The sequence below is a fragment of the Methylomonas rosea genome (assembly GCF_024505055.1).
Taxonomy (GTDB): Bacteria; Pseudomonadota; Gammaproteobacteria; order Methylococcales; family Methylomonadaceae; genus Methylomonas; species Methylomonas rosea.
This window is the reverse complement of record NZ_JANIBL010000040.1, coordinates 1-45,181: the sequence shown is the minus strand read 5'-3', so window position 1 is coordinate 45,181 and position 45,181 is coordinate 1. Positions and strand designations below refer to the sequence as shown.

Sequence of the window (45,181 nt, the reverse complement as noted above, 5' to 3'; positions counted from 1 at the left end):
AACCATCGCCGCCGCTTAAAAACGGAACGCCGGCAAGAACCGGATCAAGACGTGAAAAACACATCATGAAAAGCGAAGATATTGGAGCAGATTTTTTTGAAGGCCAGCTCGCGAAAACTCAACAATTAGCGAGCTTTCGCGAGCAGGAAGGAAAAACAGAAGCCGTATGATTTGCCGATCACTAACTATCGTAGAGGCACTGGCATGGCAGAAAATCCGGATCAAGAAAAAAGCAAACGTCCGAACATTAGTCGGCCGGTATTCGAACGGTCGTTCAAGGTCAACAGTGAACAAGCCATACGCGTGATTCGCAATAGCTATGATCGGCTGATCAGATCGTTATATGCCATCGATGTGATTTTGCGCATTGTCGGCCAGGAACAGGCTATCGATGAGATTGAAGCGATTGTCAGTAGCATGATCGCCGAATGCGCTGAACAGCTACAGCAGGAAAAAGCCCGTCTGGAAAAACTCAAAGCCGACAACGGAATCGACGAAACGCCGACTTATACGCACCCCAGGGAGTTTGTGGCCAAGATCGCATCGCCGCAGATTGCCCAGTTCGTCGAATTGATTCGGCTACTCGATCAATTAATGATCCACATGGATACCTTGTGGCTGTGCCAAGTCATCAACAATAAACATTGCATCGAAGCCCGCTATCAGTGGCAGCAGCGGTTACAGCGCTTGGCCAATCGGATTGTCACCATTGAACGGCAAGCGCATCGGGCGGCTTATGCGCAGGGACATGGAGAAGAGGTTCGGTTGGCACGGCAGGAATCTGGACTGCAAGTCGAGCCGGAAACTGTTTCGGAAGAAGAATCCGTCGCTGATGAAAATGACTCGATTAAACTAGCGGATGATGGCGCCAGATGACAACCGAACCGGATGAAGTCTGCTTGCTGGTTCAGGTGTCCGATCAGGAAGCTTGGGATTTGGCGCAATTCTTAAAGCGGGTTGGTTACTCGGATTTTCGCAGCAATGCTGTCGATGATGAGGAAGCGTACCGCATGCTGGCTGCTGCAGCCAAAGTGAGTAGATCCTTGGGAAGCCTGGGGTATGGCCCAAGATAGCAACCCGATAATGCGCTAGGGCATGCAAAATTCCGTGTCTTCGACATAAAATTACAGTTATTGCCAACTATACATGACAATATAAATAGTAAAATGCTAATATTGCCTAATGAGAGTCTCAAAAGAAGAACTGATTGCCGTATTGGCCCAATTCAATCCCTGGTGGCGTGGTGAACCTATTGCCGATCTACCGGATTGGCAGCGGGCTGCTTCGCGCGAGTTAAATCGTTGGATCAATAACCCACCGGTCCATCGTGCCATCTTGTTGTCCGGTGCGCGCCAGGTCGGCAAAACCACACTGTTGCAACAACAGATCGACTCGCTGTTAAAGCAAGGCATCCCAGTCGCCAATATTCTCTATGCCACCTTCGACCATCCGATACTCAAACTTGCTGGTATCGAAGCCGTACTGGAAGCTTGGCGTGAACGTGAACCCCGTGTGGACGGCCCGGAATATTTATTCCTCGACGAAGCCCAATTCATTCGTGATTGGGGGACTTGGGTCAAACACCAGATCGATTTCAACAAACAGCGCCGCATTGTGTTTACCGGTTCGGCGATGCCCTTGGTGGAAGCCGATCAGGAGTCCGGCGTCGGTCGTTGGCATACCATTCGGCTGACCACGCTGTCATTCTACGAATATCTGCAAATCAAACAGCTGCAACTGCCGCCGCTCCCGCCGCTAAAAAGCCTGACCGAGCTATTCGATTGGACACCGCCGCAGTTTTACCGGGCGCAAGAAATCGCCGTGCCCTATGTCGGCCATTTTCACGAATATCTGATTCGCGGTGGCTTTCCGCAAACCGCTCAGGTGGAAAGCATTACCCAGGCTCAGCGCCTGCTACGCGAAGACATCATCGACAAGGCGCTCAAGCGCGATATGACCGCGTTATTCGGTGTGCGCCGAATTCTCGATCTTGAACATACCTTCCTGTATCTGTGCATGCACGACGGCGGTTTGCTGAATATCACCGATTTGTCCAGCAATCTGGAAGTCAAACGTCCCACAGCCCAGCATTTCATCGAACTCCTGGAAGCCTGCCATTTGATCTATCGGCTGCCGCCGTTTGGTTATGGCAAAGACGTACTCAAAGGGCGTTTCAAAATTTATCTGGCCGATGCCGCCATCGCCCCCGCCGTATTGCTCAAGGGCAAAAGCGTCATCGACGATCCTGCCGCCTTGGGCGTGGCAACCGAAACTGCGGTGTTTAAACATCTGTTTGCGCGTTATTATTCCCAGAACGTGCGATTTACCTACTGGCGTGGCAAACAAGAACGCGAGGTCGATTTGGTGGCTGAAGTTGGCGGGCAATTGATTCCCTTCGAAGTAAAATACCGCGCCCAGCATACCGGCGCACGCGAATTGAAAGGTTTGATCGAACTATGCGAGCAAAAGAAAATCGCCCGTGGCTATGTTGTCACCAAATCGCTAGCTGACTTCGGCCTGATGACCGGGCTGCCGCAAACCGGCGAGACTGCTAGCCAAATCATGCGTCTGCCAGCACCATTATTATGTTACTGGATGGGTGCGGCGGAGCTGAATCAACCGGACTAACGATGTAGTTCGTATAACGGCTGATAGGGGCCATGGCTCGAGTCAACTCAAAGGGTTGCCGACTTGTAATGGAACGATGCCAGGAATCTTCGCGATATTGACAAGCTACACCAATCCGAGCGAATTTGTCACCTATAAAACATCGCCGCAAATTGCAGAGTTTGTCGAACTGATTCGACTGTTGGAGCAATACCCCCATTGTTAATCCGATGAGAAACGTTGAAGAGTGGGTGGGTAGGTAGTCTCCATAAATAGTTGACTATGCGCTTCCCTCATTCAATGAAAGCCAATTTTTTCATACCTGCACATGAACCCGCGAAGGATACCTGTTAAATCATTGCGATGAACTACATAGTAAGCCGGTTGCTTCTTTGTATGCGGTGTCTGGCATGTGCCTGAAAATGAGATGGAATTAACTGAACAGTTTAACTTTTTTGGATTTGTACAGCCCGGTTATTACACCGTTTCTGTAAACAAACGATGCCAACCGTAGATGTGTGTTAAGTGCTTTACTGCAGAACTAAATTAGTCAGATATTTTGACTTTTATTTTTAAATCATAAAAGTTCTTTAATAGCACTACAGATATCTTCCGATGGAACAGTTGTCGTTAGGTGGCTCCATGAAACCCTGATCGATCCAGCAATTTTCTCTTTGCTTAGCCCCATAGAAGATAGAACGTGAGATGGTGTATAGCTATTAGAAGTACAGGCTGAACCATTTGAAACTGCGGCAATACCTTTTAATCTTACCATTACTGCCTCGGAGTTCACTCCGGGCACTGAAAAGTTCAAAACATAAGGTGAGGCTGGATTACCAATGAACTCAGCATTTAAAGCTTTTAAGGTTTCCATTAAATTGGCTTTTAAACCTGCCGAATGCTCGCACCACTTTTGTGCATTCTTTTGGGCTAACTCACAAGCCAATCCAAAACCAGCAATCAATGGAACGGCCAACGTACCAGGCCTAAGTCCTTTCTCTTGGCCCCCACCAAAATAAATTGGTATTAGGGGTGGCTTAATAAAACCTCTTCGACGGAGGATGAGTGCGCCTATACCTTTGGGCGCATAAAATTTATGCCCGCTAACACTAATTAAATCAATTCGTGGATTATCTAGATCGTAGGGGTATTTACCGAAGCTCTGAGCCGCATCCACATGCAAGTAAGCCTCATGCGAAGCAAGAGCCTGACAAACCTCGCCAATAGGCTGAATTGAGCCTGTCTCATTGTTGACATGCATAATAGAAACCAAACAAGTTTCATCACGTAAAGCCGCTTTGAAATCATTAATATCAATCAGCCCCCCTTGATCAGCATTGAGATACGTAACATCAAACCCCCGTTTTTGAAGATACTTTACGGGCTCAAGAACAGCTTTATGCTCTATTTTTGTTGTGATGATGTGTTTTTTGTCATTCGCCTCGGCGAATTCACGTAAGCCCAAAATCGCAATGTTATTGCTCTCTGTCGCACCACTTGTGAAAATCACCTCTGTTTTATCTGCACCAACAATATTAGCAACCCGCTCTCTTGCTAGCTCTACAGCCCTTTTAGCGGCAACACCAAATTCGTGGGTCCTGCTGCCCGCATTACCGAACTCATCAACCATCATTTTATAAACTAAATCTGCCACCTCTGGGAGGACTGGCGTAGTAGCGTTGTAGTCAAGGTAGATAGTCATAGGAGTCTGATTAGGCGACAAAGTTAGAGACTTAGTGGGCAAGCTTTGATAGTATATCCCCTGTTGTTCGGACGAACAAATAGAGTTTTCGTTCGAACAAGTATTGGCAATAGAGGGTGATGAGTTTGAGTAATATCGTATCCGGAATTAGTTTTCCAGCTATCCGAGGCACACAAGCGGGCAATGAGTATTTTATTGTCATGTGTCCTTTAAAAAGACTTAAAAAAATATTTACCTTCGATGAGTCAACATTGTGCGCTGAAGATAGAGCTCAACGGTTACTTAATCTCGGCCGGATTCCACAAATAAGTAAGTACATTCACCAAAATAGATTTGATTACGCATTTTCATCTTTAACAGCATGTATTGAAGGGCATTGTTCTTTTCAGCCAATAAATTCTGAAGGGCACGGCTCAAAAATAGGTAATCTTTTAGTTGACGATGATGCTGAATTTTATATTACAGACGGACAACACCGATCAGCTGCGATTAACAGAGCTCTCGAAGAAGATCCTAGCTTGGGTGATGAAACTATCTCGGTGGTTTTCTTTGTTAATAAGGACTTAAAACAAAGGCAAAAAATATTTAGAGATCTAAATCTTTACCCGGTAAAAGCAAGCAAATCAACAGCCGTGCTTTATGGAGATGCTCCAGAAGAATTGCTCTCAAATGAAGTCGCAAATAAAAGTGCATTCTTTAAAGGTGTTATCGACTTCTCTGATAACAGTCTCAGTGCCCGATCATCCAAGTTTTTCATGCACAGCTCCTTATATGCAGCGAATATGGAGCTAGTAAAAGATGTCACGTCAGAAAACTGGAAAAACAAAGCAGAAGAGGCAATAAGCTTTTGGGATTGTTTAGCGGAAAATCTACCATTGTGGCAACAAGCCAAAAGTCATCAAATTAAACCTGAAGATCGTAAACACTATGTGTTGTTTAGAGCGATTGTTTTGAAAAGCTTTGCAATTCTCGGGTATGAATTATTAGTAAATCATAAAAATTGGCGATCCATTCTAAACGAACTAAAAACGGTTGATTGGGACAGGTCGAACAAACAAATGTGGGAAGGCCGCTGCTATAACAATGGAAGAATGGATCATAGCAATGTTGCTGCATTACTAACAGTTAATGTTCTAAAGCGTCATTTAGGGCTTTCCCTTACAGCGGAGCAACAAAAACAAGAAATCAAGTTTAATGGATCCAATGATGGCAAGTGAGCAAACAATTAAAGCCTACTCCGCATTTAGCGATAAAGGCCTAAAAAATACAATAGAAGGCGCTAAAGCTCACGTTAAACAGCTATATCTATCTGATCAAATTCCTTGGGTGATCGGTTACAGTGGTGGCAAAGACTCCACGGCAATTTTGCAGCTAATCTGGTGCGCATTACTCGAGCTTAAAATAGATGATAAATGCCACAAAGATGTACATGTGATTAGCACGGATACACTGGTAGAGAACCCATTTGTTGCTATGTGGGTAGAGAAGTCGCTCGAACGCATGAAAGAAGCAACAGAACAACAAGGCTTACCTATTATCCCTCACAGGTTGACGCCAGCAGTGAAAGATCGTTTTTGGGTTAACTTAATAGGAAAGGGTTATCCAGCCCCACGCTATAAATTTCGTTGGTGCACTGACCGGTTAAAAATATCGCCTTCTAATACTTTCATAAATAGCCTTGTCGACCAACGAGGCGAAGCTATTTTAGTGCTGGGTACTCGCAAAGCAGAAAGCACTGCACGCTCTGCATCAATGGAGTATTACGAGAATATTGAAACCAATACCCGTAAAGCTGATGGGTTAACTGCCAATGGTAGCTTGGATCGGGTGTGGGTCTACACACCGATTGCCAATTGGACCAATGATGATGTATGGGTATATCTGAATTCAGTACAAAATCCTTGGAACTTCACAAACCAAGATTTAATGGGTATGTATCAAGGTGCAACAGAAGGAGGTGAATGTCCCTTAGTTGTCGATAAAAGCACACAAAGTTGTGGTGATAGTCGTTTTGGATGCTATGTCTGCACCATGGTCTCGGAAGATAAATCAATGTCGGCAATGATTGCGAATGACGAGGAAAAAGAATGGATGCTACCTTTGCTTGCACTGCGAAACGAAATTGACGTTAATGATGCCAATAGAGATAAAAAATTAGACAAACTTCGCCGAGATAAGAGTCGGCGCGACTTCCGACGCATGAACGGTGCACTCACCGTTCATATCTCAAAACATGGTGCCGATATTGTGCCTGGCCCTTATGTTCAGCAATTCCGCGAGGAATTGTTAAAGAAAGTACTAGCCGCGCAACAAGCTGTCCAAAGGCTTGGGCCAGACCAAGTCAAAAATCTTGAGTTACTTCCTTTGGAAGAATTAGAAGAGATACGCCGAATATGGCTAGAGGAAAAACTCGAAGTTGAAGACAGTTTGCCTGGTATCTATGAGCATGTGCTCGGCAAAGCCTATCCTGGGAAAAAACGGGCTCACCACCCAATTCTTAATGAACAAGTATTGAACAAATTAAAACTACATTGTAGTGAGCATGGTGATTCAGATGGATTGATGTATCAACAAATTCGCTCAGTTATGGCCATTGCCAATAATCACAAAAATCAGTTGCGTCGAGCAAATCTAGCCAATGAACTCAACGAAAGCTTAGAAAAAGGCGCTTTCTATTCGCTCGAAGAAGCAAAAAAATTCGCTTTAGAACGCAAACGCCATGAACTGCAAATTCAACTAGATAACTCTCCAAGCCTGGCACCGCAAGATAAAGATAATCTGGGCGAACAAATAGCCATCATTACACGCTCAATTAATGAACATGGGTACAGCTCATTGCTGATTGAAACAGAGGAAGTCAGCGATGATTTTTGAAGAACTTATTATCGAAAACTTCGGTATTTACCAAGGTGAACATGTTGTTGATTTACGAGTTAAAGATGGAAAGCCTGTTGTTTTGTTTGGTGCGCTGAACGGTGGAGGTAAAACTACGTTTCTAGATGCCTTACAGCTTGTGTTGTATGGCAAGCATGCCAAGTGTTCGAACCGTGCAGGTATTGCTTATGGTACTTTTTTGGCAAGTTGCAAAAATCGATTTACCAACAATGATGCGCCAGTTCGCCTGTCATTGTCGTTTAAACACCAGACAAATAATTCCGTACGCGAATTTAAGGTTGAGCGTAGTTGGACGGCTAAAGGCTTTACCGATCCGAAAGACAAGGTAAAAGTATGGTGCGACGATGAATATGATGAACACCTTAGCCAGTATTGGGATGAATTTGTAAATGAGTTCATTCCTCTTACTTTGTCAGATTTATTCTTTTTCGATGGTGAAAAAATTGAAAATCTCGCCCATCCTCAACGTTCTTCTGAGCTAGTTAAAACCGGCATCGAAAATCTGTTGGGTTTAGACTTACTCAGTCAATTACAACTTGACCTAGGACAGCTTGAGAAAAAGCGTAGAAGCGGAAATGTCGACCAAAGTGTAATGGCAAAAGTGTCCGCCTGCGAAGACGAGATGGGGCAGTACAATGTGACTATTTCAGATCTAAAAAAAGATATTGCAGAGTTAGAGCAACAGGTCAGTGACACCAACATCGCAATAAATAAAGCACGCCAGGCTGTTCGTAACGCTGGCGCCCATCTAATTGAAAAGCGCGACGAAATAAAGTTTGAATTAGGATCAGTCGAAGCAAAACTCAAACTGAATAAAGCTGAACAGATTAAACTTGCAGCAGGTGTTGGTCCGTTAGGCTTGGTTTCAGAACTCATCGAACAAACAAAAACAAAGATCAAACTCGAAACCGAAGCCCACCAAGCCAAAGTACTCGATAAAGCAATTTGTGAGTATGAGGCAAAAATTTTGGCAAGCCTTAAGGCAGCTGGCACACCAATGGATGCGATCACAAAGGTTAATAGCACCATGGCGGAATTGGCAACAGAGCGTAAGAAGCTTGCCGATATTGAATGCTACCTTAATACTGACCTAAGTATTTTTAATGGGCTAGATGAACGTATAGCAGAGGAGTCAAAGCAGCGTAAGCAACTTAAGAAAACGGAAGCTGATTTGCTCGAGAAGCAAGCTCTTTTGCAGAAACAACTTGATACCATTCCAGATTACGATTCTGTTCGGCACTTGATTGCTGAACTGGCCGGATGTGAGGCCACTTTTAAGAACATGCATGTGCGTTTAAGGCAGAAACAGCAGTTATTAGAACAAGCTCAAGCTAAGAGCAATGTTTTATCGCAGCGCTATACCAATTTATTGGCGCAGCAGAATAAAGACACCTTTGAGCAAAAACGCGCTATTCAGGTCAGTGAACACATTAAAAAGCTAAAAACCACGTTACAAGGCTTTGCTGAGCAATTGGTTGCAGAAAATATTGAGCGATTAGAAATGCTTGTCAAACAGAAGTTCGATGCACTGGGTCGTAAAGAGCAGTTAATAAGTGCATTGAGTATCTCGCCAGTAAGTTTTGAAATAACATTGTTTGACGCAAATAACCAACCTCTGGAACCAAATAAACTTTCCGCAGGTGAGCGCCAGTTATTGGCAATAGCCATTTTATGGGGCCTTGCAGAAGCGTCAGGCAAAGAGTTACCGACAGTAATCGATACTCCATTAGGGCGCTTAGATGGAAAACACCGTACTAACTTGGTAAATAATTATTTTCCTAAAGCGAGCCAACAGGTTATTTTGCTTTCTACTGACGAAGAAATTGTCGGCGAATACTACGAACAATTAAAGCCAGCCATAAGTAACGAATACCATATTAATTACGACGAGAAAGCCAAGACATCTAGCTTTACTAAGGGATATTTTTAATTATGCAAAGCATCGATATTATTCGCTTATCAGAAAAACAGAAGCAGCAGCTAATTATCCTTAAACGTAAAACCGGGATAGAGAATTGGAACGTGCTTTGTCGGTGGGCACTATGTACATCGTTGGCAGATCCAACAGTACCTCCGAAGGAAGACATTCCTTCGGATAGTAATGTTGAGATGACCTGGAAGACTTTTGCAGGTGAATATTCTGAGATTTACAAAACTCTATTAATTACAGCCTACCAAAAATTACCAACAGGATCGGAGCAAAAGTATAGTTTCTTAGATTTTATCAAAATTCATCTTTCCAGAGGAATTTCATGCCTATCTAAAAACAATACTTTTTCAAATTGAACCACTGACACGCTCGCTTTTCCATGTACCGTATCTTTGACATGCTTCATCAAAAATAGCACAAGCAAATGAAGCTGGATCAAACGAAAAGCTATGTCTTGCCGGGAAGTCAGCTCGAGAAACTATTTGTAAGTCCTCATTAAACGCTGACGAGCGCATGTAAAAACATCTATGAACCTCAAACTCAACAGCGCGTCTTGCAAGCCGCCTGATATTTTCGTGTTCGCTATCAATTATTGACACAGAAAAACTCGCAAAAAAAATATCTTCAGATTCATCAATATCATCATCAAACCTTCTAATATTCTCTCTAAGCGAGCCGTTTTTTTGAAGATGAGAACCCCATCGAATTGCGGGATGAGACCCGGTTTCCCCAATATATAGATATTCCTTATGGATAATAAAATATACGTTTGAACAGTAACGCGCACCGCTCAATATTCCATTATGTCTTATCATTCGTCAACCAGGTTAATATTATCTGTCGACCACTCTGCAAGCCAGTTTTCTATGTTTTTATGAAACTTCTTAAATATTTGATTTATTGTTTCTCTATCAACATCTACAAAATGGTCTCTAACGTTACTCTCAGCCAAACCAACTGAGAATATAAGTGCTTCAGCTACAATTCTCTCAATACTATTCTCTTGGTATCGAGATAAAAACTCGGTGTAGTATGGATGAATTTTATTTATTCCAACAAAGACACCCTCTGTTGCATCATAAAATGGCTCCCAAACTTTACCGTATGTAATTTTAGTGGAGTAAATAATTTTTCTAAACTTAGTGTTTTCCTTGTCAGGGTTGTCTTCTGCAAGTTTCGACTTTGCAATCTCTCCATCAGCAGCACTTAATTTTCTTCGCTCTAGAAATTCAGGATCAGCAGATGATATTTCTTCGGGATCATCCTCTGAAACATTTTCTACAGTTGAGTTAAACGCTAAACCTTCATCATTTGTGGTGCTTTTTAGATAACTTTGACAATCATTCCTGACAGTTTTCGCAGTAATGAGTGCTTTGTTAACTATCCCCTGTAACTTACTCTTATTTTCATCATCAATTTCAAGTCTTTGTTTCGTAACATCAACATGAAGCACATCATCATGCTCCGTAGATAAATCCATTCTAATCCTTAGATTGATGTCATCTTTGGTTATCACCCCATCAAGATCATCACCCCATCGAATTAATCGTCCGTTTCTATATATAAAAAAACCTTTATTTTCTCTTGATATCTCGTATTCAGTTATCTTGCTTTTACTTTCTTTTGGCAAAGGTGACTTACTTCCTGCTAATGTTGCTTGAGGAAACACAACCGCCTTTATAGTTATGGGAGGAAGTTCTTGTCCTTTTAAATCAGTCAAAACCCATGGGTCATTTAGAGCTAAATATGGGCTAACATAATCATAACTATCAGGATTGTAATTCGTCTTAAAGTCTTCGCTATCTATGAATAGCATGTCTTTAGCAATTATCGATGAGTTATTAGGATCCTGCCCATGTGGGGTTATACGCAGATTAATATTCAAAGGCTCAATTGTTTTAAGAAAAGAAAAATAAGTAACACCAAGCCTTTTTTTAAGTTTCTCCGTAGTCAGTTTTGGTGAGGCTTGATTAACATTTTCACATCCTTCAATGATTACAGTTGTACCTGATGGGGTTTTATTGAAATACGTATCAATTAAATTTGAATAGTGTTCCATTATCCCCTTAGATATAAAGAACTTATTCTTATTTCTAATTTCTATACTATCAAAAATAAATGGTCCGAATAAGACATTATCTATTTTGCTAATTATCACTATACGACTACCTAGAGATAGGCCTGCCGACTTTAATCCCATTCCATATTTCGAGAGACTTTTTTCACTATATTTACTTTTGTCAGATCCAATTGAGAAAGCATTTTTGATGCCTTCATCATCCATTCCAGCACCATCATCTGTAATTACATAACTAATTACAGAATTTCTTGATTTTAAACTTTTACCTTCTGCTAAGTTTAGAGAAATTATTACGTTTCTTGCAGATGCAGTAACTGAGTTATCTACAATATCCATAATTGCTGTATGTGGCTCATACCCTATTTTTGCTATGGCTTCACAAATTCTACCCGCGTTATAACTTATTTCTATATCTGACATGTTAATCCTCTGAATTTAGTACTAATTCCCAAAATGCTTTATCACGCATCTTCGTAAGCTTCTTCTCACCATCGATATACAAGCTGTAGTGTTTCTCTAATTTACGGATAGTTTCCATTAGATTTTCCTGCTCGTTTTTATCATCGATATTAAAGATCGCTTTGATATCGGCGTTACGGATTTGTGCTACTCGGTGTATGACCCAAGTGAGTACATAGGCCGCATAATTATTTTCGCCCGTTTTGAAGTGGGTAATATCTTGTGTTGAAAGTACTACCCCTACACCATACTCGCGGCCTTCTTTGAGAATTTTTCGAAGGTTAGTGAAATTCTGCGACATAAAATTGTCGGCTTCATCCACAAGAATCATTTTCGTAATTTGTCGAAAATCTCCCTTAACGTCTGGCTTGCCTCGCTTCTGCATTTGCGAGTAAAAAAGGTCTAATGTAAGAGCAACAACCAAATTTTGTATCTCTGAAGGATAGCCCGCCAACTCAATTACCGTTATTCCTTCAGTAAGCTCATACAGGCTTGTCATCTTCTCCGGAATAGATTCAAAAATCTTAAATCTCGCTAATTTTGACAAGGCAGCATAAAGGGAGTCCTCATCGACTTTTTCCTGCGCAATGAATAACGCCCAGATGTCTTCGATTGTAGGAGCAGGTCTATCCCAGGTCGATGAGTTTTCCGGTAAAATGCCAGCCGATGTGTAGGCATCTAGAATCAAATTCTCGAGTTTTAGCTGCTGTTTTGGCCCCAGACCATATGCCTTTGCCATGGTTTCGGAAAAGCCTGCTGCAGTGTGAATCGGCAGCATCGGAGTATCACCGAATAGACTCAGCGGGTTATACGGCAACTGAAACAGTTTGTATTTTTTTGCATTCGTCGCGCTGATGAAAGCATCATCAACGTAGTCTGACTTGTAATCAAAAATCAACATGCCAATCGGAGCAGCATTAACGTTGTAATGCTGGTTACGATATAGCTGAGCTACCATTGCCTTAGTAAACTGTGTTTTACCAGTTCCCATAGTACCGATGATACCTGTATTGGTATTCATGAACTTTGCGGTATTGGTGGGCTCCCAATATAATGGTTTTTCATTACGTGCGTCGTGCCCAAACAGAACTCGTAAGGGTTCATCTACGTTAGCTATGGATGCAGGAACAGCTGATATTGGTTTCCCTTCATTCGTTGTCTCAATAGCTAGCTGAGGTTCATTTTCTGAATGTGTTGAACCAAAGTTCTCGTCTTCCTGTATCAAATCATCTTGTGGCAGTAATAAATACTGATCTGGAATATAAAAAAGTGTTTCACTTCTAGCATTAGCAAGCATGCTTTTTAATGGAGTTCTTATTAGGTCTCCGAGAACAGCTATTGGCAACTCGATCTTTAAAATCTCTCCCTCTTCTGTAAAGTTCGCATCAATAAAGGTTGCGTCTTCAATATTAACGAACAAAAAACCTTCAGGATAATTCTTCAGAGTTCCTATTTGATACTCGCCTTTCAACCACCATTCACGGTTTTTTTTCAACTCGGCGAAATAGCCAGTATCGTAGAGGTTATAGAGCTCGTACTTTTCAACCTGCATTAATACTTGTCGAGCAAACAAACCACGATAAAGCATTCCAGCCAAGTCGTCCTTACCGAGTAAGTCATCTGTAAGATAACGTTTCAGCTCCTTTGCTTGTTGGAACCCTTTAGTATGGGTTTGACGCTTTCCAGTTTTTACTTCAACCGGCAGCAGGTAAAGCTTATCTCCTTTAAAACCAGCAAAAAGCACGTCATCCGAAATAGCGCCTTGCTTATAACCTTGCACAGCTCTTGAAAAATCAGACTCGCTAATCTTTAAACCGATATTCCCAGCAACACGGATCATTTCTGCTATTGAAAGCGGAATCCAGGTAATATCAGATCCTGCAAGAAGACAATTCACATATTTATAAGCACCAATAACGCCGCGCTTAGCCTTTCGCTCTGTATCCCGGTCAGTGATCATCTTCAACAACCACTCGCCATTGAAAGCGTTAAACTCTTCAATGTGACCACCTTTCTCGTCACGCTCAAGCACTTTACGATAAAGGTCCGTTTGTTTGGTTACGGTTATTGCATCGTAGTTCGTTGAATTGGTGTAGTTATCAGAATAGTGGATCAAGACAACATCTTTCGATGTCTCGAAGAAATCGAGTGTGACTTTAGGATCAATAATACAGGTCCAAATAGAGCTGTCATAGGAACGCTCTAACAATGATCTGAAGTTATCGCTTACGGCCAAAGCTGTCGACTTGGCGTGACCATGTTGTTCATTTGCTTTATACGCTGGCTTCAAGAGTCGGTTATATTGCTGGGCTAACCGCAGATGTGGCAAATCTTTAATCTCCACGCCTTTTAAGCCAAATGCGGTAAAATAACAGTCCTGCTTATTAGCAGCAGCTTCACCAGAAATTAAGCCGTTGCACACTATGCCACTTAACTCTTGATCCGGATCAACATCGGTGCGCTCTACTCGCTGGTTATTTCGAAAGAAGCTGATATGAGCATATTGTTGCGAGGTAACCTTGCTGTTTTCATATTTGCTGTATGTCAGTCGGGTTCGTAGCAAATCAACAACCAGATCTGCATATTCTCTTGCCTTTCCTTTGTCCAATTCGTACCGCTGCTTGATTTCATCATGTTTTCCAAGCTCAGAAAATCGGTCAAACTCATTATATTCCAGCTTATCGTCATATAGGCACACATGGATGTATGGCACCTTATCTTTTAACAGTTTAACGAGATCAACTAGCCCCATGAATAAATCAGAGTTGTCATGGTTATTAACTGAGTTAATCAGCAACTTTGCTTTAGGCCCACAACTAAACAACATGCTAAATGCAGTTTGAAACTCTCCAACCTTTTCAGAAACGAGCTTGCGGATAAAGCTGAAACTTGTTTGCTGCTGAGGCACTAATTGCAACCAGAAGTTGTTCTCTCGCTCAACCTGCACATAACTAAAGTCATGTTTAGGGTGATATATATAGGGCAATAACCCTTGTGGATTGAGACGTTCCTTGGTGATTTTAGGTAATTCTGAAAAGCTTTGCTTTACTTCCTTGTCCTCAGAAATTTTCTCAGCCAAATACAAGTAGTAAGCAAGTACAACAGGATGTAATGGCGTAATAAATTCACTTGAATCAAATACTGCAAACCCCAAAAACATTAGCTGTTTCTGTTCTTTTGTCAGTAGATCGTTGGTTCTAATATCAGCTATAGCGTCGTTAAATGCCGTGACTACATCTTTTACACACTGTTTATACTCGATATCCCAACCACTTATTGAAGGTAATGTTCTGCGTTGCTGTAACTCTAAAAAGAAACGACAGTAGGCAGCTTTTAGTATCGGGAAAGTTGTTAAGTGCGACGTGGAAATATTGCGTTCAGGATCATCATGACGGTATAACAACTGGTCGCTAACAAGTTCGTGTTCCCACTGCAAGATAGTTAACCTTCGCGCCTTTGGTGCCATTTCTTGGTTATCAAGGATTATCTTGTTTTTAGCTCGATTAAAAACGCCAAAATAGGTATTATCAAATAATCGGTTATAACGTTCAGCATCCAATAAAAGAGGAAGTGTCAGTGCATCTGATGCCACAGCCCCCTCAACCTCAAAGTCCAGTGTGAAATTTTGAGTTTTAACCGTGAAACTCAACTCAGCCGATTCATTAGCCATTACTTCGAAATTAACAGTACCGATATTATCTGTTTCGAACGTCTGGCCTATCTTCTCAAGATGTGCTTCAGCAGTTTCTTCTGATATTTTTAAAGTGTTTTCATCGGTTTGAAGCAAAAGGCTTTTACGTTTTGGAATAACCAAAAAGTTATTTGAAATTTCCGATACTAAAAAGTCACAGGCTGGAAGCACTAATACTTTAAAGCTGTAACACTCTGCAGTTTTTTCTCGCCTTAGTCTTATGCTGAAGTAGAGGGGAGACATAACTTGTACACACTTAAACCTAACTCTGCTTCGCTTACCACCCGAGTTATTAATACCGAATAGGCTAACCTTCGGCTCTGACGCGTCTTTTATCTCAACTTCGCTTTTTTCTACTGTGGCACCGATAAATACCAGTTCAAACTCAGCATCTATAATTCCAGAACTGAGATTCAGAATTAAATGTCGCTCTCGCTTCCCTGCTTTTGTAGCCGCTTTATCTCTGGATATTAGATTTATCTCTGGAGGACATACTTCAGATTCGAGCCTTAAACCTGCAGCCCGATTTTTTGCCTGTTCCTGATAGCAAGCCGTAAATTCTAGGTTGTTCGTCCATGATGTTAGATCCGAAAAATTGTTTTCGACAAAACTCTCACCAAAATCGAGCTCTGCAAGTTTTTCGACAAGTTCATTTGGAAATCGCTCGGTGATTTGGGCTATACGGTCATGCAGTTGCTTATTCTCTTCTAGCCGTTTTTGTATTTGTGCATCATTATCAAATTTGATTAACTCTGAATCGAGTAAAAGGCCTAACTCACAAAACTTCAAATCGCCATCAAGCAATGCTTTATAAAGATTATTAAAGCCAAAAACAGTGCCTTCGCTGTCGATAATCTGCTGGTAGACTAGATTGAGCAAATGTGCTGAAACATGGCGTTGTTTACCAAAAGGATCAATGAGTTTTTCTAACTCTGCTTTAAGACTTGATGGATGCCAGATATAACCGTTTTGCGCGAGATCGTCCGCAGAATTAATAATAGTATCGAGCATGCTGTTATGAATGACTAACAAAGCTGTGTTCTGAAAATCATTCTGCTGAGACGATACTTTATCTCGTAAACGAGATATGTAGTTTTCGGTATACCCATGCAAAGAATTACTGTGCAACACCGAAATCAACTTCACGTCATTGAGTTCAATGAAAGGTAACTCCGTAGGGCCGTCCTGAATTTTGCCTTCCTGCCGCCTTAACAAAGCCAAAAGTAACGACTCACTATTTTTGTTATCGGCTGATTTAAACTGATAACGGAATCCTGGGTTGACATCCTTACTACCCCATTTTTCAAGTAGCTCAACAAGAAAATCTTCAAACTGTTTTTCTGACATACACTGCATCCCCGCTATCACTCATGCGCTCAACATTTCCGATGCGCTCATAAAACTGTACAACTTCAGCCTGACTCTGCTTATCAAAAAAGACTCCGCGACGCTCAAACGCTTTAACTACCTCGTTAAGCCGAAGCTTTTCATTTTCACCAATTACAAGATTTGTAAGAAGCAATAGATAATCCTGATTTAGTACCAGCGTAGCGCCTGCAGCACCGCGATGTTGAATGAAATCAGAACACAGTGACTTTAGTGTTGCTTTGGCAAAGTTAGCGTTAATGTCGTCTTTATCTTTGTTCCCAGTTTCAAATTGATCCTTCGATAATTTCAATACCTGAGCCAATGCTGCACTAGCAGTCGTTTTATTCTGAACATTGCTTCTTGCTAACTGTCGTTCTTCAACAAAGCGGCAAGCGAATTCGTTCAATTCGTCTGTTGCCTCGTTCGATCCCTTAATGCTTTCTGCTAATGCCCACAAGGGTTTCACTACGTCGGTCTTTCCTTGTAACATCTCGGACATTGATAAATAAGGAAATAAAAAGCGCACGTGCTTCTGGAGCTGTTTATACCCGTTATCATGAATTTCACGTCTTTCCTGGCTAGCTTTTTCAACATCTAAAATCAAATAATTGGGTACGGGCACTGGCTCTCCCTGATCCCACCTCAACAAATTATGTGATATTTGGCTGGTATAAAGGAACCCATATAGCTTTAAGAAGGATTTAAAATTCTCGAGCAAATAACGTGGTTTGGTGCTGAGAAATTTAAAGTCTTGCTTAAAGCAATCCGCCATAAATGGCAAAAACACCTCTTCTTTTAAATCACGAGCTTTAATATCAATTTCTGGCTTTAGAGCTTTATTTAGAAATACGTCATATATTATTTTTTCGATAAAATTTAACGTAATAGGAGTTAAGCTAACAAAACCAACATTGCCCAACATATTGGAAAACATTTTACCAACTCTTTGGTTATGTTTATTTTCTTCAGCTTGCTCGCATTTAAATAATAAAAACTCTGGCGCCATATTCAATGCATCCGGACTGTCAAAATACATTTCTTTTAAGACATTCCAAAAATTAGGATCATCCAATCGCGCCTTAAACACCAATTCACATAGCTCTGTGAACTTGTCGAAATCTTTATCTAATAGCTCTTTCCGATATACATCAGTAACAACCACCCCCAAAATATTATCCCAATCAAATTCTTTTCGCTCATCCTTTGTCCTGATAGGGAAATAGGTGGTTAGTTTGTTATTAGTAATTTGCATATCTTTACTTAAATACACTTTTATCCACCACTCACTTCTAATTCACTGCCATTACCTTCAACATCATTCAGATTGAAACGCTGTTGGTCGCTTATGATAAATAGTGTTTTTTCTTTGGATGCAATTTCATGCAACTTATCTAATAACTCATCCAACAATACAACGGCATTCTTATCGTGCTTATTTGGTTGATAGCCTTGCACAATCCTAAGAAGTAGTTCCAATAAATTGATATTGATCGGGATAGGTTTTAACGCTTTCCCATTAACCTTTAAAAAGGCTAAAAAATGGCTTACATTTTCAATTCCATTTTCTGATTCACGCTTTATTGCAGCGTTATCTGGTTTAATGTCTAAATGAGCTGTTATTAGATAACGCCCCCGCGATGCTAGTAAAAAATCTTCTTTTCCTAGTTGTGGGGCATTTTTATTGACGTATTTGCTGATTGCCGCCATCAGAATATCTCGATAAAATGGTCTTAGTTCTGCTTTATTATCCGTTTCTTTTGGCATTTTGTGTAATCGCCATATGGTTGCATACCTATCTAACAAATCATCTGAGAAATCAGCTTTGAATTTTTTGTGGTAATTATTACCAAGCTCCTCGTTTTGAATTATGTAAAAAAATCGGATATTGCTTTCGGGTGAATTTAGCTTGTGGAGATCGAAATTTTTCAAATTCGGAGAAAACCTAAATTCATCGAAATCAGGATCATCGATTCCAAGCTTTTGGCTCAATACAAACTGATCAATTAGCTTTGTTCTCCTTAAAGCAGGATCAAAATCAGCTATTTTTGATACAATTTCATTATCCTGACTTGCAAATATATTATCAAATAGATAGCCGGGGCCAGTAAAAAGATGATATACAAAATCGAGAAGCCCCCTTGCAGTTAGAAACTGATCTTTCATCAAACGAGCTTTAAAAAGTAGTTCTACAACAATCCTTTGTATAGAAGGTAATGAGAGTAAGTAATAATTAATACATAGCTTCAAGTCAGCATCATGATGCTGAAGCTCTTTATCATAATGCTGGCGAATAATATTATTATCGATCGAAGTAATACGCTTAAGTAGCTTTTCTGTAAAATCAGAAGTATAGCGGTGTGACTCAAGCTTGAATTTTGGATATTTTTCAAAGTCAATGAATATGTGCTCTTCGGTTTCACGAGATGACTTTAGATAATTGCTTATTGCGATTTTCGAATTTTCATAGTTACCTTCTTCAGCATAATTGCCAAGCATTCCTATGTTTATGCCAATAACAAGAGATTTATCACCGTTTTCATAATCAGAAAACAATTTATTTAATCGTTCAATTGCAGTTTCTTTTGGACTGAAGCTATGTGTGGCATCGAGATGAAAGTGAGCAATATTATCGAAATTCTTTCTATATCTAGTTAGAATTTCTGATTTTCCATCACCACTACTACCACATAAATAAATGATCTTTTTTCCGATAGCCAAAGATTGCAAGTGGTTTTTAAAATCTGCTTCCATATCTGTTTCGATATAGAGATAATCTTTAACCTTATCGAGCTCGTCCGATAAGGCAGTCTCACGATCAGTTTTTACCGCATATGGTGAAGATTTCGAAAGAACACTTAATACGTCGCGAAGTCGCATAGAATAAACCTTTGTTGTTAAGCTTTTTTAATGTCCCTAGTAGCTTATTTTAAGTGTCCGCTTGGCCAAGGGGCAAAAGCTTCACACTATGCGCTTGCTATAAATTGAGTCAATAAGGAGCTGTTTCGCACGGAAACCGTGAGGTACTCACAAGCTTCAGGCATAAATTTTCGATTGCTTAGCCTAGCTAACCGGTCAGTATAGGCGATAAATTTACCATACCGACACCCACAGAGTCGCGCTAGTCCCATCGTTGTCTTGTTTGGGGAGATGTCTATTTGGTTCGCCTGGAGTTGTAGTGGTAGCCCCTACATGTAGTGGCATTACGGTTTTATGTACTGCCGGTTGTGATCAACCGCGGGAAATCAGGGAGTGCGGTCTATTTTCGCTTTCGCGGCACTTGCCGTCCGGAATTAGTTATCAATAAATCTATGTATTCCCTTTTATTTTCTGGTCCATAACTGACGTGGATTGGCCGGTCTTCACCATAAAAATATAAACGGTCGAACGGAATGTTTTCTGAAATCCAGTCAGCCACTTCACGCATGTTTTCATCGTCGACAATGAAATCAACCGCGGCACCAAGCCGCGGACAAATGTGGTTTTTCTTGGTGTTCAGTTCATGCGCGGCATGTTGATCGAGTTTAGGTGCCACCCGTTTGTCAATTTGCTTACCCAATTCATGCGAACAAAAACCGTAGGTCAGCCTGATCATGCCGAAATAATCAATCACGGGGTCGAGTATTTTGACCGCTAGGTCGTAAAGCGCGTTATAGCTATCGGCTTGTTTGGGGAGATTGGGGATACCGGTAGATTGTTGAGTTTCCCCGCATTCGATGAGCTGCCTATAGGTCAGAGTGCTTCCGCACTGTTCATCGAGATCAGGTATTGAAGGACTACGAATCAGTTCAAAGCCATCAATTACCCATCGAACGCGGGCTAAAGTTTTCTGAAACTCTTCGGGTTTGGGGCCGTAACCGCTCAATTCAAATTGGTTTAATGCTTGTAACTGCTCATCAAAATTTAGCTGCTCGGCGAAGTGCGGGAATTCCTCGTTGATATAGCGGGATTTTAAATACAGGTTAGTGGGTTCGAATGCGTCGCCGTACTCGTATAGATCGAAAGTTTGTTCTCGCAGATTGATTTTGACCCGCTCTAGCAAGCGAGGGATGGCTTGATTCGCAAAGTCGTCGTAGCGCATCAGGCTCAATTTGCCGGATTGGATATGAATTTTTATTAAGTCCGTTTGTTCGATATCGCCATACAAAATTGTGGCGCAGCCAATGTATATCCTTAGCAAAGCAGGCAGTTCCTGAACCATGCTGGTGTGCAGATGCAGAGCCTCGCCTTCATCCAGAAATCCTAGACCTTGCTCTGTAGCGTGTTGACAGGCTTCGGCAATGAGCTCGGCATTGCTGATTTTGAACAAAATCGATCTGGCTGTTTCGATAGCATTTTGATAATCGCCGAAAAAGGTCTTGATGTCTTTTTGCAGCCCCGATTCTAAATATTTGTACGGCTTGCGTTTGGAAAAGGCCTGTAACGCGAAATAGGTGATTAAGTCTTCGATTTTGCTTTGTCGGGCATGCTCGAATAGCGCTTCTTCGTTGTTTTCCAGCGTAAAGCGTATGGCTTTGCTGATGTTGCCAAAGGCTTCGGTGAGTTCCATCAGCGAATCGATTTCCGATTTGTCGGGTTGCCGTCCAAGCTCCAGAATTTTCTGCCACAGTGGATCGATAAGGTGATTGTAAGCCAGATATTTCTTCTCGTTTCGAGACAGTTTTGGCTCTGTGGGTGAAGCGGATCTATGCGACAAGCGTAAAACATTGCGTTGGCTACGTTGACGGCCGAGCAGAAAACGCTGTTCGGCATCTTGATTTTTAAAAACAAAAAAGATGCCGGGAGCGACAGGAATAGCATCGGTCTCTAACGTTTCAGTTAAAAACTCCTTGAGTTCGCTTTGGGTATAGTATTTTTGGAAGGTATTGCGTTGAGTAACGACGCCATCGTTAAACGCTTGGCCTTTTAGCGCGTTTTGATTGAATAACATGGCGGAAACCACTAGCACTTGGTTAGCCAGGTTATAAGCGCCAATCATTGCTTCCAGTCTTTCCTGGTAGTTTTCGATGACATTGATCACAAAGCCCAAATTGACAATGTCGGCGGCTTGCTTGGGTTGATCCGGTGCGTAATGCGGGTCCCAGCCGGACACCGAAATGGCATTTGCCGAAAGATTACGAATGTCGTCGCCTTTGCCGCAACCGTAATCGAATACGGTTAGCGAGCCGCCTAAAAATCCGTGACGCGCCAAGCATTGCATCGGCGCGGATAAATTACTGCGGGAAAGCGCCGTCAGGTGCCGGGAAATGCTTGTGCTTTCAATCGATTCAAATGTTAGGCTATCGGTGGATTCATCATTGCCAATCGGCAGAAATTGGTAATCGATGATTTGAAAACCTTTTTCGCGGATTAACGCGTCCCAGGCTTGTTTGAAGCCAATCCTGATTCTGTCGTCGAATAGCCCCAGTTGTTCGGCTGTCTCGGTTAATTGGGTAAATTGCTGATAGTTTGGCGCATCGCGGCTCAGTAATAATTCCTTGCGATGTAAGATCGGCGGATTTAACGAGGTCTGATAACTGCGCTTTTCGACTCTTTGCGTTGTCAGATCAATCCGAAAACTCGTCTCTAAGGCAGGGAATGGCTCTTCGAAGAAATTGGGATACCAAAGCAAAGACAGCATGCTTGATTTGCCGTCATACTTGATAACGTTGTAATCAAGGCCCAGTTTTAAATGAGCCAAAATCTCGGCGGCCTTGACAGTCTGCTGTATTTCGTAATGTTGAGAATCCGTTAGACTGTAATGCCAATAAACATTGTTGAGAACTTTTTTGCCGAGCATAGGTTTAAGCCATATTACAATTTATTTGAAGGGTTGTTGGCCATTAATCCATAATATTTACCTTCCCTTGGCATATGCAGTTTACGCATAATTGAAATATTGCTAACCGCTTTTTACAACCTATCACCCTGTTGCTACAGATGTGTAGCTTATCGTATCTAAATCAATTCTTTATCTTAAACCTACACCTAAATTTATGAACAAATCCGATCTTATCGATGCCATCGCCAGCCACGCCAATCTAACTAAAGCCGACGCCGTTCGCGCACTGGACGGTATCACCCAATCGATCCAAGCTGCTCTGAAATCCAGTGATTCCGTGGCGTTGGTGGGCTTTGGCACCTTTGAAGTGAAAGAACGTGCCGAACGTACTGGCCGTAATCCACAAACAGGCGAAGCCATTACGATTGCTGCCGCCAAATTGCCATCCTTCAAAGCCGGCAAAGGCCTGAAAGACGCGGTTCAGTAAGTTTTAGACCGCTCATTGCGGCCCCATGCCCCAGCCTTCCAGTTCCGACTGCCGTTTGACCGTGGGTACATCCAAATCGGTCATCCGGCCTTGAGTACGGGTTAAGGTGTCTTGGCGGCCGCTGGAGGCTGCGCCGTATTTCTGCGGATTGAGTCGGCTGCCTGATCCGGTGAGTTGATCCAGATTGAGCAAGGATGCGGCATTGGCGGCGGTCGGTAAATGCCCCGTCTGCGCCAGAATCGCCAACCACTCGTCGAGATTGACTTGGGTCCAGTCCACGCGGTCCAGATCCGCGACTTTGATGCCGGTACAACTGGGACTTTCCGGCGTGTCGAAATCAATGCCCAACTGCGGTTTGATTTGTTCATTGAGGATGCGCGCTAGCGGCGAGTTGTAGCAGCAGTAGCTCTCCTTGCGCACCCAACACACGCCAGCCACCTTGCTTTCGCAATAGGTGCCGAGGTCCGTGCAGACTTTGAGTTGTTTCTTCGCGGCGAGTTCGTACTCGGGTTCCTCGCAGGAATAGACTATCTGGATAATCATGATGATGATCATCACCACCGTATAAGCCGTCATCAAGGTGCTGAGCAACTCGCCTGCGACTGCGGCACCGCCGCCCAATTCAACGCCACCCGATTCCGCCGCCGGTGTCAGATTACCCGCCGAATCGAAGGCAGCCTGGCCGCCAGCGCTGAATAAGGCATTGCCGGCCGCTTCGCCAAAGGTCTGGCCTATCCATTCTGCCACCGATTTCATCAATTCGCCTTTGAGAGAATCGAGCAAGCCTTGCGAGGCAATATCGCTGGTACTGAGCATGTCGGTGCCGACCAGGTCATTTACCGTCGAGGCAAAATCCGCCTGAAAACTGTTCCAGGCATCGCCGGCCAACGTAAACGGGGTGCGCATGGTTTCCCAAGCGCCACGAATCGCCGAGGTACTGTCCATAGCCATGACTGTGCTGTCCATTTGACTGGTGGCTATCAGCAAATCAATGTAACGTCCCAGTCCCATCGCACCCGAAGGCGTTTCGCAGCAATCGACCAGACTGAGGGCGCCGCCGACCATTTTGCAACTGGCCGGTTTGCCTTGAAATACCTGACAGGTGGTCGGATCCTTTTGTTGCAGATCGGCATTGGCGTAGTCGCAATGCAAGTCCATCGCCATTTGCTGAGAGCTGTTGAGTAAGGCGACCGCCTTGCTGAAATCCTGGCTCTGGGTGCGATTCACGGTGATGCAATCTTCCCCCATGCACCGAATCGGCCCGGAACATTGCTGTTGGGTGTTGCTTTGAATGCCGGGAATGCCCACCGTTTGCCCGCAGTCATAAGTATCGACGCTGTCCCAGCAGGTGCCGGAGGCCAACACACTGGTACATTGGCTTTTGATGAACGAGCAGCCTTGCGTTTCCAACGACGCACAGGTCTTGTTGGGTATCCCGTTCGCCGGCGGTTCTAAACAGTGGGTGCCGGCAGTATCGGTCCAGCATTGGCCATACTGATTCAAATCGCAGTGTCCAGAGGACTGGATATTCATACAGGTATTGCGAATCCCGGTCGAACTGGCCACCGGGGCTTGGGCCAAATCCGTACCGCAAACCATCACCTGCGAAGTCGGATCGACGTAACAGCCTGAAGCATTGGCGGGGTCATTCGTACAACTCAATTGGCTGCCGACCTGGCAAATGCCGTCGCTGATTGCGTTGGCCAAGTTCTGGCAATTCGGCCCGCTCCAGCTCCATTGATCCTGGGTGATCAGTTTCGACAAATCGTAGCGTAGCCGAATCCTGGAATAACCTTCGCCATTACCACCGACTAGGGTGTCCTGTTTAAAGACTTTGTTGCCCGTGCTGTTGAAGGCGTAGGTGACGTCGCGATTGGGATGGTCGACCCAACTGTTGCTGAGCTCGCACGAACCACCCCAGCCGGTGGAGCCGGTATAAATCAGATTGCCGCCGTAATACACACGCGCATGGTCGTCGAACTCCACATCCTCCAGTGTGGCGCTTATGATCGCTTCTGGATGCAATACGTTATAGGTCACTTGCCAAGTAAACACCGCGCATCCGGCTGACCAGTAGTTGTCACCGACCCGACCGACATACAAATCCATACAGCCCGGCCCGCAGCTGGACATGCCGCCGTCACCGGAGACAAAACTGAGTAACGGCTCGACGTTGACCTGATGCGTGGCGGTGCAACTTTGCGGCACTGTCGGTTGGCGCAGACACAATTGATAATCCGGTATTTGTACTGAATGGCTGGTCGCCGTTTGCGTGGTCACAGTGGTACAGTCCGAGAACGACTGTGCCCAAGGCGTGAAATCGTTGAACACCTGATCGCCGGCATCCCAGAGGGCATCGTTGTGTAAATCCGGGTGGGACTGGTGGACATTGTCGATCAAGGTGCGATAGGCTTCGCCGGTGAAGCTGGTTTCGCCGTTCAAATCGGTCTGCGCATTCAACCCGGCTGCAATCGTTCCGGGGTTGTTGCCGTAGAGATTGGCGAAATCGTTGGTTGTCGCTGTTGAGCCGTTGGTATCCGGAAACAGTGTGCCGATAGAAATGGCGTTTTCCTGAGACGTGCCGGGATTTAACGTCAGAGAACCGTTGCCGGCATCAATTGGGAATTGAAAGCCATCTACAATCTGTTGACCCAATTGTTGCCCGTCGTTGCCTGCAGCCTGTATCGCATCAGCCCAAGACACCCCAAATGGCGTCCAGGCCATAGTCACACACAAAATCGCAGACAGTGTCTGCGTAATTCGGCGCTGAGGTTCGAACAATGCCCAGATATGCATCACAACCCCACACAGCAATCCTGCCAACGCCACAGCAGGTATAGATGATCTTCACCCGGCCCCGGATAAGTGCGACCCGCACCCCATTTGAAAGTGGTCTCACCGATGACATGATTGGATTCGGTTTCAGCGACCGGATAAAACATCGACAGCCGATATTGGGATTTAGGAATGAAGGGATAAATCGTGCCACCGCATAAGGCATCGTTGCCCGAGGTTTTCCAGGCCAGCCCGCGCCGATGTAAGGATGCCGTGGCGCGCGTAGCCAATAAACTGGTGATACGCGGGTCGGTCCCGTAACTGGTCGGCGAAATGCCGGATAAGGGATACATGTGCCCCCAGGCGCCGGCACACCAGAACAAGGCATCGAGCGGATTGCCGGTGGCCGCCGCCGCGGCATCGGCGACACAAGCTGAAATGGCTACCGGATTCGCAAACAGTGCGGTTTCCAGACTGGTGAAAAAGGCCAGCAAATCGCTGTTCCAGGTCGGATCAAGCTCGGAGACATACAGCAAATCGAAATCCCGGTAGCCGTCACTATTACAACGCCCATCCCAGAACAGATCCAGCAGAATGGTCAACGGAAACGCGAAATAGTGATAATTGAAGAACGACATCTCGCTAGCGTCGAAATTGGCTTTGCCGGTGGTGGCGATCAGACGCACATTGGATGCACTGAATTTATGCCCACCCAAGGCTGGCGAGCACCAGGGATTTCGCACGATCTCGATTAGGCGGGCAGGATTCCATAAACCCATGGTCATGCCCAGTTCCGGAATGCCCATCGGATCGGTACAAAAACAGAACTTCTCGTCGGTCGCGATGCTCGGCACGTTGCCACCGCCTAACGAAGCACCCGCCGCACGAATCGGAAATAGGCAGCTCCAGCAAATATCGGTAGTCAGTTTCCCTGACCACAGTTCGGCATCGGCGCATAAAGGATCGGTAGCGGTGGTCGTTGTGTCGGCATGAAGATTGGTAGCCAGACTCATCAGCAAACAAAACAGCCAAGAGAGCAACCAAGGAAAAATCAAACAATTCATGACGGATTTCCTGTCGTTGAGACCAACACTTTGCGTTCATGAACGGCTATTCGATTCCCCATTTGCTCGACAATTGCCGGTATCTGCTGCAATTGAAAACGACTACGCACATCCGGCGTCAATAAATACACCGAGGCGTGAAACGCAGTTTCCAATGCCCTCAGGCTCTCCCAGCCATCCTGACGCGGCAAAGCTGAGACCAAATACATCACGCGCGCCTGTTTGTCCTGACAAGACAGTTGCCGGGCAAATGAGATTTGTGTTTTGTCCGTGGCATCAAACACCACCAGACATAAGCCAAACGGCATTTTGTCCAAAGGGTTGACGGTTTGTCCGGCATGGATAATTAGTTGGCCATTGGGTGCGGTCAGATCGCGCGGCGCGGTGATGGTTAGATCTATGGTCCGATCACGATCTTCTTCGGCGGTTGGCAGGTGTTCGAACTTTTGTTGTTCCCAGAACCGGGCTATGGCCTGATGCTGTTTTTGTCGCCAGTCGATGGCCGCCATGCGGCGTTTGATTTCATCGAGCAGATCGATTTCAGCAATGTCGTAGACTTCGCCCAACCGGCCCAAATCGCCGCTCGCACCGGCTTTGAGTTTGTCGTTCAGCCAGGTCAGGCTGCTGACCCCTCGGGATTGCAGCAAGGCCTTATCACCGGACTCGACGACGATGGTGGGCACCGACGACACCCGCCATTTTTGAAAACGGGTGGGGTCGATGACAATGTTCGGTAAGGGATCGATGCCGTTCAGTAACCGCTTGAGCTCGGCGAACAAGGCCGGTAATTTCTGGTCGGGTTTTGGCCCACGAAAGACCAACAACACATCGTCTTGCCCTGAAGCGTCTTCGAAAATGCCCTTGAGCACCGATTCGCCCAGTGAAAACGAGATGAACAGCACTTTGAGTGCTTGACCATTTTTCCCCAACGGTGACGAGTCTGCTCCCAAACTCAAATCAGTCAGGGGTTTGGAAGCCTTGAACACTTCCAGTGCCTGCTGCCTGGCTTCAAGCCGATGCGGATTGTTTTCCAACCAAGCGGGTTTGGATTGGCTCTCTAACGCATTGAGAATTTGCTGTGAACGGGTCAGCCATTGTTCTTCAGCATTGATCGAGCCGGCGAACAATGATCCTAATAAGCACGCCGTTTGACTGATCACAAGTAGAGGCAACCGAGTTGATGGATTTTTAAAACAACGCATAAGCCCGCCCAATCACTTGATGGTCATAGACATACCCCCAGTACCGAGAATCAAAACTTTTCGGTGTCTGGCCTGTGACCCAATAGGCCGCAGGAGGGATCGTTTCATGGCGTTTGAATTGGGCCGCCGGCTTGTTGAGCTTTTCGGTCAACGGCAACCCGTCGATGACCCGTTCGCCGTTAATCGTGGTGTGCTGGGGATCGACATGGACAGTATCGCCCGTGACTCCGGCGGCGATTTTGACGATGCTCTGTCCGTCCTTGAAATACGGCGCCATGCGTTCGGCGCGGAACGCCATCAAATCGCCGCGCCAAATGTCCTTGTTGTAGGTATCGATCAGGTAAATCCACTTATCCGGCAAACAGCGATCGACTTGATCGTCGCCGCCGATTAGAAAGCGTTGGCCGACATAGCGCTCAACCGCCAACACCAATATTAAGATCGGTAAGGCCTTCAGTAAAAACCAACCCAAGGCGGCTTTGGTTTGAAACGGACGTGGCTGGGTGCGTTTCGATTGTATGTAGGCGCGGTTCATGGGTTCACCGTCCTGTGTTTTGGATATAAACATCATGGGGTGCCGAAACCACGGCCGTTGAATCAATCACCAGATAGCCTGCATCGCTGAGTTTGCGCGCCTGGCTTTGCCAGTCATCGACAATTTGGGCCATTTGCTCCTGGTTGGCATTGGGCGGTATCGCCTGAATCAGCTTGGCCCGATCAAGCACGAACACAGGCGTGACCAAGTTCAAACGTGCCAAAGGCTGCTGAAGTTGCTGGTGAGCGGCGAACCAGCCGCCTACGGTGCCGAAACTGGCCGCAATCAAGATCACGCTCAGCCATTGCGATTTAACGTCCATGACTGACCTCCCGAATTTTAGTTTTGCGACTGTCGAGCAGCTGTTGAATGGCATCACCCAAGCTCAATCCTTGCCGGCGCAATTGCTTCAGGGCGTTGACGTCTTCGGGTTTGGTCGAGAATAGAATGCGTTTGAACGGATCGACTATCAGTCGACCAATACCGGAACCCATCTCGGTGATGAAGAAAATTTCGGAATAGGCACCGGGCAGGGTATGCACGGTTTTTAGCAGTTCATAGCCGCCTTCCGACAATGGCAAGCGGCGGTCCTGCTTCATGCCTTCGATGACTTCGGCCTTCTGTCCCAAAAGATACATATTGGCCGAGTTCTCGACGATGGCGCGGCCGGCGGCATTGCGGTACAAGTCGTTCACTGACTGCGTGATTGTCACCGCTGCGCCACCGTATTTACGAAACCGCCGGTAGCCATGCTCCATGAACTTGGCTACATCGCCTTCGGTGAGCAAATCCCAGGCTTCGTCGATGATCACGATCTTGGGCCGATTGCGTTCGCCAAGATACATTTCCTGCTGGATTTGATAAATCAGTTGCAGCAACACCACCTGCTGCAGATGCTTACGGCCTTTGAGTTCTTCCAGTTCCAGTATGGTAAAGTCGCTGGCGAACTTGGCGTTATTCTTGCCGTTGAAATAACGGCCATATTCGCCTCGGGTGGTGAATGGAAAAAGCTGCTCACCGACATCCTTTAGGCGTTGATCGGTTTCGCTACACAACTGTCTGGCAATGTCGTCGACCGACATGGACTGGGCTTTTTCGGTCCAGAGTTGCTTCAGAATACGTTTCAGACCGGCGGTCTGGAAATCGGTCAGTTTCTCGGTCGGTGCCGCCATTTGACTGACCAATCCGGCTAACATATCGGCTTCTTCCTCGAAGTTCTGCACGATCTCGAACGGGTTCATGCAGATGCCTGAACCGTGGGTGAATTTGACGAAATCGCCTTCCAAGACCTCGCAGAGGTTTTCATAGGAGCGGCCGACATCGATCGCCCAGATTTGTGCACCTTCAGTCAGATAGCTGACGATGATCTCGTTGGTCAGAAAGGATTTGCCTTTACCGGATTCGGCGGCAATGCATAGGTTGTAATTGCCGGTGGTATCGAACAGCGACACGGCCATGTGCTCGCCGTTACGCGAGACGAAATTCAAAGTCGGCGTGCCGGTGCCGGCCCAATCACCGAATAGCGGTAATAACGGAATAGCATGCCGCGTGGCCAGCGTGCGATAGCGTTTCAGATCGGCAATCGCCGTTCGCTCCGGCCCAAACGGCAAACAGTTCAGGAAAAACGGCAGACAGAAATATTTATCCTCCAGCAACTGAAAACCCAGCTCCCGGAAATACACTCGAGCATTGGAAACAGCTGCGGCTTCATCCTGTTCATCGCAGAACAGCAGCACACCGAAATAGGCCCGAATCGGCCGGTCGCCGTCGCGGTAGGCATCGAATAACACGTCGAAATGGTGTTTGCGTTGTACTAGTACCGGCAAAAACCGGGCGATTGGCGTATTGACCTGGTTGGTGATGAATTGCCTAACGCCTTCTTGTCGTGAACGGGTCGATTCGGCATCGGGGTAATGCAAAGTCAGACTGATCAATGCATTCTGACGAATGCCGCGCGTGCCGGACAAAATATCACCCAGATAACTCTTGGCGCTGCCAAAGTAAAAATGATCGGGGGTGCGTTTGGCGGATAAGGTCTTAACGCGTTTTTGTCCTAGCCAAATGCCTTTTTCGTCGGTCCGAATCGCATTGTCGAAGTCCAATAACTGATCACGAATCAGTTGGGTGGGATCGCATTCCGGAACCACACGATCTTTCCAGCCGGCGTCCGGATGCCAATTGAGTATTGTGTTCAAGAGGCGAACGTATTGATCGGCACCTAACACTTCCGGATACAAGCCGATGGTCGACAAGGACTGTTGTGTAGCCAATTGCAACTCGGTCGCGCGGCGGATTTCCGCTTCACTGGGTCTGGGATTGGCGATGGGCAATTTCACCGTGACGATGACCTGACTGCGTCGCAGTCTTGCGCCCGAAATCGCTTCCGGTGGTTTGCTGGTGCCTTGCCGCAGGAAATCGATGCTGGCGCCCGTCATGGTTTTATAGGTCAGTTTTTGCTGTTTTAGACGCCGGGTTTGCATCACGGCCAGCGACTCTTCTATATCCGGTGAAGTCCAAAGACTGACTTGCAGCAAAGTCTCGGTTGGCCAGTCTTGGTTCAGCAACACGTTGACCCGCGCAGAAACGCTGGCATCGGCACCGGTCAGCGGACTACAGATAAAGCCGAAACCAATGCTGGCGTCGGCCATCAGGAACAGATGATGGTCGTATTCGTAAGCGAGCACCGTGAATAACTGATCGGCACGCTGGCGTTGCGAGTTAGTCATGGTGCGAGATCCTCGAGATAGAGTTGCTGCATGGCTTCGGTTTGGTATTCCTGGCATGAGCGAATGGTGAAGGGATGCCGGCAAACGCGAACCACACGCTTTTTGCGTGATAACTGGCGAGCTCTCGCCGGATGGCAGGGATTGATGGGTTTTCCATTGGCGGACTGGACTTTGACGGTCCGCGTCTCCTTCACCGATGGACAAGGGCGGCGGTTGCCCGCCGCGTTCTCGGTATCAATACTTGAACCGGTCATCGTGGTCGTCCGCCTAAAGGGTTGCCGTCACAATGTTGGTTATGATAGTCGGCGCCGCAAACAGGCCGACCCCGCTAGCAATCCCTAGCACAAAGCCCATGATGCTGCCGCGTACCACACCGGCCACCAAGCCGACGATCACGAACACGATGGCGATGATGCGGCCGAGCAAGCCTTCCACCCAGCCAGTGAGCAAGGTCCAGACAGTGTTGAACTCGGTACCGCCGGTACCGGCCATGGCGTCGGATGCCATCAACATAAAAAATAACGATGCCAGAGTGACCAAGACCCCGGTTCGATAGGATGTTTTCATCAAAATGTCCTCTTAGGTTAAACGACGGTTGCCCGTCGAATCTCGGACGGTGAGTCCGGCAGGTTTTAAGCGGTTGCCCGCTCACTCTCGCAGGGGGTGTGTGACCTGCGGTAAAAAGGGATTAAGGCTCAGGGCAATGGTTTGCCTAATCGATTCACAGGACTTTCGTCTTCAGCGGTATCGACGCTGGATCGTTTCTCCGGTGGACGTTGCTCAACTTGCAACGGAATCAACGATGCATTGGCTGCTGATGCCGCTTTGCCGATCATCCAACGCCTCGGTTCCAGTTCGGTGTAGACATAGTTGGACACCATCAAATCGCCGTCGGCATCTTCCCAAGGCGCGATCCAGATGCGCATGACCTGCGATGGCGTGCGAATCGGCGTGGGATCTTCGATCTTGGGCACGGGCTGTTGTAACGGCGGTGCGAGTGTCGGTGTTGAGGTTGACTCCGAACTGGGGTTATTTTCCGCAGGTGCTTCCGTTATTGCCGTATTGGTGACCTGGTAAGCCTGCGTCGTCGACAGACAGCTGGGTTCATCCGGCATGCCTTTACAGCCGTATTCGGTGGTGGCGCAGCCGGTGGTTAACACCATCAGCAACAGGCCGATAAAAATCAGGGAATTGGAGTGCATGGTTTTCAAGGCTGTGTCTCCGGTGCGTTGGCATTTTGGGCGTTTGTAGCGGGCGTCGTTGCCAGACTGGGCAATGGTTTCGGTTTGTCGTCCAACCAATCGGCTAACACCTCGGGTGCGCCACTGTGGGTGCGGCCGTCCGGGGCGATCAGAAACGGCACGCCCTTTAAATCGAACAGCTTGGCGGTGACCACGGCTTTTTGCAGCGGCTCTTTGTTGCACTGGCCGGGCGGCTCGGCTGGTAATCCGGCGTAATCCTGTTTCAACAAGCGGTCGCGCACCGCGTCTTTGGCTTTTGTCTCGCTGGATACCAATTGACACGCTAGTTGCACGACAATATTTTGCGATTCTGGACCGAGGATGGGGATCATCACCAGTTTGAAGGTGTACTGGTCTTGCAAGGCTTGCAGGTCTTTCATGACTTTGCCGCAGTACGGGCAGCGCGGATCGATGAATACCAACACTTGGGCTTTACCGTGACCGACGGTCACTGCGCCCAGATCGTCGGCCTTGAGCTTCATCCGCGATAAGTCGATACGGTTGGCAATCTTGTCGATGTCCGCCAGTTCCTTGATCTCCTGCTGAGTCCAGATATCCATCAATTTGCCACCATAAAAGGCAAAGCGGCCGTTGCTGGAAATGAATACGGTTTGATCGCCGGTTTTGACCATCTTCAGGCCAGAGATCGGTAAATCCTGCATGCCGTCGATCTTGATCGACAAAAGGCCTGCGGCAATATCCGAGACCGGTGGTTTTGGCGGATTAGCGGCCAGAGCAATCGATGTAATGAATAGCGGGACCAGTAATAAAGGTATGTGGCGTAGCGTCATAACGACCTTTGGGTTTGGATTAAGGAATCAACTCGGTGACTTCAGCTTCAGCGCCGTGCCTTTTTGCACGATGAAGTTGACCTGGCGGGTGGCATCGACTTCGATGACCGGGTAAATCTCTTCAGCCATGTCCATGTAAAAATGCGACAGCCGCTCCATCGCATAGCCCGCGCCTTTCAAGGCACCGCCTTCCATCGACTGCGAGGAAAAGGCACTTTGGAATGGTGTGGTACCGGATAGCGCTCCCAGACCACCGGTCATCAGCACTGGAATTTGGTTGCGACCGAAGGCATCGGAAAAGCCACGCAGAAAACCGGCCATCATGGACTGGGCGAGTAACGCACCTTGTTTGGAGACCACCCGGCCACGCACCCCGTTTTTGCCATCTTCGCCGGTGGCATAGGCATTCATCGGTACTTCGATCACGCCGCCGTCCTGGCGTACGCAGGAAAAGGTCTCGCCGCGAAAATAGGCGCGCTCAGCACTCAATTCACCGAAGCCTGCGGCCAGCAGAAAGCACTCCCGCACATCGGCGTGGAAACGGTTGGGCAGAATGGCTTCCTTCTTGATCCTAAACAGCACCGGCATCGGTTCTTTCTTGGCCTTCTTGCCGGTTGGCGCATCGAGACCATTCAACAATACCCCGGTCAATATGCTGCCGGCCGGGATGAAGACGTCGCTGCTGGCATGACCTTGCTGCGAGAGCCCGCGATTGTTGGTCGGAGCTGCGTCTTTGTCTTTACCGTTGGACTGCTCAGCACCTTCCTGGATGACTCGAATCTGCATCGCCGCAGGCGCTTGAGAATTCGATCGTCCTCCCGAGACGCCAGTATTACCCTGTGTCGGTGCGGGAATGGCGGCCTGCTCGAAGACGCGGTTGAGATCGTCTTGTCCATTGTCGAAAGGCGCGTTGCTTGGGCGGCGGTTAAAACTTCTTCCCTGTGTCGATGGCTCCATGGTAGGTTGACTGGCGTCAACTGGGTTGCCGGTTACTGACGGTGTGGATGCTTTGTTTTTCAGCGTCTCGACTTCACCGGTGACCGCTTGCAATTTGGTTTCATAGGCTTCGCGCTCGGCGCTGGTCCATTGTTTGAAACGCAGTTCGTCGGATTGCTGTTCCCGGCGTTGCTGTTCTTCGATCGCAACCAGACGGCGAGCTTGTTCCTCGTTCTTCTGCAATAGATCGCGTAGTTGCGCGGAAATACCGTCAATGCCCAAAGAACGGGGATCACTGTCGGTCAAAATATGCTGGATGGTCGCTTGTTTGCTCAGCGGTTTGCTGACTTCCGGTGTTACGGTGGCCAGTGCGATGATGACGGCCAACAGCACGGTACCGATGCTGCCCACGGCCAAATTACGTTTGGCGGTCGGGCTCAAGCGTGTCCACCACGAATCGAGAGCTGCCATTACGGTTGGCCTCCGCCCAGTAACGAAGGCCGCAAACTGGATGACGCCTCGGGCGATTGTCGGACTACGACATACAATTCGGTGGCTTCCTGCGGTTTCAACACCACGTTGGGCCAGACCGACACGGCCAGCACGTCCTGTTGCGTTGTCGCACAACTGCGCTCATCGAACTCGAGCATGTCGTCGCCGGTATTCTTGGCAAGCCCCACCAGAATCAGCCGATCCTGGCTTTCCAGGACTTGGCCGGTTTTGATCTGCAGGCGGTCTTGCAGGCAGCGAATTTGCTCCTGGGGCTTGGGTTCGCGTAGCGAATAACCGGCTGGGGTCTTCTGCAAACCCAAATCCCGAAACAAGGTTTTCAGTTGGCTGATGTAGGCTTGTTCTTGCTGATTCGACGTCCGATTCGCGCTATCGGCGCGCTGCCATTGGTTCAACAACTGGTAGCTGTCTTTGTCCAGATCGAGATGGATTTCCCGTGCCGGAATGCGTTTGGGGATCAAAGTCAGTGATAGCGCGATGTCCTGGTTATCGCCGGGGGTGATGTATAAGGTCACCGGCGTTTCGTCGGCGGTGGCGACATAGACGATTTTGCCTTTGGTACTGGTGGTGGCCTGGCTGGTGGTCGTGACCACCGGATGTTCGAACGGCGTGACTAGGCGATTCAGGTGGCCGACGGCAATCGGCATCAGTTCGTTGATACCGGGTTTAACCGCGATGTGCTGCGGGCCGATGGAAGTGGCTGATACTGAGTTTGATGCTGCCGCTTGCTGTTTGGCTGCTTTCAAGATGCTGGCATCGACCGGCGGTAACTCGATGCCGAAATCGGGCTGCGATGGGACAACTGGCTGCGATGGCGATGAGGATGAATCTTCGATCACAGTGGTTACCGGCGGCAACACCGTCACGGGTAAGCCATCGGCGGCCCATGCCGAACCGGCAATGCAGAGTAATAGCCAAAGATGCAATACAAGTTTCATGGTTTTACCTCTTGGGGTTGGCCTTGAGTAGCGTTCAAACGGGCCAGAGTTCTGGGGGAATCCGGATAAACGTCGATGTATTCCAGGCGGGGCCGATAATTTTTGATGGCGATGATGAATTCATAGGTACGGGGTTTGACGTCCGGTTTGGAACTGGGGCCTTGGCTTTTGAGTTCGCCGCTGACGAAGACTTTGTTGGTCTCGGCTTCGTAATCGACGTGACGCGGCGTAAAGCTGATCGCGACCCGGTCCATTTTGATGGCCTTGATTTGATCGCTCATGGCATCCAGGACACTGCGGTAAATATCGGGTGCCAATAACGGCTCGACTGCGGTTTTCAGAAAGTCGGCATTGGCCGGCGTGGTGTTGCCGAGGAGTTCAGCCAGAAACAAGCCCCAAGACTCCTTAAACTCACTGGAAGCTTGGCTGCGGGTGACTTCGACTTCCTGCGTCAAGCTCGGCGGCACCAAAATGATGCTACGTTCGGTGCGCCAGGCGGCCAGCGAGGTAATCACGCAGATCACCAACAAGCCGATGATGATCACCCGGCTGAGCCGATTCTCGGTCTCGTGGCCATCCCAGGTTTGCAGAAAATCCGACCATCTCATGGCAGGAACCGGCGGATGTAGGGATTGGGAATGGTCCGTGCGCGACTGGGCAACAAGCCCAGCCAATACAGCGCATGCAAGGTATAACCGTCAGGCCGATTATCGCGGAATCGCCGGTAAAACTTGACGGCAATGAAACCCAGCACCAAGCCGGGCATGAACTGATCAATCAACATACCGGTGAGCATGCTGACCATGAAGGGCACGATCTCGTCCGCACTCCACAGCAAAATGTGGATGGGATCATCGATCGATTGGGGGATGGCAACGGGTTCCATAATGACCTCCGGTTGGGATGGTCATTATTGTGAGGCGGATTTTTAGCGAGTCGTTTGCGAAAACTCGCTATTTATCGCGCTTTCGCAAGTTGGGCTATGAAAATTTGAAAATAATGCGGTTTCGCCTTTGTAGCAGTATTTTGAGAACGACCGGGTAATTGGTTCGCCGAAATCTTGAGTGGCTGGCTGATCAGTCAGTAATCACCGGAAAACGGCCCCTGGATAGTTCCACACGTTCACGCAAGTCTAGGCCTGGCTTGAAGTGGATGGTATACCGAATCGGCACGCTGACTGGTTCGCCTGTCTTGGGATTGCGCCCCATGCGGGCAGCACGCTGATTCACCGAGAACCCACCAAACCCTCGAATTTCAATACGTTCGCCCTGTGCCAAGTGATGGCTCATAACATCGATGGTGATGTTGATGGCCATCTCGACATCCCGTTGCAGTAGATGAGGCAACCTAAGGCTGATGCGTTCGATGAGTTGGGATTTTGTCATGCTCTGGGATGGATTGGGTTAATCGTTCGAAGGATAGGTGTCAGGCAATTACAGTGTCGGCAGTGTTGCGCCACCTTGTTCGATAACGATGGCCTCCTTGAGCAAGTCGCCTGCCGTAGGATATTTTTCATACAAACGGCCTATCGATTGATAGTAAGCCAAGGTATCAAAAGGGGCTGCGCTTTGCTGTCTGATCAATCCTGCCAATCTCGACCGGAAATCAGGCGAAACAGTCACCATGCGTAGGCCTTTGACGATCTTGGTATCCGAATCCACCAAAACCAGATTAAACGGCAGATAGGCATGGCCCTCATCGATCGTCTCGTCACCGGCTAAATGAATGGTAAAGGCCAAGTCGGACCAATCCAGGAAGCCCTCGACTTTAAACAAAAAGAACAGGTGCTTTTGTTCGGCAAACAAAGCAAACGAGGCGGCGCCATTGAGAAACGCTTGGATTTCGCCCAGTGAAACTGAAAAATTAAAAGTCAATAGTGGCGCGCCGTTAGCGAGAACAATACTCATGCCTTCTTCCGGCATGTCGTGATCGAAGCGTTCACCTACGCAAAGTTTTAGATATTCCATAACATTGGGGCCGATTGTGCACATAGGCTTTAATTTTAAAGGACAATCCGCTTCAACTCCTCAGTAAATATTTGATTCCAATCGTAATAGCGACGAATCCTTGATTTACGGCTAAACTTTCCCATCTAATCGGCATAAATCATGCCGTGGCCGCTGCGCGCTTGTGTATTTTATGGGCTGTTGTTTCAGCAGTTTTTTCCACCCACATTTACTGAAAGTCATCATCTGACTATTACGCTTACATAGTATGACTACGCTCAAAACAAACAGGATTGCGGTCTTTGTCGATGCGGAAAATGTCACCGGTTGGATTAAGAACGACGGCGTGACGGTATTGATCAACGAGCTGAAACAATTGGGACAAATCATCATACGCCGCGCTTACGGCGTGTGGAGTCGTCCCCAACTTGCCATGCACCAAGCTGCCATCAATCAGCAAGGTTTCGAGTTGATTCATTGTTACCATCCCGTCACCGGTAAAAATACGGCCGATATCCAAATGACGGTCGATGTCATTGAGTGCGCCTGGCAACTGCCGAATATCAACTGCTTTGTATTGGTCACAGGCGATTCGGACTTCAGTCCGGTGTTCCGACGCCTTCGGGAAATGGAAAAGGAAGTGATTGGGGTCGGACAACATTCAACATTAAGTGAATGCGTCAAAACATCGTGCAGCCGGTTCATCTATACCGATGACTTTGTTGAATATCGACAGCCATTATTAGAAACCGGATCCACTGCCAAACAGGCGCCACCAGCTACGCTACCGACAAACCCTGCTGCGACTAATGCCGTACCAGAACTAAACGCTGCCAATCGGTTAGTCACTCAACTGTTGCAGGATGCAAAAGAGGCCGTCAACATCTCGCAGCTGAAGAATACTTTGAAAGCCCAGTTAAACTTTGACGAAAAGCAATTTAACTTTAGCACTTTCACCGCGTTCTTAACCGCGATTGCAGGCGTCAAACTGACCAAAGTCGGAACCGTCAATTATGCAGCGCTGGATGGCACGTCTTCAAACGATAAAGTCGACGAACCCAAGCCAACCAGTTCGGAACAGTATGTCAGTGCTCTAAAAAAACACAATCTACGTCTAATTAGCGCGGATCGACTAAAAACTATCTACAAACAAGCCACTGCGATTAAATCGATAACCTCCGATATGACCACGCTCAAGGATGCGGTGTTTACGGTAAGCCATAAGGTAGATGGTCAATTATCAAAAGCAGACGTCAATAAAGCCTTCAATCTGTTTGTTAGACTGGACTTGGTTCATACCGAAAAAGCGAAAGGCGGTATCGATGCAATCAAAGTCAGGAAAATTGCATTAAAAGACTTTTTGTTAAAAATAGATAAGCTAATCATTTCTACACTGCTTGAATTAACCAAAATCTCCAGTTTTCAGCTAAAAGCCAAGGAAATTAAGAAAATCACCCTATCAACAATAAGCAAAGATGCTATTAAAAAGATGATTGGAGAAAAATGAATGAATCTTGGATTATTTTGTTGAGATTGACAGGTCAAAGGCGACCCCAAGCGGACTGTCAGATAAATTTTCCGAATGCAGCAAGCTTATGAAGAACAGACATTTAAAAGCACTCGGCCAGTCGTTGAAGTTATCCAGACCAAGTTATCATGCCAAAAGTGTATGTTATACTTTTTGTACATCAGATTTCGGCACTGAAATTTAGTTTTATCTTTATAAATCAAAATATTGACGACATTGAAAACCAAAATTTGACGAGCAAAAAGTATATCATGTTTAGAACTATAAGGATTTTAGGCGGTGATCAGCCTTGACGTTAACTCTAAGCAATAGACTGAATCAATGCTGAAACAGGTTTTTGATAGGGAGCAACTTTCTAAAGCACTTGCATCATCAGATGTTTGGCAGTGGGGTTTATTGTCTGGTTATGGCGATGTCGAAACAGCCGTAGATCACACTGTTAAGCACTGGAATTCACATAACATTACGCTATCATCATTAGACACAAGGACAGTAAAGAGCAAGCCAGTCTTTATCCCGGCGAAAATGGAAGATGATTTTGCAATCAAGCTACTTGATCGGTTTATTCGACGAATTTATAAAGTCAGGCAGTCAGATCGTAATCGAATAGTCAGACAGTTAATAACGCTGCTAAAAGACTCTGGCAAATATCACGTCCTTCGATTAGATGTCAAAGATTGTTATGAAACCATAAAGTTTAAATATCTAATCAATAAGTTCGAAGATGAACTGATTCTCGCCCCTGAATGTATCAAGTTACTTAACGAAATTCATAGTGATCTTCGGAGTAATCATGATATGCATGGTTTGCCCAGAGGGTTGTCAATAAGCCCTACACTTGCAGAGCTTTATTTAGAATCATTAGATAAGAAAGTGGCATCAAATCCTGATGTGATATATAGCGCAAGATATGTTGACGACATCATTGTTCTAACGCCAGCAGGTAAGCAAAGCGGCGTACAAACTTATGTTGAAGACCTCATGAATGAAATGGAACTCAGTCTCAATAATAATCCTGGGAAATACTATAGTAATCCTTCATGCTCAGCAGAGTTTGATTACTTGGGGTATTCGATCAAGGTGGAGTCTAAAAAAGATAAGCCAAACAATGTAACTTTGAAAATATCTCGATTGAAATTAAATAAAATTAAATCTCGAATAGCAATCAGTTTTTGTGATCATAAAAAACAAAACAATATATCCCTTCTAAAAAGAAGGCTCGAGTATCTTTGTATGCTGAAAAGAGTACGAAAGGGTAAGAATGGAGATTTATTAGCAGGTCTTGCTCATAACTATCAGTATGTGACTGATGGCTTTGAGTGTTTAAAGTCTCTTGATGGTTTTCTCTGTCAACAATTGGCTAGCCATCGATTTGGACTCAATCAACAAGAACAAGAAAAAATTAAGAAAATATCAATATATGGAAATGCAAGAAAACGGAATATAGGGAAATTTAGCAAGAAGCAAACAGCTCAAATAATGCGGGCTTGGCAAAATGCCTGATATTATTAAAGTAGATACTAATGACAAGTTAAGAACGTTGCTAACCGATGTTCTTCCCTATGAACTACCGTTATGGTTCTCTAACTTCACAATGTATCAGCGGTTTAGTACCCCAGAGCATACTAATGCATATAAGACTATTTCTGGTCTAAATTTTGAAAGTGAAACTGGAGTCTATATTCCTTTGGATTACCTCGTAAGTCGAGGTGGTAGCAATTCGTCACGTGCAATATCAATCATGCACCCGGTAGCTCAGCTGAAAGTTTGTGATTTTTATAATAAATACGATGATCTTATAGAATATTACTGTACAAAATCAAAATACTCTTTAAGACACCCTTATAGAAAATCAACCAAGTTCTATGGTAAATCTCAAGAAGGATCAAAGCTAACTGATGGCGTTGAAAGCGCAGACGAAGAACGGATTGTTTCAAGTTCCTATTTTAAATACAAAAAATATCCATTTTTATATCGTTTTTTCGAGTCTTATGAGTATCACAAACTGGAAAAGCAGTTTCACAGCATGCTTCAGGTTGATGTATCCAAGTGCTTTCCCAGTATCTATACGCATTCAATTGGTTGGGCTGTAAAAAATAAGCGCTTGGCAAAAGATAAATCAAAGGGAAGTTTTGATGGGGAATTCGATAGCTTAATGCAGCTCACCAATTATCGTGAGACTAACGGTATTATCGTAGGACCTGAAGTGAGTCGGATTTTTGCAGAAATTATTTTACAGAAAATCGATTTAAACCTAGTCGACAAAATGATCAAGAATGGGTATAGAATTTCGAAAGACTATGATTATAGGCGCTATGTCGATGATTATTTTGTTTTCTTTCGCTCTGGAGAAGTGAAAACAACTTTTATAAAAGCGCTAGAATCATGTCTCTTGGAATATAAGATGTATTTGAATGAGGCAAAAACAACAATAGCCTCTAGGCCTTTTGCCACTGACATATCTTTGGCTAAACACGTATTAAGCCATGCTGTAGGTGAATACTACAATTCACGTTATAAGGAAAAAGACACTGATTCAGAATCCATTGTTCAATTAACAAAACCAAGCTCTAAAGCCAATAAGACAATATCTGAAATCAAAATGGCTTTGGCTAATCATAAAGTTGAGTACAACTCAATTTCTAACTATCTGTTTAGTGCAATTGCAAAGCGAATGCTTACGTACTTGTCAAAGATAGCAGAGATTGATGCAAAAGAAGAATTTCATTTAAATTGGCTGTTGGTTGATTTGGATGTGCTGTTTTTTGTTCATGCAATGGATATTCGGATAAGACCAACAGATAGGTTGGCGCGATTAATTCACGATCTGCTTGAAAGAACTTCGGATTGGCCACAAAGCCATAAAGAAATAATTAACAAGAAAATTTTCGACCATGTTAAGCAAGCAATAAATATATTTGTTAATCATGCGAATGACATGATTGGACTTGAGACATTAAACCTCTTGATTATCTTAACAATGCTACCATCAAAATATCAGCTACCGGAGAATAAACTGAAAGAGTATTTTGGTAGCTTGGAGAAGCATTCAGAAACCAATGATTTCTATTTTCGTTGGATAACATTCATGATATATATAGAGAGCAACCAAGAGTACAGTCAACTACGAGATGAGCTCATTGAAGCAGCTGATAATTACTTTCTGAATAGTGATGATATGTTTATATCCTCCGAATTCTTTATGTTCTACTTTGATTATTTGGCTTGCCCATACATCAGTAAGACAGTGAGAAAAAATATGATAGATGAAATTAAAAAAATCACCTTAAATAGCAAACAAATACCAGTACAATTCAATGTGGACACGCAAAGTCAAATAGTGCTTAATAAAGACTTTATTGTTAGCTGGAGAGACCCAGAATATTTAAAAAATAGCTTGGAGAAAAAAGAGTATATTTTCTCATACAACTAGTTTATGTCGCCTGCCTCCGTAGGTTTCTGCAATCACTTCTGTGTTTGTAAGGGCTTAGGGAATCCTTAGCCACACACACGATGGGAGGCAGGCGGCGCCCAATTATACCAAGCTAACTCAGACACCTAACTTAAACGCCGCGTTAGTGATTAGGAATGGATGTCTCTGTAAGCTTGCCATTTTTTTAGAAAAGATGGGTGAAAGCCTGCAAAGAAAAGAGTTAACGAGGCCAGTCGCAAAGCTGCGCTTCTGCTGACAGCGTTAAGCGGCTGTTTTGGGTGTTTCGCCACTATTTTAGCGACAGGCGGCTAGTGGCAGACAAGGCTAGTTCATAAGCTGCAAAGTTTATCCCCCGACGCTCTCTTGGTATCCAAATCTATGAGCGATTACGACCTAGCGTTTTCTTCTAAATCCGCTTTTGCGTATTGGCCAACAGCACGTTGACGGAGTAGGCCACGACAAAGACGCCGACAGGAACCGCTTGCGGTGGTATTGGACACGGTAGGGTTAAACTAACCAAAAGCAGATACAGCGCACCCATAATCAGATAAAGGCTGTAGCGATGCGCCATGGGGCTGGGATAATCGAAATTGGTCTGGCTGATCTTGCGCCGCACCAGTCCGTCGACGACGAACGGCAGGAAAGCGACCGCCAAGTAAGGCAACCAAATACACGCCGTGATTAGGCGCTTGATCATTTGAAAGATGGTGTCCCAGAGTACGTTGAGCCGGCTTTCGATAAACGGAAACAAATCGTGGCGCCCCACATCCTCGAAGCCTTTAGACATTTGGCGTTCGCGTTCGGTTGGAATGAAGTAGCGGAAAAGGCTCTCTCGAATGCCGGTAGTGACGAATAATCGATCAAACCAGTGTTGTGCCGTTTGGCGGATCTGGGATTCTTTTTCGGCACCAAAGTAATCGATCATCATGCGGTCTTCGGCGCGCTGAAGTTCGTGCGTCCATCGGTCCGAAACAAAACTGGCCACCAGGACCACTTCCAGTAACCACAGCATCAGGCTGAACAACAGATTGCGCGTCATGATTCCGCGCCTTGGCGGTCTTGTTGGGCGGACCGCAGAATCGGCAAGCGACCTTTGACAATCCGGCCACCGGATAACTTGGCGATGTAATGCAAATCGGGCAGTTGCCCCAACAGCTGCGGTGCAAACAGGTCGCCTTCTTCTTCCATCAGTCGTTCCCCGACATTGCCGGAAAACACACTGGGGTTAGTCGCACTGGTCGCAACGCCTTGAGTGCGCATGATGTATTTGAGCCGAGTTTTCGGCAGATTGTCGGTGATGTACTGCTGGGTCTCGCTGTCCATGATCCTCAGCGCGATTAAGTTGTTGACGTTACCCAGCACTTGGAGGGCTTTGTCCTGGGAACCGGTGCGGGCCGCAAAATCGGCAAAGGTTTGCGTGGCGATGAACAGGCGAATCTTGGCGCCTCGACCTTTGTTCAAGACCTGAATGAAGGGATCGTTGATGACTTCGGCGGCTTCGTCGACAAACACATTCACCGGTCTGTCCGAGACACCGTAGTTGTAACGGTCGCCGGCGACGGCCGCCAAATCGGCCAGCAGAATCGAGCCAATCGCACTGCCCACCATGCCGTCTGATAACGAGTCCAGGCCGATATAGGCCACCTGGGCTTTTTCGATGATGTGGCCGGTATTGGTGATGGGACGCAAGTCATCCACGTCATGCGGATTGGGTGACAGCAAAGGTCCCAAGGAACCGGAGGTCAGCATGTTCATGATCGGAATCAGCGAGGCGACCATCTTGCTGAAGTGCGCCCGGTCGTGTTCGAACAAGGACAACAGTCCTTCCAAATCCAAGTTCGGCAATTGATACTGCACGACCTCCCGGTAAAATCGGACCAAGCCAACCGCTTTGGAATCGATGTCCTTAGCGTTTTTCAGATAAGGCCGCGCCTCTTGCCGCCAATGACCCAGGTTGTTGTCGAAATAACGTTCCAGGGCCTGAATCACCAGGGTCGAAGGGCCGCCTTCCAGGTAACGGCGAAGCTTAACCAGCGTTGGCCGTTCCTCTATCACCATCAAGCCTTGAATCACGTTATCCAGCGATTTTTGGCCAAAGGCTTTGAACGGATCGTTACTGCTTTCGCTGGGCGAAATGGCGCTGATGCGGCTGGCGATTTCCGAAGGCCGGTTAAAATTGTGCAAGGGATCAAGGCGCACGCTGTCTTCTGGAAACGCCGGGTGGAAATACACGAAGCGATCCGGGCGCTTGGCCAGGGTGCAGGCGCGCTTGGCGCAGGCCATCAAATCCTTATCGCCTTTGGGATCGATGATGATCACGGCCTCGCCGCGCAAGACGGCCTGAGTGACCAACACGTCAAAGGCCCGCGTTTTACCAGCACCGGTGGTACCAACTAGCAGCGTATGGCCTGCGGTATGCTGCAAGGGCTGACGAATGTCGTTTTCGGATACTTCCAGGCCATGAATCCAGGCCGAGCCCATGCGTCGATGATCGCTCGGTATTAATGTCGAGACATCCCGTTTCAAAATCTCGTAGGCAAACTGGGCATGCTTTTGCACCCAATCGAACCCCCAGCCGT

The 45,181-nt window shown here is 46.1% G+C and carries 36 protein-coding genes; 11 read left to right on the top strand and 25 right to left on the bottom strand.

Translation table 11 applies throughout. The annotated features are described in order from the left end of the window. Positions 1-204: 204 nt before the first annotated feature. From NP589_RS13420 to NP589_RS13410, 3 genes are all read left to right on the top strand, one after another. Positions 205-876 (top strand): hypothetical protein, encoded by a 672-nt coding sequence (locus NP589_RS13420; protein WP_256607458.1) that lies wholly within the window; start codon positions 205-207, stop codon positions 874-876. After that, complete coding sequence (locus NP589_RS13415) at positions 873-1,073, top strand: DUF7706 family protein (protein ID WP_256607457.1); 201 nt, start codon at positions 873-875, stop codon at positions 1,071-1,073. Before NP589_RS13420 ends, NP589_RS13415 begins: the two co-directional genes overlap by 4 nt. 109 nt (positions 1,074-1,182) lie before the next feature. Then, positions 1,183-2,628: an ATP-binding protein gene (locus NP589_RS13410; RefSeq protein ID WP_256607456.1), complete on the top strand. Its 1,446-nt coding sequence runs from the start codon at positions 1,183-1,185 to the stop codon at positions 2,626-2,628. Positions 2,629-3,184: 556 nt separating this feature from the next. Here the strand turns inward: NP589_RS13410 and dndA are convergent. Further along, positions 3,185-4,309: a cysteine desulfurase DndA gene (dndA, locus tag NP589_RS13405; RefSeq protein WP_256607455.1), complete on the bottom strand. Its 1,125-nt coding sequence runs from the start codon at positions 4,307-4,309 to the stop codon at positions 3,185-3,187. 125 nt (positions 4,310-4,434) lie between these two features. On the opposite strand from dndA, the gene dndB reads away from it, so the two are divergent. From dndB to dndE, 4 genes are read left to right on the top strand one after another with little or no spacing between them, the layout of a single operon-like run. Then, positions 4,435-5,526, top strand: coding sequence for a DNA sulfur modification protein DndB (gene dndB / locus NP589_RS13400; RefSeq protein ID WP_256607454.1), 1,092 nt, complete (start codon positions 4,435-4,437; stop codon positions 5,524-5,526). Beyond that, positions 5,504-7,183, top strand: a complete 1,680-nt coding sequence (dndC, locus tag NP589_RS13395; RefSeq protein ID WP_256607453.1) for a DNA phosphorothioation system sulfurtransferase DndC — start codon at positions 5,504-5,506, stop codon at positions 7,181-7,183. Before dndB ends, dndC begins: the two co-directional genes overlap by 23 nt. Further along, positions 7,173-9,134, top strand: a complete 1,962-nt coding sequence (gene dndD, locus NP589_RS13390; RefSeq protein ID WP_256607452.1) for a DNA sulfur modification protein DndD — start codon at positions 7,173-7,175, stop codon at positions 9,132-9,134. Before dndC ends, dndD begins: the two co-directional genes overlap by 11 nt. A gap of 2 nt (positions 9,135-9,136) precedes the next feature. Next, the gene (gene dndE, locus NP589_RS13385) at positions 9,137-9,490 is read left to right on the top strand and encodes a DNA sulfur modification protein DndE (protein WP_256607451.1); all 354 of its coding nucleotides are present in this window, start codon (positions 9,137-9,139) and stop codon (positions 9,488-9,490) included. Here dndE and NP589_RS13380 read toward each other — a convergent pair. From NP589_RS13380 to NP589_RS13355, 6 genes are all read right to left on the bottom strand, one after another. After that, positions 9,482-9,949: a GIY-YIG nuclease family protein gene (locus NP589_RS13380; protein ID WP_256607450.1), complete on the bottom strand. Its 468-nt coding sequence runs from the start codon at positions 9,947-9,949 to the stop codon at positions 9,482-9,484. The genes dndE and NP589_RS13380 overlap by 9 nt on opposite strands. Continuing rightward, the gene (locus NP589_RS13375) at positions 9,946-11,634 is read right to left on the bottom strand and encodes an ATP-binding protein (RefSeq protein WP_256607449.1); all 1,689 of its coding nucleotides are present in this window, start codon (positions 11,632-11,634) and stop codon (positions 9,946-9,948) included. The genes NP589_RS13380 and NP589_RS13375 overlap by 4 nt, the downstream gene beginning before the upstream one ends. 1 nt (position 11,635) lies before the next feature. Continuing rightward, complete coding sequence (gene dptH / locus NP589_RS13370; RefSeq protein ID WP_256607448.1) at positions 11,636-16,711, bottom strand: DNA phosphorothioation-dependent restriction protein DptH; 5,076 nt, start codon at positions 16,709-16,711, stop codon at positions 11,636-11,638. Further along, positions 16,692-17,984: a DNA phosphorothioation-dependent restriction protein DptG gene (gene dptG / locus NP589_RS13365; protein WP_256607447.1), complete on the bottom strand. Its 1,293-nt coding sequence runs from the start codon at positions 17,982-17,984 to the stop codon at positions 16,692-16,694. The genes dptH and dptG overlap by 20 nt, the downstream gene beginning before the upstream one ends. A 20-nt stretch (positions 17,985-18,004) precedes the next feature. Then, on the bottom strand, positions 18,005-19,609 hold the full coding sequence (dptF, locus tag NP589_RS13360; protein WP_256607446.1) for a DNA phosphorothioation-dependent restriction protein DptF: 1,605 nt from the start codon (positions 19,607-19,609) through the stop codon (positions 18,005-18,007). 379 nt (positions 19,610-19,988) lie between these two features. After that, entirely contained in the window at positions 19,989-22,508 is a 2,520-nt protein-coding gene (locus NP589_RS13355; RefSeq protein ID WP_256607445.1) for a DNA phosphorothioation-associated putative methyltransferase, read from the bottom strand. A 196-nt stretch (positions 22,509-22,704) separates the two neighbouring features. On the opposite strand from NP589_RS13355, the gene NP589_RS13350 reads away from it, so the two are divergent. Further along, positions 22,705-22,977, top strand: coding sequence for an HU family DNA-binding protein (locus NP589_RS13350; RefSeq protein WP_256607444.1), 273 nt, complete (start codon positions 22,705-22,707; stop codon positions 22,975-22,977). A gap of 12 nt (positions 22,978-22,989) precedes the next feature. Here NP589_RS13350 and traN read toward each other — a convergent pair whose 3' ends face one another. From traN to NP589_RS13270, 16 genes are all read right to left on the bottom strand, one after another. Continuing rightward, the gene (traN, locus tag NP589_RS13345; protein ID WP_256607443.1) at positions 22,990-25,773 is read right to left on the bottom strand and encodes a conjugal transfer mating pair stabilization protein TraN; all 2,784 of its coding nucleotides are present in this window, start codon (positions 25,771-25,773) and stop codon (positions 22,990-22,992) included. After that, on the bottom strand, positions 25,773-26,816 hold the full coding sequence (locus NP589_RS13340; protein WP_371929671.1) for a TraU family protein: 1,044 nt from the start codon (positions 26,814-26,816) through the stop codon (positions 25,773-25,775). The genes traN and NP589_RS13340 overlap by 1 nt, the downstream gene beginning before the upstream one ends. Further along, positions 26,813-27,976, bottom strand: coding sequence for a TrbC family F-type conjugative pilus assembly protein (locus tag NP589_RS13335; protein ID WP_256607442.1), 1,164 nt, complete (start codon positions 27,974-27,976; stop codon positions 26,813-26,815). The genes NP589_RS13340 and NP589_RS13335 overlap by 4 nt, the downstream gene beginning before the upstream one ends. 28 nt (positions 27,977-28,004) lie before the next feature. Continuing rightward, entirely contained in the window at positions 28,005-28,553 is a 549-nt protein-coding gene (gene lepB / locus NP589_RS13330; protein WP_256607441.1) for a signal peptidase I, read from the bottom strand. Between the two features lie 4 nt (positions 28,554-28,557). Then, the gene (locus tag NP589_RS13325; RefSeq protein WP_256607440.1) at positions 28,558-28,875 is read right to left on the bottom strand and encodes a hypothetical protein; all 318 of its coding nucleotides are present in this window, start codon (positions 28,873-28,875) and stop codon (positions 28,558-28,560) included. Next, a complete protein-coding gene (gene traC / locus NP589_RS13320) occupies positions 28,865-31,279 on the bottom strand; it encodes a type IV secretion system protein TraC (RefSeq protein ID WP_256607439.1) in 2,415 nt (804 codons plus the stop codon). The genes NP589_RS13325 and traC overlap by 11 nt, the downstream gene beginning before the upstream one ends. Next, on the bottom strand, positions 31,276-31,533 hold the full coding sequence (locus NP589_RS13315) for an RRXRR domain-containing protein (RefSeq protein ID WP_256607438.1): 258 nt from the start codon (positions 31,531-31,533) through the stop codon (positions 31,276-31,278). The genes traC and NP589_RS13315 overlap by 4 nt, the downstream gene beginning before the upstream one ends. A 13-nt stretch (positions 31,534-31,546) precedes the next feature. Then, entirely contained in the window at positions 31,547-31,846 is a 300-nt protein-coding gene (traA, locus tag NP589_RS13310) for a TraA family conjugative transfer protein (protein WP_256607437.1), read from the bottom strand. A gap of 128 nt (positions 31,847-31,974) precedes the next feature. Beyond that, positions 31,975-32,481, bottom strand: coding sequence for a TraV family lipoprotein (locus tag NP589_RS13305; protein ID WP_256607459.1), 507 nt, complete (start codon positions 32,479-32,481; stop codon positions 31,975-31,977). 5 nt (positions 32,482-32,486) lie between these two features. Then, on the bottom strand, positions 32,487-33,311 hold the full coding sequence (locus NP589_RS13300; protein ID WP_256607436.1) for a DsbC family protein: 825 nt from the start codon (positions 33,309-33,311) through the stop codon (positions 32,487-32,489). A gap of 27 nt (positions 33,312-33,338) precedes the next feature. Continuing rightward, the gene (locus NP589_RS13295) at positions 33,339-34,718 is read right to left on the bottom strand and encodes a TraB/VirB10 family protein (protein WP_256607435.1); all 1,380 of its coding nucleotides are present in this window, start codon (positions 34,716-34,718) and stop codon (positions 33,339-33,341) included. Beyond that, positions 34,718-35,695, bottom strand: a complete 978-nt coding sequence (locus NP589_RS13290) for a TraK domain-containing protein (protein WP_256607434.1) — start codon at positions 35,693-35,695, stop codon at positions 34,718-34,720. The genes NP589_RS13295 and NP589_RS13290 overlap by 1 nt, the downstream gene beginning before the upstream one ends. Further along, positions 35,692-36,303: a TraE/TraK family type IV conjugative transfer system protein gene (locus NP589_RS13285; RefSeq protein WP_256607433.1), complete on the bottom strand. Its 612-nt coding sequence runs from the start codon at positions 36,301-36,303 to the stop codon at positions 35,692-35,694. The genes NP589_RS13290 and NP589_RS13285 overlap by 4 nt, the downstream gene beginning before the upstream one ends. Continuing rightward, positions 36,300-36,581 carry a type IV conjugative transfer system protein TraL gene (gene traL, locus NP589_RS13280; protein ID WP_256607432.1) on the bottom strand — a complete coding sequence of 94 codons (282 nt, stop codon included), beginning with the start codon at positions 36,579-36,581 and terminating at the stop codon, positions 36,300-36,302. Before traL ends, NP589_RS13285 begins: the two co-directional genes overlap by 4 nt. A 190-nt stretch (positions 36,582-36,771) precedes the next feature. Next, the gene (locus NP589_RS13275) at positions 36,772-37,080 is read right to left on the bottom strand and encodes an integration host factor subunit beta (protein WP_256607431.1); all 309 of its coding nucleotides are present in this window, start codon (positions 37,078-37,080) and stop codon (positions 36,772-36,774) included. Between the two features lie 48 nt (positions 37,081-37,128). Continuing rightward, positions 37,129-37,662, bottom strand: coding sequence for a hypothetical protein (locus tag NP589_RS13270; protein WP_256607430.1), 534 nt, complete (start codon positions 37,660-37,662; stop codon positions 37,129-37,131). Positions 37,663-37,909: 247 nt separating this feature from the next. Between NP589_RS13270 and NP589_RS13265 the strand changes: the two genes are divergently transcribed. From NP589_RS13265 to drt3b, 3 genes are all read left to right on the top strand, one after another. Continuing rightward, the gene (locus NP589_RS13265; protein WP_256607429.1) at positions 37,910-39,148 is read left to right on the top strand and encodes an NYN domain-containing protein; all 1,239 of its coding nucleotides are present in this window, start codon (positions 37,910-37,912) and stop codon (positions 39,146-39,148) included. A 342-nt stretch (positions 39,149-39,490) separates the two neighbouring features. Continuing rightward, complete coding sequence (gene drt3a, locus NP589_RS13260; protein WP_256607428.1) at positions 39,491-40,672, top strand: antiviral reverse transcriptase Drt3a; 1,182 nt, start codon at positions 39,491-39,493, stop codon at positions 40,670-40,672. Continuing rightward, complete coding sequence (gene drt3b, locus NP589_RS13255; RefSeq protein WP_256607427.1) at positions 40,665-42,602, top strand: antiviral reverse transcriptase Drt3b; 1,938 nt, start codon at positions 40,665-40,667, stop codon at positions 42,600-42,602. Before drt3a ends, drt3b begins: the two co-directional genes overlap by 8 nt. A 406-nt stretch (positions 42,603-43,008) precedes the next feature. On the opposite strand, the gene NP589_RS13250 is transcribed toward drt3b, so the two are convergent. Further along, positions 43,009-43,641 carry an IncC plasmid conjugative DNA transfer DtrJ family protein gene (locus NP589_RS13250; protein WP_256607426.1) on the bottom strand — a complete coding sequence of 211 codons (633 nt, stop codon included), beginning with the start codon at positions 43,639-43,641 and terminating at the stop codon, positions 43,009-43,011. Further along, on the bottom strand, positions 43,638-45,181 hold a 1,544-nt coding region (traD, locus tag NP589_RS13245; RefSeq protein WP_256607425.1), incomplete at its 5' end, for a conjugative transfer system coupling protein TraD. The genes traD and NP589_RS13250, both read right to left, overlap by 4 nt.

Excerpts from the sequence above, each read along its gene's own strand:
- NP589_RS13375 (WP_256607449.1), bottom strand. The coding sequence starts at position 11,634 with ATGTCAGATATAGAAATAAGTTATAACGCGGGTAGAATTTGTGAAGCC.
- dndD (WP_256607452.1), top strand. The coding sequence starts at position 7,173 with ATGATTTTTGAAGAACTTATTATCGAAAACTTCGGTATTTACCAAGGT.
- NP589_RS13420 (WP_256607458.1), top strand. The coding sequence starts at position 205 with ATGGCAGAAAATCCGGATCAAGAAAAAAGCAAACGTCCGAACATTAGT.
- NP589_RS13270 (WP_256607430.1), bottom strand. The coding sequence starts at position 37,662 with ATGGAATATCTAAAACTTTGCGTAGGTGAACGCTTCGATCACGACATG.
- NP589_RS13265 (WP_256607429.1), top strand. The coding sequence starts at position 37,910 with ATGACTACGCTCAAAACAAACAGGATTGCGGTCTTTGTCGATGCGGAA.
- dptG (WP_256607447.1), bottom strand. The coding sequence starts at position 17,984 with ATGCAAATTACTAATAACAAACTAACCACCTATTTCCCTATCAGGACA.
- dptH (WP_256607448.1), bottom strand. The coding sequence starts at position 16,711 with ATGTCAGAAAAACAGTTTGAAGATTTTCTTGTTGAGCTACTTGAAAAA.
- dndA (WP_256607455.1), bottom strand. The coding sequence starts at position 4,309 with ATGACTATCTACCTTGACTACAACGCTACTACGCCAGTCCTCCCAGAG.
- dptF (WP_256607446.1), bottom strand. The coding sequence starts at position 19,609 with ATGCGACTTCGCGACGTATTAAGTGTTCTTTCGAAATCTTCACCATAT.
- traN (WP_256607443.1), bottom strand. The coding sequence starts at position 25,773 with ATGCATATCTGGGCATTGTTCGAACCTCAGCGCCGAATTACGCAGACA.
- NP589_RS13285 (WP_256607433.1), bottom strand. The coding sequence starts at position 36,303 with ATGAGATGGTCGGATTTTCTGCAAACCTGGGATGGCCACGAGACCGAG.
- NP589_RS13350 (WP_256607444.1), top strand. The coding sequence starts at position 22,705 with ATGAACAAATCCGATCTTATCGATGCCATCGCCAGCCACGCCAATCTA.
- drt3b (WP_256607427.1), top strand. The coding sequence starts at position 40,665 with ATGCCTGATATTATTAAAGTAGATACTAATGACAAGTTAAGAACGTTG.
- NP589_RS13305 (WP_256607459.1), bottom strand. The coding sequence starts at position 32,481 with ATGCACTCCAATTCCCTGATTTTTATCGGCCTGTTGCTGATGGTGTTA.
- NP589_RS13275 (WP_256607431.1), bottom strand. The coding sequence starts at position 37,080 with ATGACAAAATCCCAACTCATCGAACGCATCAGCCTTAGGTTGCCTCAT.
- drt3a (WP_256607428.1), top strand. The coding sequence starts at position 39,491 with ATGCTGAAACAGGTTTTTGATAGGGAGCAACTTTCTAAAGCACTTGCA.
- NP589_RS13300 (WP_256607436.1), bottom strand. The coding sequence starts at position 33,311 with ATGACGCTACGCCACATACCTTTATTACTGGTCCCGCTATTCATTACA.
- NP589_RS13325 (WP_256607440.1), bottom strand. The coding sequence starts at position 28,875 with ATGGACGTTAAATCGCAATGGCTGAGCGTGATCTTGATTGCGGCCAGT.
- NP589_RS13295 (WP_256607435.1), bottom strand. The coding sequence starts at position 34,718 with ATGGCAGCTCTCGATTCGTGGTGGACACGCTTGAGCCCGACCGCCAAA.
- NP589_RS13250 (WP_256607426.1), bottom strand. The coding sequence starts at position 43,641 with ATGACGCGCAATCTGTTGTTCAGCCTGATGCTGTGGTTACTGGAAGTG.
- traA (WP_256607437.1), bottom strand. The coding sequence starts at position 31,846 with ATGAAAACATCCTATCGAACCGGGGTCTTGGTCACTCTGGCATCGTTA.
- dndE (WP_256607451.1), top strand. The coding sequence starts at position 9,137 with ATGCAAAGCATCGATATTATTCGCTTATCAGAAAAACAGAAGCAGCAG.
- NP589_RS13290 (WP_256607434.1), bottom strand. The coding sequence starts at position 35,695 with ATGAAACTTGTATTGCATCTTTGGCTATTACTCTGCATTGCCGGTTCG.
- NP589_RS13315 (WP_256607438.1), bottom strand. The coding sequence starts at position 31,533 with ATGACCGGTTCAAGTATTGATACCGAGAACGCGGCGGGCAACCGCCGC.
- traL (WP_256607432.1), bottom strand. The coding sequence starts at position 36,581 with ATGGAACCCGTTGCCATCCCCCAATCGATCGATGATCCCATCCACATT.
- NP589_RS13410 (WP_256607456.1), top strand. The coding sequence starts at position 1,183 with ATGAGAGTCTCAAAAGAAGAACTGATTGCCGTATTGGCCCAATTCAAT.
- traC (WP_256607439.1), bottom strand. The coding sequence starts at position 31,279 with ATGACTAACTCGCAACGCCAGCGTGCCGATCAGTTATTCACGGTGCTC.
- NP589_RS13340 (WP_371929671.1), bottom strand. The coding sequence starts at position 26,816 with ATGAATTGTTTGATTTTTCCTTGGTTGCTCTCTTGGCTGTTTTGTTTG.
- NP589_RS13415 (WP_256607457.1), top strand. The coding sequence starts at position 873 with ATGACAACCGAACCGGATGAAGTCTGCTTGCTGGTTCAGGTGTCCGAT.
- lepB (WP_256607441.1), bottom strand. The coding sequence starts at position 28,553 with ATGAACCGCGCCTACATACAATCGAAACGCACCCAGCCACGTCCGTTT.
- dndC (WP_256607453.1), top strand. The coding sequence starts at position 5,504 with ATGGATCCAATGATGGCAAGTGAGCAAACAATTAAAGCCTACTCCGCA.
- NP589_RS13380 (WP_256607450.1), bottom strand. The coding sequence starts at position 9,949 with ATGATAAGACATAATGGAATATTGAGCGGTGCGCGTTACTGTTCAAAC.
- NP589_RS13355 (WP_256607445.1), bottom strand. The coding sequence starts at position 22,508 with ATGCTCGGCAAAAAAGTTCTCAACAATGTTTATTGGCATTACAGTCTA.